General features: G+C 36.2%; 54 protein-coding genes, 4 tRNA genes, 1 pseudogene and 1 other annotated feature (2 of these 60 cut by a window edge). Of the genes and pseudogenes, 17 read left to right on the top strand and 42 right to left on the bottom strand.

The features are described 5' to 3' along the window. The 3 genes from ispD to OTK01_RS06055 all read right to left on the bottom strand — a co-directional run. Window positions 1–72, bottom strand: partial view of a 2-C-methyl-D-erythritol 4-phosphate cytidylyltransferase gene (ispD, locus tag OTK01_RS06070; RefSeq protein WP_029228848.1) — the start only. Its footprint begins 603 nt before the window's first position; 72 of the gene's 675 nt are visible here — the first part of the coding sequence; its start codon is at window positions 70–72; its stop codon lies off the left edge, out of view. Window positions 73–86: 14 nt separating this feature from the next. Next, entirely contained in the window at window positions 87–1,739 is a 1,653-nt protein-coding gene (locus OTK01_RS06060) for an FAD-dependent oxidoreductase (protein WP_029228849.1), read from the bottom strand. A gap of 87 nt (window positions 1,740–1,826) precedes the next feature. Then, window positions 1,827–4,376, bottom strand: a complete 2,550-nt coding sequence (locus OTK01_RS06055; RefSeq protein WP_029228850.1) for a calcium-translocating P-type ATPase, PMCA-type — start codon at window positions 4,374–4,376, stop codon at window positions 1,827–1,829. Window positions 4,377–4,572: 196 nt separating this feature from the next. On the opposite strand from OTK01_RS06055, the gene OTK01_RS06050 reads away from it, so the two are divergent. Both OTK01_RS06050 and OTK01_RS06045 read left to right on the top strand, forming a co-directional pair. Then, entirely contained in the window at window positions 4,573–6,318 is a 1,746-nt protein-coding gene (locus OTK01_RS06050; protein WP_029228851.1) for an ABC transporter ATP-binding protein, read from the top strand. Further along, the gene (locus OTK01_RS06045) at window positions 6,315–8,108 is read left to right on the top strand and encodes an ABC transporter ATP-binding protein (RefSeq protein WP_029228852.1); all 1,794 of its coding nucleotides are present in this window, start codon (window positions 6,315–6,317) and stop codon (window positions 8,106–8,108) included. Before OTK01_RS06050 ends, OTK01_RS06045 begins: the two co-directional genes overlap by 4 nt. A gap of 53 nt (window positions 8,109–8,161) precedes the next feature. Here OTK01_RS06045 and OTK01_RS06040 read toward each other — a convergent pair whose 3' ends face one another. From OTK01_RS06040 to OTK01_RS05970, 15 genes are all read right to left on the bottom strand, one after another. Beyond that, window positions 8,162–8,533, bottom strand: a complete 372-nt coding sequence (locus OTK01_RS06040; protein ID WP_013432821.1) for a hypothetical protein — start codon at window positions 8,531–8,533, stop codon at window positions 8,162–8,164. 133 nt (window positions 8,534–8,666) lie between these two features. Next, window positions 8,667–9,056 carry a 50S ribosomal protein L7/L12 gene (gene rplL, locus OTK01_RS06035; protein ID WP_013290327.1) on the bottom strand — a complete coding sequence of 130 codons (390 nt, stop codon included), beginning with the start codon at window positions 9,054–9,056 and terminating at the stop codon, window positions 8,667–8,669. A gap of 49 nt (window positions 9,057–9,105) precedes the next feature. Further along, the gene (gene rplJ, locus OTK01_RS06030; RefSeq protein WP_013432822.1) at window positions 9,106–9,630 is read right to left on the bottom strand and encodes a 50S ribosomal protein L10; all 525 of its coding nucleotides are present in this window, start codon (window positions 9,628–9,630) and stop codon (window positions 9,106–9,108) included. 24 nt (window positions 9,631–9,654) lie between these two features. After that, window positions 9,655–9,858, bottom strand: a sequence feature (ribosomal protein L10 leader region). Between the two features lie 26 nt (window positions 9,859–9,884). Further along, a complete protein-coding gene (gene rplA, locus OTK01_RS06025) occupies window positions 9,885–10,577 on the bottom strand; it encodes a 50S ribosomal protein L1 (RefSeq protein WP_013432823.1) in 693 nt (230 codons plus the stop codon). Between the two features lie 75 nt (window positions 10,578–10,652). After that, window positions 10,653–11,078 (bottom strand): 50S ribosomal protein L11, encoded by a 426-nt coding sequence (rplK, locus tag OTK01_RS06020; RefSeq protein ID WP_013290324.1) that lies wholly within the window; start codon window positions 11,076–11,078, stop codon window positions 10,653–10,655. 40 nt (window positions 11,079–11,118) lie between these two features. Continuing rightward, window positions 11,119–11,643 carry a transcription termination/antitermination protein NusG gene (gene nusG, locus OTK01_RS06015; protein ID WP_013432824.1) on the bottom strand — a complete coding sequence of 175 codons (525 nt, stop codon included), beginning with the start codon at window positions 11,641–11,643 and terminating at the stop codon, window positions 11,119–11,121. A 47-nt stretch (window positions 11,644–11,690) separates the two neighbouring features. After that, the gene (gene secE / locus OTK01_RS06010) at window positions 11,691–11,960 is read right to left on the bottom strand and encodes a preprotein translocase subunit SecE (RefSeq protein WP_013432825.1); all 270 of its coding nucleotides are present in this window, start codon (window positions 11,958–11,960) and stop codon (window positions 11,691–11,693) included. A 23-nt stretch (window positions 11,961–11,983) separates the two neighbouring features. Continuing rightward, window positions 11,984–12,148, bottom strand: a complete 165-nt coding sequence (rpmG, locus tag OTK01_RS06005; RefSeq protein ID WP_013290321.1) for a 50S ribosomal protein L33 — start codon at window positions 12,146–12,148, stop codon at window positions 11,984–11,986. 178 nt (window positions 12,149–12,326) lie between these two features. After that, window positions 12,327–12,402, bottom strand: a tRNA-Thr gene (locus tag OTK01_RS06000). Window positions 12,403–12,444: 42 nt separating this feature from the next. Next, window positions 12,445–12,518, bottom strand: a tRNA-Gly gene (locus tag OTK01_RS05995). Window positions 12,519–12,568: 50 nt separating this feature from the next. Beyond that, window positions 12,569–12,787, bottom strand: a complete 219-nt coding sequence (locus OTK01_RS05990; protein WP_013290320.1) for a DUF1858 domain-containing protein — start codon at window positions 12,785–12,787, stop codon at window positions 12,569–12,571. Window positions 12,788–12,855: 68 nt separating this feature from the next. Continuing rightward, window positions 12,856–13,608: a nucleotidyltransferase family protein gene (locus OTK01_RS05985; protein WP_029228853.1), complete on the bottom strand. Its 753-nt coding sequence runs from the start codon at window positions 13,606–13,608 to the stop codon at window positions 12,856–12,858. Between the two features lie 16 nt (window positions 13,609–13,624). Then, entirely contained in the window at window positions 13,625–14,305 is a 681-nt protein-coding gene (locus OTK01_RS05980; protein ID WP_029228854.1) for a GntR family transcriptional regulator, read from the bottom strand. Between the two features lie 32 nt (window positions 14,306–14,337). Next, complete coding sequence (ispE, locus tag OTK01_RS05975; RefSeq protein WP_029228855.1) at window positions 14,338–15,198, bottom strand: 4-(cytidine 5'-diphospho)-2-C-methyl-D-erythritol kinase; 861 nt, start codon at window positions 15,196–15,198, stop codon at window positions 14,338–14,340. Window positions 15,199–15,486: 288 nt separating this feature from the next. Next, window positions 15,487–15,578 (bottom strand) — tRNA-Ser (locus tag OTK01_RS05970). Window positions 15,579–15,718: 140 nt separating this feature from the next. On the opposite strand from OTK01_RS05970, the gene asnB reads away from it, so the two are divergent. The 4 genes from asnB (at window position 15,719) to argF (ending at window position 22,892) form a co-directional block, all read left to right on the top strand. Next, a complete protein-coding gene (gene asnB, locus OTK01_RS05965) occupies window positions 15,719–17,554 on the top strand; it encodes an asparagine synthase (glutamine-hydrolyzing) (protein WP_029228856.1) in 1,836 nt (611 codons plus the stop codon). 126 nt (window positions 17,555–17,680) lie between these two features. After that, the gene (gene carA / locus OTK01_RS05960) at window positions 17,681–18,751 is read left to right on the top strand and encodes a glutamine-hydrolyzing carbamoyl-phosphate synthase small subunit (RefSeq protein WP_029228857.1); all 1,071 of its coding nucleotides are present in this window, start codon (window positions 17,681–17,683) and stop codon (window positions 18,749–18,751) included. 6 nt (window positions 18,752–18,757) lie between these two features. After that, a complete protein-coding gene (carB, locus tag OTK01_RS05955) occupies window positions 18,758–21,991 on the top strand; it encodes a carbamoyl-phosphate synthase (glutamine-hydrolyzing) large subunit (protein WP_029228858.1) in 3,234 nt (1,077 codons plus the stop codon). Further along, on the top strand, window positions 21,966–22,892 hold the full coding sequence (argF, locus tag OTK01_RS05950) for an ornithine carbamoyltransferase (RefSeq protein ID WP_029228859.1): 927 nt from the start codon (window positions 21,966–21,968) through the stop codon (window positions 22,890–22,892). Before carB ends, argF begins: the two co-directional genes overlap by 26 nt. 89 nt (window positions 22,893–22,981) lie before the next feature. On the opposite strand, the gene OTK01_RS05945 is transcribed toward argF, so the two are convergent. The 15 genes from OTK01_RS05945 to OTK01_RS05875 form a co-directional block, all read right to left on the bottom strand. Then, window positions 22,982–23,269, bottom strand: a complete 288-nt coding sequence (locus OTK01_RS05945) for a hypothetical protein (protein WP_013432832.1) — start codon at window positions 23,267–23,269, stop codon at window positions 22,982–22,984. A gap of 86 nt (window positions 23,270–23,355) precedes the next feature. After that, window positions 23,356–24,471, bottom strand: a complete 1,116-nt coding sequence (locus tag OTK01_RS05940) for an aminopeptidase (RefSeq protein ID WP_029228860.1) — start codon at window positions 24,469–24,471, stop codon at window positions 23,356–23,358. A gap of 32 nt (window positions 24,472–24,503) precedes the next feature. Continuing rightward, the gene (locus tag OTK01_RS05935; protein WP_029228861.1) at window positions 24,504–25,226 is read right to left on the bottom strand and encodes a pseudouridine synthase; all 723 of its coding nucleotides are present in this window, start codon (window positions 25,224–25,226) and stop codon (window positions 24,504–24,506) included. Continuing rightward, entirely contained in the window at window positions 25,219–26,409 is a 1,191-nt protein-coding gene (thiI, locus tag OTK01_RS05930; RefSeq protein ID WP_307742481.1) for a tRNA uracil 4-sulfurtransferase ThiI, read from the bottom strand. Before thiI ends, OTK01_RS05935 begins: the two co-directional genes overlap by 8 nt. A 3-nt stretch (window positions 26,410–26,412) precedes the next feature. Next, window positions 26,413–27,561, bottom strand: a complete 1,149-nt coding sequence (locus OTK01_RS05925) for a cysteine desulfurase family protein (protein WP_029228863.1) — start codon at window positions 27,559–27,561, stop codon at window positions 26,413–26,415. Between the two features lie 16 nt (window positions 27,562–27,577). Next, on the bottom strand, window positions 27,578–28,309 hold the full coding sequence (locus OTK01_RS05920; RefSeq protein WP_013432837.1) for an RsmE family RNA methyltransferase: 732 nt from the start codon (window positions 28,307–28,309) through the stop codon (window positions 27,578–27,580). A gap of 11 nt (window positions 28,310–28,320) precedes the next feature. Then, window positions 28,321–29,235 (bottom strand): 50S ribosomal protein L11 methyltransferase, encoded by a 915-nt coding sequence (prmA, locus tag OTK01_RS05915; protein WP_013432838.1) that lies wholly within the window; start codon window positions 29,233–29,235, stop codon window positions 28,321–28,323. Window positions 29,236–29,273: 38 nt separating this feature from the next. Further along, a complete protein-coding gene (gene dnaJ, locus OTK01_RS05910) occupies window positions 29,274–30,440 on the bottom strand; it encodes a molecular chaperone DnaJ (RefSeq protein ID WP_013432839.1) in 1,167 nt (388 codons plus the stop codon). A 139-nt stretch (window positions 30,441–30,579) separates the two neighbouring features. Next, window positions 30,580–32,403, bottom strand: a complete 1,824-nt coding sequence (dnaK, locus tag OTK01_RS05905; RefSeq protein ID WP_013432840.1) for a molecular chaperone DnaK — start codon at window positions 32,401–32,403, stop codon at window positions 30,580–30,582. A gap of 51 nt (window positions 32,404–32,454) precedes the next feature. Beyond that, window positions 32,455–33,129 carry a nucleotide exchange factor GrpE gene (gene grpE, locus OTK01_RS05900; RefSeq protein ID WP_013432841.1) on the bottom strand — a complete coding sequence of 225 codons (675 nt, stop codon included), beginning with the start codon at window positions 33,127–33,129 and terminating at the stop codon, window positions 32,455–32,457. 22 nt (window positions 33,130–33,151) lie between these two features. Further along, the gene (hrcA, locus tag OTK01_RS05895) at window positions 33,152–34,183 is read right to left on the bottom strand and encodes a heat-inducible transcriptional repressor HrcA (RefSeq protein ID WP_013432842.1); all 1,032 of its coding nucleotides are present in this window, start codon (window positions 34,181–34,183) and stop codon (window positions 33,152–33,154) included. Between the two features lie 110 nt (window positions 34,184–34,293). Further along, entirely contained in the window at window positions 34,294–35,421 is a 1,128-nt protein-coding gene (gene hemW, locus OTK01_RS05890) for a radical SAM family heme chaperone HemW (protein WP_029228864.1), read from the bottom strand. Window positions 35,422–35,461: 40 nt separating this feature from the next. Beyond that, complete coding sequence (gene lepA / locus OTK01_RS05885) at window positions 35,462–37,270, bottom strand: translation elongation factor 4 (protein WP_029228865.1); 1,809 nt, start codon at window positions 37,268–37,270, stop codon at window positions 35,462–35,464. A 35-nt stretch (window positions 37,271–37,305) separates the two neighbouring features. Beyond that, window positions 37,306–38,553, bottom strand: a complete 1,248-nt coding sequence (locus OTK01_RS05880) for a CapA family protein (RefSeq protein ID WP_029228866.1) — start codon at window positions 38,551–38,553, stop codon at window positions 37,306–37,308. Beyond that, window positions 38,550–39,485, bottom strand: coding sequence for an RluA family pseudouridine synthase (locus OTK01_RS05875; RefSeq protein ID WP_029228867.1), 936 nt, complete (start codon window positions 39,483–39,485; stop codon window positions 38,550–38,552). The genes OTK01_RS05880 and OTK01_RS05875 overlap by 4 nt, the downstream gene beginning before the upstream one ends. 78 nt (window positions 39,486–39,563) lie before the next feature. On the opposite strand from OTK01_RS05875, the gene OTK01_RS05870 reads away from it, so the two are divergent. After that, window positions 39,564–40,688, top strand: a complete 1,125-nt coding sequence (locus OTK01_RS05870; protein WP_029228868.1) for a glycosyltransferase family 4 protein — start codon at window positions 39,564–39,566, stop codon at window positions 40,686–40,688. Window positions 40,689–40,728: 40 nt separating this feature from the next. Next, window positions 40,729–40,807: transfer RNA gene (locus OTK01_RS05865), tRNA-Pro, on the top strand. A gap of 17 nt (window positions 40,808–40,824) precedes the next feature. On the opposite strand, the gene OTK01_RS05860 is transcribed toward OTK01_RS05865, so the two are convergent. After that, window positions 40,825–41,985, bottom strand: coding sequence for a D-alanyl-D-alanine carboxypeptidase family protein (locus tag OTK01_RS05860; protein ID WP_029228869.1), 1,161 nt, complete (start codon window positions 41,983–41,985; stop codon window positions 40,825–40,827). Between the two features lie 157 nt (window positions 41,986–42,142). Here OTK01_RS05860 and sleB point away from each other — a divergent pair, with 157 nt between their 5' ends. Together sleB and OTK01_RS05850 are read left to right on the top strand one after the other, a co-directional pair. After that, on the top strand, window positions 42,143–42,820 hold the full coding sequence (sleB, locus tag OTK01_RS05855; protein ID WP_029228870.1) for a spore cortex-lytic enzyme: 678 nt from the start codon (window positions 42,143–42,145) through the stop codon (window positions 42,818–42,820). A 22-nt stretch (window positions 42,821–42,842) separates the two neighbouring features. Continuing rightward, window positions 42,843–43,085 (top strand): hypothetical protein, encoded by a 243-nt coding sequence (locus OTK01_RS05850; protein WP_232841702.1) that lies wholly within the window; start codon window positions 42,843–42,845, stop codon window positions 43,083–43,085. A gap of 78 nt (window positions 43,086–43,163) precedes the next feature. On the opposite strand, the gene OTK01_RS05845 is transcribed toward OTK01_RS05850, so the two are convergent. The 4 genes from OTK01_RS05845 to pepF all read right to left on the bottom strand — a co-directional run bounded on the left by OTK01_RS05845 (window position 43,164) and on the right by pepF (window position 48,054). Further along, window positions 43,164–43,607: a Fur family transcriptional regulator gene (locus tag OTK01_RS05845; protein ID WP_029672180.1), complete on the bottom strand. Its 444-nt coding sequence runs from the start codon at window positions 43,605–43,607 to the stop codon at window positions 43,164–43,166. Between the two features lie 264 nt (window positions 43,608–43,871). Continuing rightward, window positions 43,872–45,701 (bottom strand): ferrous iron transport protein B, encoded by a 1,830-nt coding sequence (feoB, locus tag OTK01_RS05840; RefSeq protein WP_029672181.1) that lies wholly within the window; start codon window positions 45,699–45,701, stop codon window positions 43,872–43,874. A gap of 11 nt (window positions 45,702–45,712) precedes the next feature. Further along, window positions 45,713–45,934 (bottom strand): FeoA family protein, encoded by a 222-nt coding sequence (locus tag OTK01_RS05835; protein WP_013403073.1) that lies wholly within the window; start codon window positions 45,932–45,934, stop codon window positions 45,713–45,715. 239 nt (window positions 45,935–46,173) lie between these two features. Next, complete coding sequence (pepF, locus tag OTK01_RS05830) at window positions 46,174–48,054, bottom strand: oligoendopeptidase F (protein ID WP_051129963.1); 1,881 nt, start codon at window positions 48,052–48,054, stop codon at window positions 46,174–46,176. A gap of 299 nt (window positions 48,055–48,353) precedes the next feature. Between pepF and OTK01_RS05825 the strand changes: the two genes are divergently transcribed. The 3 genes and pseudogenes from OTK01_RS05825 (at window position 48,354) to OTK01_RS05820 (ending at window position 50,946) form a co-directional block, all read left to right on the top strand. Beyond that, entirely contained in the window at window positions 48,354–48,866 is a 513-nt protein-coding gene (locus OTK01_RS05825; RefSeq protein ID WP_029228874.1) for a flavin reductase, read from the top strand. After that, window positions 48,860–48,961: pseudogene (locus OTK01_RS13345) on the top strand ((2Fe-2S)-binding protein); the annotation flags it as partial. The gene OTK01_RS05825 and the pseudogene OTK01_RS13345, both read left to right, overlap by 7 nt. Before the next feature lie 269 nt (window positions 48,962–49,230). Then, window positions 49,231–50,946, top strand: coding sequence for a hypothetical protein (locus OTK01_RS05820; protein ID WP_029228875.1), 1,716 nt, complete (start codon window positions 49,231–49,233; stop codon window positions 50,944–50,946). A 167-nt stretch (window positions 50,947–51,113) separates the two neighbouring features. Here the strand turns inward: OTK01_RS05820 and OTK01_RS05815 are convergent, their stop codons facing one another. Next, on the bottom strand, window positions 51,114–52,469 hold the full coding sequence (locus tag OTK01_RS05815; protein WP_013432855.1) for a glycosyl hydrolase: 1,356 nt from the start codon (window positions 52,467–52,469) through the stop codon (window positions 51,114–51,116). Between the two features lie 235 nt (window positions 52,470–52,704). On the opposite strand from OTK01_RS05815, the gene OTK01_RS05810 reads away from it, so the two are divergent. Genes OTK01_RS05810 through OTK01_RS05795 form a run of 4 tightly spaced genes read left to right on the top strand, consistent with a single transcriptional unit; the run spans window position 52,705 to window position 56,061 of the window. Continuing rightward, window positions 52,705–53,124: a sigma-70 family RNA polymerase sigma factor gene (locus tag OTK01_RS05810; RefSeq protein ID WP_232841743.1), complete on the top strand. Its 420-nt coding sequence runs from the start codon at window positions 52,705–52,707 to the stop codon at window positions 53,122–53,124. A gap of 6 nt (window positions 53,125–53,130) precedes the next feature. Continuing rightward, window positions 53,131–54,279, top strand: a complete 1,149-nt coding sequence (locus tag OTK01_RS05805) for an anti-sigma factor family protein (protein WP_029228876.1) — start codon at window positions 53,131–53,133, stop codon at window positions 54,277–54,279. 35 nt (window positions 54,280–54,314) lie between these two features. Beyond that, a complete protein-coding gene (locus OTK01_RS05800) occupies window positions 54,315–55,235 on the top strand; it encodes an ABC transporter ATP-binding protein (RefSeq protein ID WP_232841703.1) in 921 nt (306 codons plus the stop codon). Continuing rightward, window positions 55,207–56,061 carry an ABC transporter permease gene (locus OTK01_RS05795; RefSeq protein ID WP_029228878.1) on the top strand — a complete coding sequence of 285 codons (855 nt, stop codon included), beginning with the start codon at window positions 55,207–55,209 and terminating at the stop codon, window positions 56,059–56,061. The genes OTK01_RS05800 and OTK01_RS05795 overlap by 29 nt, the downstream gene beginning before the upstream one ends. A gap of 75 nt (window positions 56,062–56,136) precedes the next feature. Here OTK01_RS05795 and OTK01_RS05790 read toward each other — a convergent pair whose 3' ends face one another. The 3 genes from OTK01_RS05790 to OTK01_RS05780 form a co-directional block, all read right to left on the bottom strand. Beyond that, window positions 56,137–56,454, bottom strand: coding sequence for a hypothetical protein (locus OTK01_RS05790; RefSeq protein ID WP_029228879.1), 318 nt, complete (start codon window positions 56,452–56,454; stop codon window positions 56,137–56,139). Window positions 56,455–56,479: 25 nt separating this feature from the next. Next, entirely contained in the window at window positions 56,480–56,794 is a 315-nt protein-coding gene (locus OTK01_RS05785) for a hypothetical protein (protein ID WP_013432861.1), read from the bottom strand. A 218-nt stretch (window positions 56,795–57,012) separates the two neighbouring features. Beyond that, window positions 57,013–57,671, bottom strand: partial view of a tetratricopeptide repeat protein gene (locus OTK01_RS05780; protein ID WP_029228880.1) — the 3' portion only. 226 nt of this gene lie beyond the right edge of the window; 659 of the gene's 885 nt are visible here — the last part of the coding sequence; its start codon lies off the right edge, out of view — the gene reads right to left on this strand; the stop codon is at window positions 57,013–57,015.

Raw genomic sequence — 57,671 nt, 5'->3', positions numbered from 1 at the left:
AAATTGTTTGGGGGTATCCCCCCCAAACCTTGTGCCTTTACCTGCCGCACACAAAATAGCGCATGTTTTCACTCTTTTCCCTCCACTTACTCTACCATATCAGGATAGTACATTCTCCATGATGTCCAGCCACCGCTCATATTCCAACAATCAAAACCATTTGCTTTTAAAATCAAACATCCATGATATGACCTAAATCCCACACCACAGTAAACAATAATCTTCTTGTCCTTTGGAAGTTCGTTTAGTCTGTTTCTAAGCTCATCTACAGGAATATTCACTGCTCCCTTTATATGTCCAAACTCGTACTCTTCTGGTGTTCTTACATCTAAGATAAGATACTCTGGATTATCAAGAAGCTCAAATACTCTGTCAGGCAAAATATTTTTAACCTCTCCACGTATTATATTAGAAGCTGTCATGCCAGCCATTATAACAGGGTCTTTTGCAGATGAAAATGGCGGTGCATATACAAGGTCAAGATTTTCTAGGTCAAATACTGTCAAACCTGCATATATTGCAGTTGCAATAACATCAGCTCTTTTGTCAACTCCTTCTTTTCCAATAACCTGTGCACCATAAATTCTGCCAGTTGAGTTGTCAAATATAAGTTTTATTGTCAGCTGCTTGCCGCCTGGATAGTAACCAGCATGATGAAGAGGATGAACAGTTGTTACGTTATAATCAAGTCCTTGGTCTTTACACTCAGCTTCGCTAAGTCCAACCTTCGCCAAAGCCCAGTCAAATACCTTGATAATAGAACTGCCTATTACTCCTTTGAATTCCAAGTTTCCGCCTGCTGCATTGCACCCAGCAACTCTTCCCTGCTTGTTTGCAGGTCCTGCCAAAGGAATCCATACATTTTTGCCTGTGATAATACTTTTTACTTCAACTGCATCGCCGGCTGCATAAATGTCAGGGTCAGAGGTCTGCATCTTGTTATTTACCACAATTCCCCTGTTCACTTCAAGGCCTGCTTCTCTTGCAAGCTCAACATTTGGTATCACACCTGCTGTCTGAAAAACAACATTGCATTCTACCTCTTCGCCATTTGAAAGTTTTAACCTCTTTGCAACCCCGTCAACAACATCTGCATCAACCACAGATACCCCAGTTTTCACATCAATACCTTTTTCTTTTAACGTATACACAACAGGGTTTGTCATCTCTTTGTCAAACTGAGGCAAAATAGAACTTTTTAGTTCAACAATGGTACAATCCACACCCAGAAGATTTAGCTGCTCGGCAAGTTCCATGCCAATATAGCCAGCTCCAATTACAACTGCTTTTTTAACTGGAGCTGCAGAGAAAGCCTCTTTTATTTTATCAACGTCGTAGAGTGTAAAACATGTGTAAGAGTTTTTGCAATCTTTCAAAAAAGGCAAAACAAAAGGCCTTGCACCTGTTGCAATGATAAGCTTGTCATAGCTTTCTTCATATGTTGTATTATTTCTTTTGTCTAAAACTGTCACAGTCTTCCTATTTCTGTTGATTTTCGTAACCTGGGATAACGTGCGAACATCAATGTTATATCTTTTCCTGAACAGCTCTTCTCTTACAACAAGCAAGCTATCTCTTTTTGGGATTGTTCCACCAACATAGTACGGAAGACCGCAGTTTGCAAATGATACATACTCTCCCTGCTCAAGCAGTACAATCTGAGCATGTTCGTTTGTTCTTCTGGCTTTTGTGGCTGCAGATGCTCCAGCTGCAACTCCACCGATTATAACAATTTTCATTTGTTTGTCATTCCCCTTTCTATCAGTAATTTTAAATTCTATATGTCATTTCTTTATCAAATTATCTTCTCATTTCATTTTATCACTTTAGATATTTTTTGCAAATATATTATGAAGCAAAGATGGAAATAATGAACAGATTATGATGATACCCCATTCAAGACTTTTCAAGGGACTTACCTCAAATACTATACCCAGCTGTGGTATATATATTACCAGTAAAAATAAAACAAACGATGAAATTACAGCAATTAAAAGGTATATGTTTCCGAACAACATTGAAAATACATTCCTTTTATTTGTCGAACACTCAAAGGCAAAAATGAGCTGAGATATTACAAGTGTAGCAAATGCAACTGTTCTTGCCGTTGTGAGGTCATAGCCTTTAAAAAGAGGTAAGTAAAACGACAAGGTTGCAAATATGCCGATTGAAAGCCCTCTTAATACTATTTCTTGCATCAGTCCACCTGCAAAAAGGCTTTCTTTTTTTGGTCTTGGCGGTCTTCTCATTAAGTCTTCATCACCTTTGGAAAGAGAAAGAGCTGCTGCTGGAAGACCATCTGTCACAAGATTTACCCATAGAATTTGCATGGGCAAGAGGGCAATTGGCAAATTTAATATTGAGGTAAAAAGCATTATCAATACCTCGCCAATATTACAAGCAAGAAGATATTTAACAAACTTTTTTATGTTGTCATAGATAATTCTTCCCTCTTCAATAGCATGAACAATTGTGGCGTAATTATCGTCAAGCAATATCATTGAAGCAGCTTCTTTTGTAACATCACTCCCACTTATTCCCATGGCGATACCAATATCTGCTTCTTTGACTGCTGGTGCGTCATTTATTCCATCACCTGTCATGGCAACAATGTTCTCTTTTCTTTTTAAAAGTCTTACAATTTTTAGTTTGCAAAGTGGGTCTACCCTTGCAAATACCGAAATATTGTCAATATTCTTTTCGATAAACTTCTCATCCTTTTCAAGTTCTTCGCCTGTGACCACCTCTTCAAAGCTTTCTGCAATTCCAAGTTCCCTTGCTATTGCAAACGCTGTAAGTTTATGGTCACCTGTTATCATAACTGTTTTAACTCCAGCTTTTCTTGCCTTGCTAATTGCCAGCTTGACACCTCTTTTGGGTGGGTCTATCATTCCAACAAGCCCCAAAAAAATCATATCATCTACATCTTGTGAATTAAATTTCATGCACATAAGCAAAACTCTCAATGCTGCACTGCACATCAGTTCATTTTTCTTGGCAATTATCCTCTTTTCATAGGAGGTAAGTTCTTTTATTGTCCCATCTTGACACATATAAAACTTGCATCTTCCAATCAAGCTCTCAAACGCACCCTTGATAAATAAAATACTGCTATCACCATATTTTACTGTCACACCCATATACCGTTTGTTAGAATCGAAAGGTATTTCTGCCACTTTTTCTTCTCTTTTTATATACTCTTTATATTTTTTTGCTAAAACTAAAAGTGCTATTTCAGTTGGGTCACCGCTTGTTTTTAAGTCATTTCTTATTTTTTCTAACTCTGCATTATTGCAGTTAACAGCACACATCATTATGTAATCAAGAAGCTGATTTTTTACAATTCGGCCGTTTAAAAGAATCCTTCCTTTCAAATCATACCCTGTCCCTTCAACCTCTATGCTCATGTCAACTGTCTCTATCCTTTTCACAGTCATCTTGTTCTCTGTCAAAGTTCCTGTTTTGTCTGAACAAATAACATTTACACACCCTAAGGTCTCAACAGATGAAAGCTTTCTTACAAGTGCATTTTTCTTTGCCATGCGCTGAACCCCTATTGCCAAGGTAATTGTTACAACAGCAGGAAGACCTTCAGGAATTGCTGCAACTGCTAAACTTATTCCTATCATAAACATGTCGTAGATATTTTGTTTTCTAATTATTCCCAATATTACTATTACACTGCATATAGCAATACAAATTACAGCAAGTATTTTGCCAAGCTGGTTTAATCTGACTTGCAAAGGTGTTTTAGTCTCCTGTGTTTCTACCAGTACCTTTGCTATTTGCCCCATTTTGGTGTTAAGCCCTATTGAAGTAACCCTCATTAAACCCTTTCCTTTGACTACGTACGTACCCATATAAAGTTTATTTTCAGTGTGAACATCCTTGTCCACGGCTATAGACTCACCTGTTAAGATAGACTCATCAACCTTCAGTGAATATCCTTCGACTAATACTCCATCTGCTGGAATTCTGTCTCCCTCTTCAATTACTACAATGTCTCCTACTGTTACATATTTTGCTTCAATTACTTCTAATTTTCCGTCTCTTATAACTTTTGCTTTGTAGGAAATATAGTTTTTTAAAGATTCTAAAGCTCTTTCGGCTTTGTATTCCTGAATAAATCCCAATGTTCCGTTCAAAATTATAAGAAAAAAGATAACAATAGCATCTAAAAATTCGCCGAGCAAAAATGACAAAGCTGTAGATACAGCCAAAATCAGAACCAGGATATCTTTGAACTGGTCTAAAAATATTGAAAGAGGTTTTTTTCTTTTTTCAATCTCTATCTCGTTTATACCAAATCTTTCCAAATTCTCTTCAGCTTCTTTTAAAGAAAGCCCTTTTTCAAAGCTTTTAAGATTGTTTACCATCGTGGTTTTATCATCCTCGCCTGAATATCTATAAACAATATTATTAAAAAGCTCAATGTTTTATGAAGAACAAATAAAGGCTTAAAAAAGTGAGCTAAATATTAAAATTCTTATATTTATTTTCACATAAAACAGGTTTATAATGTATTAAAGTAGCAAGTAAATGAAAATTTAAGTTTGGAAGGGTGCTTCTTACGTGGACAACTTAAAAAGATTATCACCATATTTTCGAAAATATAAAAAATTTTTAATCCTTGGTTTTGTTCTCATTTCAATATCTATAACCCTTGGAATGGTAAATCCATATATCTCTAAACTGATAATTGACCAAGTAATTTCAAAGAAAAAGTATCATTTGCTTTTACCATTTGTCATCACAATGCTCAGTGTAAGCTTGGTGCGGGGTCTTATAAGATATGGTCACTCATTATTATTTGAAAAAGTATCCCAGAACATACTTTATGAACTAAGAGAAACGCTTTACAATTTTTTACAAAGACAGACCTATGAATTTTATGACAAAACTCGAACAGGAGAAATCATGGCACGCATGACAGGTGACTTGGAAGGAATTAGAATGTTTTTCTCCACTGCCTTAGCTCTGCTTGCCGAAAATATTTTGAACTTTTCGATATCCCTTACCATAATGTTCATTTTAAATGTAAAGCTTACACTTGCTTTGCTTCTCTCAACTCCGATATTGCTAATCTTGGTTTATGTTTTTGATAGAACCATAAGACCAGAATTTATTAAGATACGAGAAAAGTACTCAAAACTTAACACAGCGACTCAGGAAAATATTACAGGCATCAGAGTTGTAAAGGCTTTCTCACAAGAGAACTTTGAAATAGAGAAATTTTCGTCTGCCAACAGCGAATACAAAGAACAAAATATCACAGTGGGACTTATCTGGGGCAAATTCTTTCCTATGATTGAAGCAGTGACATCATTACTTGTACTGATTATTTTCGCACTGGGCGGTTTTATGGTAATTAAAAATTTAATTACAGTTGGAACACTTATGGCTTTTCAAGGATATCTTTGGGCTATAATTTGGCCTCTGAGGTCATTGGGATGGATTATAAGCATGGTGGAAAGAGCAAACGCTTCTTGCGAAAGAGTATTTGGATTGCTCAGTACACCTGTCAAAATCAAAGGAAAGCCAACTCCATTTGAAGTTAAAGAAGGGTATGTAAGGTTTGAAAACGTGTATTTCAAACACTTTGGAAATCTTGTCTTAGAAAATATCAATTTTGAAGTAAAACCTAAAATGAAGGTTGCTATAATGGGACCAACAGGTTCAGGAAAATCTTCTGTGGTAAATCTTATACCCCGTTTTTATGACGTATCAAGCGGAAGAGTACTAATAGACGAAATAGATGTAAGAGACTACGACCTTAAAAAGCTCAGAAGCGCAATCTCTGTAATTCCTCAAGAGACATTTTTGTTTTCTGACACTATTGCAAATAACATAGCATACGGCGTGGAAAATGCTTCTCTTGAAGATATCATAAACGCCGCAAAACTTGCTCAGGCACATGAGTTTATTATGGAATTCCCAGATGGATATGATACTCTTGTTGGAGAAAGAGGAATTGGCCTCTCAGGTGGTCAGAAACAGCGAATTGCAATAGCAAGAGCTCTTTTGAAAAAACCCAAGATATTGATCCTCGATGATGCAACATCAGCGGTTGATATGGAAACAGAATATTTGATAAGCAAAGCGTTAGAAGAATATTTCAAAGATTGTACCGTATTTATCATTGCTCATAGGATTTCAATGGTAAAAGACTGCGACTTGATACTTTACCTTGAAAATGGAAAGATTGTAGAACAAGGAACTCATAGTGAACTTTTAGCTAAAAAAGGCAGATATTATAATATATTTGTTCAGCAATACAAAGATATTCTGAGTACACAAAAAGAAGGTGATAGGTTTTGAGCAATTCCACAAAAAGACTTAGAATTGAAGAAGATGAACCAATAACAAAACCTTTTAATTGGTCACAGTTTGTAAGACTTTTGAGATATATAAAGCCATATAGAAGGTACTTTATATACTCTCTTCTTCTGATGATGCTTGCTACATTCTACAACCTTGCCGGACCGTATTTGATAAGATTGGTTATTGACTTTGATATTCCCCAAAGAAATATCCATGCTCTTTTGTATAAGGCAGTTTTCTATATTGTACTTACTTTACTGTACGTAATAAGTCTTCGTGTAAGAACCATCTTTATGACAAAACTCGGCAACAGTGTGGTCTCAGATATTCGAATGCATCTTTTTATTCACCTTCAGAAACTATCTCTTAACTTTTTCGACAGTCGACCCGCAGGCAAAATAATGGTAAGGGTAATGAATGACGTGGATTCTTTATCAGAGCTTTTGTCTAATAGTATTTTAAATGTGCTGGTTGACACTTTAAGCCTTTGGGCTATCATAGTAATAATGCTTTCAATCGATATAAAACTATCCATTGTCGCACTTGGAGTGCTTCCTTTGTTAATCTTAATAATCATGATATTAAAAAACTCAATAAGAACAAGATGGCAAGATGTTAGAAAGAAATCTTCTACTCTCAATGCTTATATACATGAAAGCATACAAGGAATGAAAATAACTCAGGCTTTTGTCAGAGAAGAAAAAAATGCTGAAATTTTTAAGATGCTCAACACTACATTTAAAAATACATGGATGAAAGCAATCAGAGTAAACAATCTATTTTGGCCAACCATAGAATTCACTGGAACTCTTTCGAGCGTTCTCATATTTCTTTTTGGCATCTGGATGATGAGAAAGGGGTACACAACACTTGGCACAATCATAGCATTTTCTAATTATATGGGAATGTTCTGGCAACCTATTAACAATATATCTAACTTTTATAACCAGCTGCTGGTTGCAATGGCATCAACCGAACGTATATTTGAAATTCTCGATACTCAACCAGATGTTCAAGATACCAAAGATGCATATGACTTGCCACCAATTAGAGGTGAAATAACGTTTGAAAATGTTTCTTTTTCATACGACGAGGAAAAACCTGTTTTAAAAGATGTTTCATTTACTATTAAAGCTGGTGAGACAATTGCGCTTGTAGGCGAAACAGGTGCAGGAAAAACCACAATAATAAATCTTATTGCAAGGTTTTATGACCCTCAAAAGGGAAGGATCTTGATTGACGGGCATGACATTAAAAACGTAACTTTATCTTCTTTAAGAAAGCAAATGGGCATAATGCTTCAAGACACATTTATATTCTCTGGTACAATTGCAGATAATATTCGATATGCAAAACCTGATGCCACAATGGATGAAGTAATTAGGGCTGCAAAGATTGTAAATGCTCATGAGTTTATCATGAAAATGGAAAACGGATATGACACAGAGGTCAACGAAAGAGGAAGTCGCCTCTCTATCGGTCAAAGACAACTCATCGCATTTGCCAGAGCACTTTTAGCTGACCCAAAAATACTGATATTAGATGAAGCAACCTCAGCAGTAGACACTCAAACAGAGGTCTTAATCCAACAGGCTATAGAAAAGCTAACATCGGGCAGGACCTCAATTATTATAGCTCACAGACTGTCCACAATCAGAAATGCAGACAGGATATTTGTCATCCACGATGGACAAATTGTTGAAGAAGGCAGTCATACTCAGCTTCTTGAGAAGAAAGGTTATTATTATAATCTCTACACTTCACAGTTCAAATATTTTGAAAAATAATAATCTTAAGTAAAAAATGGCTGGTCCAAAAGTAGCCAGCCATTTTTTATGATTCATGCCTGGTATCTGTTTATTGTACTAAGAAGCTGTGTCTGCCATTTTTCATAAACCGGTATTATTTCGTTTTGATACTTGGCAAGAAGCTTTTCAGCTACTGGCTGCTTGTACATCTGAAGAAGCTCGCCCAACCTTTCCTGAAATTCATTTTCTGTGTTCTGAAGACTTTCTACGTCAAACTCATCTTGAATTACTCTCAGAGCACTTGAAATACTCAAAAATGCTTCAATAATATCGTTTAAAAGATAAAAAGAGTCTTCAAACCTTAGCTGCGGAATTTGAACACTTATGATATGCTCAAAAGCTTCTGACATGGTAGAGGTAAGCTCATTTATCTTTTGGACAATCTCTAAGTACTTTTCATTCATTTTTCTAACCCAACCTTCCTAAACTTAGTGTAATATGTATTTTATAATACCACAATAAAATCAAGATTTCATCCATTAAATTGAAAAAGGGCAGGAAAATTTCCCCCGCCCTTTTTCAGTAATTTGACATTCATTATTTGAGTTCAACTTTTGCTCCAACTTCTTCAAGTTTCTTCTTGATCTGCTCAGCTTCTTCTTTTGAAACATTTTCTTTGATTGGCTTTGGAGCACCGTCAACAAGGTCCTTTGCCTCTTTCAATCCAAGACCAGTTATCTCTCTTACTACCTTGATAACTTTGATCTTGTCGCTACCAGCGTCTGCTAAAATAACGTTAAATTCTGTCTTCTCTTCTGCAGCTGGAGCTGCTGCCTGAGCACCAGCAACTGGAGCTGCTGCAACTGCAACTGGAGCTGCTGCTGTAACGCCAAACTCTTCTTCTAAAGCTTTTACCATCTCAGAAAGCTCTAATACTGTCAATGTTTTGATTTCTTCAATCAATTTTTGAACCTTTTCGCTTGCCATCTTCTGAACAACCTCCCATTTTAAAATTTTTTTATTTTTTTATTTTATGTTAAGCACTCTGCTTTTTAGCAATAGCATCGAGTGCCAGAACAAGCTTCCTAATTGTACCAGAAAGTACATATACAAGACCAGACATTGGCGCATTCAAGCCACCAAGCATCTTTGCAACAAGCTCTTCTCTTGACGGAAGTTTGGAAAGTGCGTCAACCTCTTTTGCAGAAATTACTTTGCCTTCAATAAATCCGCCTCTTATTTCTAACTTTTCAAGGTCTTTTGCGCCTTCTTTTAATACCTTTGCAACCTTTACAGGGTCGTCGTATGAAAATGCAACGGCAATAGGTCCTTCAAAGAACTGCTCAAGTTCAGAAAGATTATTTTCCCTTACAGCAAAGGTAAACAAAGTCTTTTTTACAACCTTGTACTCAATTCCTGCTTCTCTTAGCTTCTTTCTGAGCGCTGTGTCCTGTTCGACGGTAATTCCATGATTGCAAACAATCACACCAGCTTTTGCTTTGGACAGCTTTTCCTTGTACTCATTTAAAAGTTGCTCTTTTACCGCTCTTGACTTTGCCAACAAATTCACCTCCCTTTTGTATCCTATAAAATTATTAAAGCCTCTTTAAGTTCACCTTAAAGAGGCTGTAATTATCCTTCCCCCATTCAGCCAACAATAAAAGACAATTTCAAGCCATCTTGGCCGATGGGTTTTAAAATAATTACAACCTCGGTAGGCAAACCTTTAAGCAAAGTACCTTTAAAAGTACTTTGCACCTACTGTCTTCGGTTGTAGGCTATTCACTTTTTGAATTTTAGAACATTTTTATACTATTATAACGGTTTTAATGGATTTATTTTAATTCCAGGTCCCATTGTTGTTGCTACTGTGATGCTTTTTATAAACTGTCCTTTTGCAGCAGCTGGTCTTGCTTTGATGATTGCATCCATTAGTGTTCTATAGTTTTCAAGAAGTTTCTCTTTACCAAATGAAACCTTGCCAATTGGACAGTGGATTATAGCTGTCTTGTCAAGCCTAAATTCAACTCTACCAGCTTTTGCTTCTTTCACAGCTTTTGCAACATCCATTGTTACAGTCCCTGATTTTGGGTTTGGCATCAAACCTTTAGGACCTAAAATCTTACCAAGTCTTCCCACCAAACCCATCATATCGGGTGTTGCAATACATACATCAAAGTCTGTCCAGCCTTCATTTTGAATCTTTGCAACAAGCTCTTCTGCACCTACATAATCTGCTCCTGCTTCTTCTGCTTCTTTTGCCTTGTCACCTTTTGCAAAAACTAAAACTCTTACGTTTTTACCTGTACCGTTCGGCAAAACCACAGTGCCTCTTACCTGTTGATCAGCATGTCTTGGATCAACGTTTAATCTTACATGAACTTCAACCGTCTCGTCAAACTTTGCATAAGATGTTTTTAATGCAAGTTCAATTGCTTCTTCCGGGTCATAAAGCTTTGTTTTATCGACAAGTTTTGCGACTTCTTGATATTTCTTACCTCTGAACATTCTCTTTATAAACCTCCTTTGTGGTATTTGCGGCTATAAATTAACCTCCCACACCTACCTAAGGTGCAAAAAATATTAGTCTTCAACCACAATTCCCATGCTCTTTGCAGTACCTTCAATGGTTCTCATAGCAGCCTCCAAAGATGCAGCAGTCAAGTCTGGCATCTTTTGTTCAGCAATCTTTCTGATAACATCTCTTTTTAATGTAGCTACCTTTTGCTTGTTTGGCTTTGGAGACCCGCTTTCAATTCCCGCAGCTTTCTTCAACAGAACTGATGCTGGAGGCGTCTTTGTAATGAATGTAAAAGACCTATCAGAATAAACAGTTATAACAACTGGAATAATCAATCCAGCATCTTTCGCTGTTCTTTCATTAAACTCTTTGCAAAACTGCATAATATTAACACCATGCTGACCCAATGCAGGTCCAACTGGTGGTGCTGGTGTTGCCTTGCCTGCTGGAATTTGAAGCTTTATTTGTGTTAATACCTTCTTTGCCATTTTTCTTTTTCACCTCCTGTTTGACTTGAGTTTAAATATATTATAATCTTTCTACTTGGTGGTAATCAAATTCTACAGGAGTTTCTCTCCCAAATAGGTTGAGCATTACTTTTACCTTTTTTCGTTCTCTGTTTATCTCAACAACTGGCCCATAAAAGTCAGTGAACGGACCAGATACAACCTTCACATTGTCACCAACTTCAATGTCAAATACCTCCACAACCTCTTCCTTGATACCCATCGCTTCTATTTCTTCATCTGTAAGAGGTGTGGGTTTGGATTCAGGACCCACAAAACCAGTCACGCCTCTGACATTTCTTATGGTGTACCATATCTCATTGTCCATTACAGCTTTGATTAACACATACGAAGGAAATTTCTTTTTTTCCTTTACAATCTTCTTTCCATCTTTAATTTCAGTGACAAGTTCTGTGGGAATCCTTATGTCTAAGATTCTATCAGACAAATTTCTATTTTCAATTATTTTTTCTAAATTAGCTTTTACTTTATTTTCATAGCCTGCATAGGTATGGACAACATACCATTTTGCTCTTTTATCGCTCATTTTGAAGGGCTAAAAGCCCGCCCTCCTTTTTTCTCAAGAATTGCTTTTTATTTTATCTTCAATAAAAGTTTGAAGATAAGCTGGTCATATATAAGGTCAGCAAGCAAAATGAACACTGTGAAAAACAGTGTAAATGTCAACACTACAATTGTGTGCTTTACCACCTGTTTTTGAGAAGGCCATACAACCTTCTTCATCTCTATTCTAACATCTCTAAAAAATTTTACAGTTTTTGCCCACCATTCTTTAAAACTCAACTTCTTTTTGTTCACTTGAGGTTTTGCAACTACCTTTTCCACCTTTTTCTTCTCCACCATTATTCACACATCCTCTTTCTTAACTATTTAGTTTCTCTATGGATGGTGTGTCTTCGACAAAACTTGCAGTACTTTTTAAGCTCAAGTCTATCTGGGTCATTCTTCTTATTCTTTTCTGTCGTGTAATTCCTGTTTTTACACTCAGTACATTCAAGATGAATTATCATTCTTGCACCTTTTGCTGCCATGTTCTATTGTTCACCTCCATCTCAAACCTTCTATAAATGACCTCATCCTTTTCCTCTTTTCTTTTTTCAGAACAACACTTTGTATTCTTCAACAATGAAAATTAGCAAAAAAAAATAACCCTTCTTTTCTTGACTTTTTAAATCTATCATAAACAATTAAAATTGTCAATAACTAAAATGGAGCCCACGACCGGGCTCGAACCGGCGACCTCCGCCTTACCAAGGCGACGCTCTGCCTGCTGAGCTACGTGGGCGCTTACAAAAATAAAGGGGAGCATACCCCCCTTTTTGTCATTTGGAGCGGGTGATGGGAATCGAACCCACGCTGCCAGCTTGGGAAGCTGGTGTTCTACCATTGAACTACACCCGCACTACCATTTATTATTTTAATACGATTTGCTCAAGATGTAAAGTCTTTTTTTATTCATCCAAAAGGCCTTTGCTCTTGAGATACTCGTTTAGCTCGTCTACAAGCTTTTGCGCATCTATTCCATGAAGCGCACATGCCTCTTCAATGCTTTCCCCTTGAGCAGAAGGGCAACCCAAACAGTGAAGACCATTGTTCAAAAATATTGGAATGGTCCCTCTATCAATTCTCAATACATCTGCAATTATTGTATCTGTTGTAATTCTTGGCATTCCTATTTGCCTCCTTCTTGAGATAAAAGTATCACTTTTTATATTATACCACAATTTCAATCGGAATTCTACCTCTTTTTTTCAAGATAGAACTTTGCCACCACAAGGTCAGAGTCTTTATCTACATCCTGCCCCAATTCAGGATATGTAGAGATGATAGCTTTAGCTTTAACCTTAAAAACCTTAGATACCCTTTTTTCAACTTTCTGGATTGAAAGTCTCTTGGTTAAAAAAAGCAACAAAATGGTAGGCCCTATTAGCCGCGCCATGGCAATAGGATTTTTTCGCTTTTCCACAAGCTTTTCGGCAAGTGAATAGCACTTTTCAAATACTGATGGAGTTATTATAATGGCATTACCACCAGTAAATGTTCCTTCTTTCACAGTTCCATATGTCCTTTTCATCTGAGGGTATTTCTCATCGTTTATGCTCTTTTCAACAATAGGATAACAGATATCTGCACCTGATTTTATCGACTCTTCGATAAAATGATCTATCGCCTCAGCGGTAATAAAGGGCAGGTCTGCAGTTAAAAATAAGATTTTTTTGTCATCGTTCAAAAATTCTATCGCTTTTTTGGCATTTCTCATTATTGAGGTGTCTTCTTCAACAAATTCAACCTGTGGATACTTTAAAATTAAAAATTCTTTTAGCTGAACTGGGCCTACAACAACTCTGCGCGAAATATGCTTGGAGCTGCATACTGCATCAAGCACATACTCTATTAAATATTTTTCTCCTATCTTTATCAATGCCTTGCACTCATAAGGAGTACCTGATTTGTTTTTATCAGATCCAGCAAGTATTACAGCATTTATCATATTTTTCACCTTTTTGTTAAAATTTTAAGCTGTTGATAAGCTCTATTTCCTGATTTTTTATATGTTCTTCTGCTATCTTCTGTGCTTTTTCAACATCTCCACTTATAATTGCTTCTACAATCTCATTGTGTTCTTTTAAAAGATTTTCATTTTTCCTGTAAATCTCTTTAAGATATATTATCCTGAACCGGGTTATCTGCTCGCGAAGGTTATTTATTATGTGCTGAAGTTTCTCATTCTTTGCACCCAAATATATCAAGTCGTGCAATTTTATATCGTCATTTATCATTCCTTCAATATTTCCCGACTTAAAATTCTTTTCAAATGAAGAGAGAACCTTTTTGAGCTGCTCCTTTTCAGATTTTGTCATTCGCTGGGCTGCAAGACCTGTCGCAAGCTTGTCAAGTGCAGCCCGTATCTCCAAAACATCCATTATCTCTTTTTTAGAAATATCTGCAACATAAGCACCTTTCCGGGGAAGCATCACAACAAGCCCTTCAAGTTCAAGTTTTCTTATCGCCTCTCTGATAGGAGTTCTTGAAACTCCAAGCATTTCTGCAAGTTTTATCTCCATAAGCCTTTCACCAGGTTTTAAATCGCCGTTTACAATCATGTCTCTGAGCTTTTCAAACACAATCTCGCGCAGAGGCTTGTAGTTCTCTATTAAAAAATAATGTGACTCATTCTTCTCATTCATTTTTTATCACAACTCCTACTATACTAAAATTCCTAAACTCCACTGCCTTCACATGTTGTAGTCAAGATAATTTCTTTTATAAACACCTTGAGCCTCTCTGCAGCTTTTAAAGCATCATACTTGTTGCCAAAAATCCCAAATACAGCTGGCCCGCTTCCTGTCATAACTGTCCCAAGAGCATTGTTATTTCTCATAATGTCCTTGACTCTGTTTATGACTGGATACTGATTTACTGTAACCACCTCTAAAACATTGCAAAGGTTCTTTGCTATCTCTTTTACATTACCTTCTTCAATTGCCGAAATCATAGCTTCAATGTTTGGTCTCTTTTTTATCTTGCTAAGATCCAATGCCTCATACACAGCCTGCGTAGAAACATATACCTCTGGTTTTGCAATGAGGATATTCATCTGAGGAGCTGCCTTAAGCTTTATCACCTTTTCGCCAATTCCCTCACAGAGGGCTGTGCCGCCTACCAAACAAAATGGAACATCAGCACCAATCTCTCTTCCAATTTCCATAAGCTGCTGCTCAGAAAGATTTAGCTCAAATATTTCATTCAGACCTTTTAAAACTGCTGCTGCGTCAGTGCTTCCACCAGCTAAACCTGCAGAGACCGGAATGTTCTTTTCAATATGTATTCTCACACCTTGCTTTACTCCAAAACGCTCTTTTAAAAGTGAAGCCGCAATGTATGCATGGTTTTTATTGTCAGTTGGAATATTTTCACTTGAAGTTGTTACAATTATACTGTCTTCTTCTATCTTTTCAATATTGATTATATCATACAAATCCACTGTTTGCATTATAGTTCTTATTTCATGATAGCCATCTTCTCTTTTCGAAAGCACATCTAATGCTAAGTTAATTTTAGCATAAGCCTTGAGTTCCAACTCATTCCACACCTTTCGCAATGATGATTGTAAAGAGTCATTTAATTGTTTAATTGTGTATATTGTATTCTTCTATTTGGCCTCAAAACTATATTATCACAAAATGTAAAGAAATATGAGGAAATTGATTCTTACAATTATAATCACAAGATGAGATGTAATAAAAAAAGACCATATTCTCTTCATGGTCCCTTAAATACTTGCTCAATTATAATATTACACTATGTGTCCAAAAACTTGCAAGCACTTTTGTAGCGGTAACAAAAAAAATCCTAATAAAAAATTAAATGGCGGAAGGGGTGGGATTCGAACCCACGGCCCGCTTCAGGCGGGTCACTGGTTTTCAAGACCAGCTCCTTAAACCACTCGGACACCCTTCCGCGAAAATCTTCTATTTTCGATGCAAGATTTATTATAAAACATCTGATGTGATATGTCAATAACCCAAAACATCCTCATTCACCATCTTACCTTTTGCTTAATATATTGATACTGAAATTCTAAAATTGGTTGTGGGAAAATGTGCGGATTTAGCGGATGGATATGCTTTAGCGCAGACATCTCTGAATTCCAGGATGTAATAACAAAGATGACAGATGTACTTAGTCACCGTGGACCTGATGAAGAAGGATATTACATCACCAAACATGCTCTGCTCGGGCACAAACGACTCACCATTATTGACCCTGAAGGTGGCAAACAGCCAATGATCAAATTCCATAATCAACAAAAATTTATTATAGTTTACAATGGTGAGCTTTACAACACTCAAGAGCTTCGGGCAAAGCTTCAAAGCTTAGGGTATCATTTCAGTTCATACTCAGACACCGAAGTTGTGTTGACCTCATATATTCAATGGAAAGAAGAGTGTGTGAAATATTTAAATGGTATATTTGCTTTTGCCATTTTTAATGAAACCAACAATGAACTTTTCGTAGCTCGGGATCATTTAGGAGTAAAACCGCTATTTTTCTCTCTTAAAAATGACAATTTTATTTTTGCTTCAGAAATAAAATCTCTTCTAAGGCATCCTCTAATCTCTACTAAGGTGGACAAAGAGGGTATTTTTGAGCTTATAGGTCTTTGCCCTGCAAGGTCTCCATTTTCAGCAATTTTCAAAGATATCATAGAACTTCCACCTGCACATTATGTAATATACAGCAAAAATAGATATGAAATAAAAGAATATTGGCAGTTAAAACCCGAAAAGTTTGACAAAACAGTAGAGGAAACCATTGAGATAGTTAAAAACCTTGTCAAAGATGCAATAACAAGACAGCTTGTTTCTGACTTTGAAATATGCTGCTTTCTATCAGGCGGGTTGGATTCGACCATTATTACAGCTATTTCTGCTAACCAGTTAAGAAAAGAAGGAAAAAGATTAAAAAGTTTTTCTATTGATTATAAGGATAATGCAAAATATTATAAATTTAATCAGTATCAGCCCACCTTAGACAGCACCTATGCTAAGATAGCTTCAAAAAGTATAGGTACAGACCACATTGTAGTTGAAATTGACAATGAACTTTTATGCGATGCTCTCTTACATGCCACAGTTGCAAATGACCTTCCTGGCATGGCTGACATTGACTCATCACTTTTCTTGTTCACAAGTGAAGTGAGAAAATATGCAAAGGTTGCCCTATCGGGTGAGTGCGCTGATGAGATTTTTGGTGGATATCCCTGGTATTGGAGAGAGGATTACAAAAATTTCGAAACCTTTCCATGGTCGCCTTCATTAGAATTTAGAAAAAATATTCTGTCGAAAAAATATTCAAAATTTGAGCTCGAAGAGTATGTTAACTCAAAGTATAAAGAGTCGGTTGGAAAAGTAAACTACCTTGACAGTGACTCTCAGGAAGACGTAAGACATAGAATTTTGTACTACTTGAATGTTAAGTGGTTTATGGTAACGCTTTTAAACAGAAAAGATAGAATGAGCATGGCAAATTCTTTGGAGGTAAGAGTTCCATTTGCAGATTATAGAATTGTAGAACTTTTGTACAATGTTCCTTGGAAGATAAAATACCTTGAAAACATGGAAAAAGTACTTTTAAGGCGTTCATTTGAAGGAATTATTCCCGATGAAATAAAGAATCGCAAAAAAAGCCCTTACCCTAAAACCTATAATCCCGAGTATCTCAAAAAAACAAAGCAAAAGGTTTTAGAGATTATAAAAAATAACTCTCCTATATTTGAGATAATAGATAAGACTTACTTGGAAAACATAACAGAGAAAGAATTTTTTCCCTTAGATAAACCCTGGTTTGGTCAGCTAATGACCCTCCCACAGTTTTTTGGATATATCATCCAGCTTGATTTTTGGGTAAAGAACTACAATGTAGACTTCGAATAAAAATAAATTAGATATTGTATTTTTATTCATTTTGGTTTATAATTTATTTGACAACTTTTTAGTATTGAACTTAAGCTGAGATTTTGGTACTCTTTTATTTAAAAATGCTCAAGAAGGAGAATGGAAATGAAAAAGGCGATACTTGTTTTAGAAGACGGGCTGACATTTGAAGGAATTTCACTTGGCAGTGAAGGCGAAACAATTGGTGAAATTGTATTCAATACATGCATGACAGGATACCAAGAGGTGCTGAGTGATCCTTCTTACAATGGCCAGATTGTTACAATGACCTATCCTCTTATAGGCAACTACGGAATAAATAGTGAAGATGTGGAGTCATACAAACCTCATGTTGAAGGTTTTATTGTCAGAGAGGCATGCAAAACACCTTCAAATTTCAGGGCTCAGAAGACATTGCATGAATATTTAAAAGAAAATAATATTGTAGCAATTGAGGGTGTAGATACACGAGCTATAACAGAGCACATACGAAATAAAGGGTCAATGCTTGGTATAATCTCAACAGAGACCGACAATAAAGAGGTTCTCCTGAGCAAAATATCTGAGTACAAAAAACAAAAGCCAGCTCTGGTAAAAGAGGTTTCAACCACCAAGGTTTACAGAATTGAAGGCAGTGGCAAGAAGGTTGCTGTTTTAGATTTTGGAATTAAGCAAAACATCTTGAGAGAACTTTCAAAAAGAGGGCTTGATTTATATGTGTTTCCATATAATAGCTCACTTGACCAAATGATGAAAATAAATCCCGAGGGTTTTGTATTCTCAAACGGACCGGGCGACCCTACTGACTTAGAAGAAATCTTCCCTACTTTGAAACAAATAATAGAGTTAAAAAAACCTATCCTTGGAATTTGTCTTGGCCATCAACTTTTAGGTTTGTGTTTAGGACTTAAGACATACAAGCTGAAATTTGGTCACCATGGAGGAAACCACCCGGTTAAAGACTTGATTTCCGGCAAGGTTTATATAACCTCACAGAATCACAACTATGCAATTGAATATAAAGAATATGAAAAAATAAAAATCACACATGTAAACGTAAATGACAAAACTGTTGAAGGGTTTGCTCATCTTGATTTGCCCATAGTATCTGTTCAATACCATCCTGAGGCAAGCCCGGGTCCACATGACTCAAAATATATATTTGACCAATTTACTAAGCTTTTGAATGGAGTGTAGAAAAAGATGCCAAAGAGAAAGGACATAAAAAAGGTTTTGATAATAGGCTCAGGTCCGATAGTAATTGGGCAGGCTGCTGAGTTTGACTATTCAGGAACTCAGGCCTGCCGCGCTTTAAAAGAAGAAGGAATAGAAGTTGTACTTGTAAACTCCAACCCCGCAACAATCATGACTGATACAGAAATTGCTGATAGGGTATATATTGAACCAATTTCAGTTGATTATATCGAAGAAATAATCAAAAAAGAAAGACCACAGGGACTTTTGGCTGGGCTTGGTGGTCAGACAGCACTCAATATGGCTTTTGAGCTTGCCGAAGCAGGAATTTTGGAAAAGTACGGAGTTTCTCTTCTTGGAACATCGCTTGAAACAATTAAAAAGGCAGAAGACAGGGAACTTTTTAAAAAGACCATGATTGAAATTGGAGAACCTGTGCCAAAAAGCATCATAGCACACTCTGTACAAGAAGCTATAGAATTCGCAAGAGAAGTTGGATACCCTGTTATTGTTCGTCCTGCCTATACCCTTGGCGGCACAGGCGGTGGAATTGCTTATAATGAAGAAGATCTGAGATATATCGCAAGCAAGGGATTGAAACTTTCTTTAATTCATCAGGTATTGATTGAACAGAGTGTCCTTGGCTGGAAAGAAATAGAATATGAGGTCATGAGGGACAGCAACGACAACTGCATCACTGTGTGCAACATGGAAAATATAGACCCTGTGGGAATTCACACAGGTGACAGTATTGTTGTTGCTCCATCTCAAACTCTTTCTGATAAAGAGTATCAGATGCTTCGAAGTGCTTCTTTGAACATAATAAGAAGTCTTAAAATTGAGGGCGGATGCAATGTTCAATTTGCGCTAAATCCAAACAGCATGGAGTATGTTGTAATTGAGGTAAACCCAAGAGTGAGCCGTTCATCTGCCTTAGCATCAAAAGCAACAGGGTACCCTATTGCTCGAATTGCTGCAAAAATAGCAATTGGTCTTACACTTGACGAAATAATAAATCCTATCACCCAAAACACATATGCAAGCTTTGAACCGTCTATAGACTACGTTGTTGTAAAAGTGCCCAGATGGCCGTTTGACAAGTTTGAAAAGGCAGACAGACGACTTGGCACACAGATGAAGTCAACTGGCGAGGTCATGGCAATTGGAAGAACATTTGAAGAAGCATTTTTGAAAGCAATAGATTCACTGGATGTTAAGATTAACTACCAGCTTGGGCTTAAAAAATTCGAAGAGATGACAGATAGCGAACTTTTAGAGTATATAAAAACTCCAAATGATGAGAGAGTTTTCGCAATATGCGAAGCTCTTTCCCGAAACTATGACTGCAAATTCATCTCAGACCTCAGCAAGATTGATTACTTCTTTATTGAAAAGTTCAAAAACATAGTTGATATGTCAAAACAGCTCAAAAAATATGATATAGAGTCTCTGCCATATGAGCTTTTGCAAAAGGCTAAAAGGCTTGGATTTGGCGACTCATACATTGCAAATCTTTTAAAAGAAGATGTTGATGAGGTAATAGAAATAAGAGAGAAATGTAAGCTAAAACCTTCTTTCAAGATGGTTGACACCTGTGCAGGTGAATTTGAAGCAAAAACACCGTATTTCTATTCCACATACGAAAAAGAAACAGACTTAGTTGTAAGTTCAAAGCCCAAGGTAATTGTAATTGGTTCAGGTCCTATAAGAATTGGTCAGGGAATTGAATTTGATTATTGTTGTGTTCATTCAATATTCGCGTTGAAAGAAGAAGGAGTTGAAGCTATAATCATCAATAACAATCCTGAAACAGTATCAACAGACTTTGATACATCAGACAAGCTCTTTTTTGAACCTCTAACAAAAGAATGTGTTTTAGACATAATAAAACAGGAAAAACCAATGGGCGTAATAGTTCAATTTGGCGGTCAGACTGCAATAAACATGGCTTCATACCTTGCAAAAAACGGTGTGAAAATTCTTGGAACTTCTATGGAAAGCATTGACACTGCAGAGGACAGAGACAAATTTTTAAATCTTCTCAAAAACCTCAATATTCCTTATCCTCCAGGTGGGGCTGCATACAGCTTGGAAGATGCTGTGAGAGTTGCCGAAAAGATTGGTTATCCTGTTCTGGTAAGACCATCTTATGTTCTTGGTGGAAGGGCAATGGAGATTGTCTACAGCCGTGATGAGCTTGAAAAATACATCAAAGCTGCAATTGAGATATCAATAAAGCATCCTATTTTGATCGACAAATACATCCTTGGAAAAGAGGCAGAAGTTGATGGAATCTCGGATGGAGAAGACGTGTTAATACCTGGGATCATGGAACATATTGAAAGAGCTGGCGTTCATTCTGGAGACAGCATGGCAGTGTTTCCTCCCCATACTCTATCTGAAAAGGTAAAAGAAAAAATTGTTGATTATACCATAAAACTTGCCCGTGCATTAAAAGTTGTAGGACTTTTCAATATTCAATTTGTAATTGATAAAAATGAAAATGTTTATGTAATAGAAGTAAATCCTCGCGCAAGTAGAACTGTGCCAATTTTGAGCAAGGTTACAGGAATTCCTATGATAAAGATTGCAACCAAGCTCATACTTGGCAAAAAGCTCAAAGACTTGGGATACCAAACTGGCCTTGTAAAAGAACCAGACTTTTTTGCAGTAAAAGCTCCTGTATTTTCGTTTTCCAAACTATCCAAGGTTGATGCATACTTAGGACCAGAGATGAAATCCACCGGTGAAGTTCTTGGTATCTCCAAAAACCTAAAAGTTGCTCTTTATAAAGCTTTTATATCCTCCAATCATAAATTTACAAAAAACGGAAGCTGCTTGATTTTAGCACCTGAAAGTGAAAAGGATGCTATACAGCAGATCATAAGAAAACTATATGAAGTAAACTACAAAGTGTTCCTCTTAGATAGTATGAAAGATTATATAAAAGGTTTAAATGTTGAGTTTATAGACAAAGAGACTGCTCAAAAGTTGCTACTTGAAGACAAATTCTCGTTTGTAATAAATATTCCATCCAAAGACAAAATGCAAGAGTTTGGGTTTGTTTTGCGAAGGCTTTCTGTTGAGTTTGGAATCACAACATTAACATCGATTGACACAGCACTGTATTATGTGGATGTTCTATCTCTACTTCATGAGATTGAAAAAGATATTTACTGTCTGAATGATTTATTTAAAGATGAAAGGATGAAGTACTATGAGACATTTTCTTCATCTAAATGACCTTTCAAAAGAAGATATTCTGTATTTGGTTGAGCTTGCAAACAGGCTTAAAAAGGAGGCTAAAAGAGGTTTTTACTTTCCGTACTTAAAGAACAAAGCACTGGGACTTATATTTACAAAGGCTTCAACAAGGACGCGTGTATCATTTGAAGTGGGAATCCATCAGCTCGGTGGATATTCACTCTATCTTGGGAAAAACGACCTTCAGCTTGGCAGAGGTGAAACAATAGAAGATACAGCAAAGGTCCTGTCGCGCTACCTTGACCTAATTGTTATAAGAACATATGAACAAAAAGAGGTTGAAGAGTTTGCAAAATACTCTTCCATCCCAGTTATAAACGGTCTTACTGATGATTATCATCCAACCCAAATCATAGCTGATTTTCAGACAATTTTTGAGGAGAAAGGAAGGCTGAGCAGCTTAAAAATCGCATATGTAGGAGACGGAAACAATGTAGCAGCCACACTTTTGGTAGGTGCAGCAAAGCTTGGTCTTGACATTGCAGTTGCAACTCCACCAGGCTATGAAATAAAAAAAGAGGTTGTAGATTTTGCACTTGATGAGGCAAAAAAGAGCAAAAGCAATGTCATCTTTACTTACAGTCCAAAAGAGGCTGTAAAAGATGCTGATGTTGTCTATACAGACACATGGGTTTCGATGGGTCAGGAAGAAGAAAAGGAAAAAAGAATAAGGGATTTTGAAAGATATCAGGTTGACACTTCTCTCATGAGATTAGCAAAGGATGATGCGATATTCCTGCACTGTCTTCCAGCATACAGAGGGTTTGAAGTAACCTCAGAGGTCATAGACGGTCCGCAATCGAGGGTATTTGATGAGGCAGAAAATAGGCTTCACGCTCACAAGGCTATAATGATTTTCGTGTGCCTTGGGAAAATTTGAACCAGCGGTTTTTCAAAGGAACTAATAAGGCTGCCCGCAAAGTCAAGGAGCTAAATTGTAACTCTGTTTGCTGGGCAGCCTTATCCATTTTAGTTTTTGGTGCTTCTGTATGTGTCTTTAAAAATCTCATAGTTTCCAAATGAAGTCATGCAAATCAATATTGAATTAATAATAAGAAGCACAATATCCTTAGGTGTATTTTGATGAGGTATGAAGATAAACGAAAGAATAAAAGTTACAACAAATGTGTATATTCTGATTACATAATCTTTACATCGTCTTTTAAAAATGCTTTTGGTAAACTGGACAATTATATTTGTAGCGATAGCAATACCAGCAAATGTCCCAAGCTGCTGAGCAGAAAAATAATTTTCCATTTTCCATCCTCAATTAATATATTATGTCTACTTCTATGATATTCACAAAAGGCAAATACTGTGAAAAAATTTTTCAAGCAAACGCCCTATTTCAAGTTCTCTGGGTTTAAGCCTTCCAACTCTTTTATCACAAATCTCCCATCTTTTCTAATAAGCTTTCCATCAAAGTAAATTTCTCCTCCACCATATTCAGGTGTTTGAATGAGTACAATGTCCCAATGAACAGCTGACCTGTTGCCATTGTCAGCATCCTCATAGGCGTTACCTGGAGTAAAATGAATGCTTCCTGCAATCTTCTCATCAAAAAGCGTGTCTTCCATCGGCTTTGTAATGTAAGGATTCAGACCAATTGAAAATTCACCAATATACCTTGCACCCTCGTCGGTATCCAGTATCTTGTTGAGCTTCTCTGTATTGTTAGCAGTTGCTTTTACAATCTTTCCATCTTTAAATTCAAATCTTATATTTTCAAACTTCAACCCTGCATAGTTCGAAGGTGTATTGTATGTTATATAACCATTTACAGAATCTTTGACAGGCGCAGTGTATACCTCACCGTCGGGAATGTTCATATGGCCATCGCATTTGACAGCTTTCATGCCTTTAATTGAAAATCTCAAATCTGTGTCTTTTGCTACTATTCGAACCTCATCTGTGTTTTGCATAAGCTCAACCAAAGCGTCCATTGCTTTTGACATTTTGCTATAGTCAAGATTGCACACGTTAAAATAAAAATCTTCAAACTCTTCCAAGCTCATTTTTGCCTGTTGTGCCATTGAATAGTTGGGGTATCTTAATATGCACCACTTCGTCTTTGGAACTCTGACCTCTCCGTGAACTTTGTGAAACCATATTCTTTGATACAGATTCATCTTCTCGTCTGGAACATCTGAAAGTTCAAACGGATTTGGCGAAGATCTAATACCTATATACGCATCCATCTTTTCCATAAGATCTCTTTCATTTTGAGCAATAATTTCTATCTGCTCTTCTGTTGCATTCAAAAGAAGACTTCTAAGTAGTGTTGGGTGTTTTAGCCACAAAAATGGTTTTGCACCTTTTGAATATGAGAGTTTTACAAGTTCTTTTGCAAGTTCAATCTCCTGTCCAATAAGTTCAATTAAAATGTTCTCTCCTTCTTTTAATTCAACTGAATATTCAATAAGGTTTCTTGCAAGAAGTTTTAGCCTTTCATCAGTCAATTTAGCACTCCCCTTTCAGGTTTTTTTAATCTTCATTTTTCAAACACCTTGTTTGCTGCTTCTTTATCTAAGAAAACAAACTCCCCTTCTTTTAGCTTTCCAAGCTGGAGTTTGCCAATTGCAACCCTTTTTAGCTTCAAAACCTCATGACCAATTTGGTCACACATCTTTCTTATCTGCCTGTTCCTTCCCTCATGTATTTTTATCTCAACCAGAGCATTACCATTTATAAGCTTTAAAATCTTAAATTTGGCAGGTGCAGTCATTTTCCCATCTATCAAAAGACCTTTTTCAAATCTATCTATCTCTTCCTTAGAAGGAATGCCTCTGATTAGGGCTATATAGGTCTTTTCAATATCATGTTTTGGATGTGTGACTTTGTATGCAAACTCACCATCGTTAGTAAGAAGAATCAAACCAGTTGTGTCAAAATCAAGCCTCCCTACAGGAAATACCCTCACATTTACTTTGTCCTTGACCAAATCAACCACTGTTTTTCTTCCCTTTTCATCCTTTGCAGAAGAAATAACTCCAAAAGGTTTGTTAAGCATTATATATACCTTCTGCATCTGCAGGGATATTCTCTTTCCATCTACTTCAACCACATCTTTTTCGGGGTCAACCTTGAATCCAAGCTGGTTCACAGTCTTTCCATTTACTTTTACTCTGCCTTGCAGGATAATCTCTTCACACTTCCGCCTGGAAGCTATGCCGCACTGTGCCATAAATTTCTGGAGTCTTACAAGCTCACCTATCTCTTATCACCATCCACTCGGTATTTGTTACTGCTTTTTCAATAAGTTCTTCTACTTGGAGCTTACTCTCCTCAGCCAAAACTTGTTCAAGCTTTGGTTTTGTTTTTGGATGCTTTGGAACAAACACAGTACAGCAGTCTTCATAAGGAAGTATAGAGATATCATATGTCCCTATCTTCTTTGCAAGTCTTATTATCTCTTCCTTGTCCATGCCAATGAGCGGTCTGAAAACTGGCATTGAAACAGCTGCCTGCGTGCAAAACAGGCTTTCCATTGTCTGGCTTGCAACCTGACCTATGCTCTCACCGGTAACCAAAGCAAGCCCACCGTTTTGCATGGCAATCTTTTGTGCAATCTTCATCATGAACCTTCTCATTATTATTGTCAAGAACCTCTCATCACAATTTTCATAAATAGAAAGCTGAATTTCAGTAAAAGGAACTATATAAAGCTTTATCTTATCTGTGTATTTTGCCAAAACCTTACACAAGTCTATTACCTTTTCTTTAGCTTTCTCGCCCGTGTAAGGAAAACTGTAAAAGTGAATTGCTTCTATCTCAACACCTCTTTTGGCAATCATAAAACCGGCAACAGGACTGTCTATGCCACCGGACAAAAGAAGGTGTGCCCTGCCACCTGTGCCAAGTGGCATTCCTCCAATACCTTTTTCTTCTGATGAATAGACATATACTTTGTCTCTTATCTCAATGTTCAAAGTAAAATCAGGGTTGTGAACATCAACAGTAAGTCCATACATCTCAGCAAACTTTCTCAAGATATGCGCACCTATCAACTTAGAGACCTCTGGAGACTTTAGCTCAAATTTCTTATCTGCTCGCTTAGTCTCCACCTTAAAAGTCTTCTTACCCTTCTCAAGCTCACTTTTGGTAACAACTTCAACAGCCTGCTTTATTCCCTCTAATTCCTTTTCAGCAACCTCGCATATGGTAATTCCTACAATCCCAAAAACGCGTTTTAGCCTTTCAATAGCTTCATCAAAATATTCCTCACTTAAATTTTCAACAAATATCCTGCCCTGCTCTTTTTTGACCATAACTGAGTCAAAGTCAGAAAGTCTTTTTTTGATATTCCTGACCAGAGTATCCTCAAAAAAAGGACGATTTTGACCTTTTAACGCAAGCTCACCGTATCTTATCAATACCGCTTTCAATTTTGAGCCCATCCTTTACTTTTTAATTTTTCTCAAGAATCGCAACGCCTTTTCAATGCACTCAAGTGCATAGTCAACCTCTTCAACTTTATTGAGGTAAGAAAACGAAAAACGTATACTGCTTTCTGCAATTTCCATCCTTTTTCCCATGCAGTGCAAAACCTTGTTGTAAGTTCTGCCTTTTGATGAGCAGGCAGAACCAGAAGATGCAAATATACCATAACTTTCAAGCGTGTGAAGAAAAACTTCAGATTTTATACCCAAAAAAGATACGTTTAATATTGCATCTGATGTCTTTTCTAAGGGAGAATTTATCACAACATTATTGAACGCTGAAAGTCCTTCAATAAGTCTTCGTTTTATATTCCTTAGCTTATCAGGTTCAGAAGCTTTTAGCTTCTCAAATACCTCAATTGCTTTAGCAAACGAAAAAATACCGGGCATATTCTCTGTTCCAGGTCGCACGCCTTTTTGCTGCTGTCCTCCAAAGATTATCGGCTGAAGATTCACTCCCTTTCTGATATACAAAACTCCTATTCCTTTTAATGCGTGTATTTTATGACCACTTATCGACATAAGGTCCACATTCAACTCTTTAACATTGGTCTTTTCTTTCATAAAAGCCTGGACAGCATCTGTGTGAACAATAACATTTGGGTTTTTCTTTTTCGCAATTTCAGATAGCTTCTTCACGTCAAATATATGCCCTGTCTCGTTGTTGACAAGCATCACGCTTACCAGAATGGTATTCTGGTCTACAAGCTTCTCAAACTGGTCAAAATCTACATTACCCTCAGCATCCACAGGTACATATTGTATCTCAAATCCATTTCTTTCTAAATACTCAAGTGTAGAAATAACAGAAGGATGTTCAACAGGTGTTGATACAATCCTTTTTCCTCTTTTTTGATGTGCAAACGCACAGCCAATAAGTGCTAAATTGTTTGCTTCTGTCCCACCCGATGTAAAATAAATCTCATCGCTGCTACTTCCAAGTTTTTTTGCAATAATTTCCTTTGCTTCTTTTACTATTCTTTCTGCCTCAACACCAAGTCTGTGAAGCGATGAAGGATTGCCATAGGTTTGGGACAAAAACTTTGAAAGTTGCTCAATCACCTCATCAAAAGGTCTTGTGGTTGCAGCGTTGTCAAAGTACACATTCACAATTTGTCACTTCCCTTCACATTTCTCCAAGTTCATGCATTAGGATGGAAAGCGCTGCAATTGAGGCTGTCTCACTTCTGAGTATTCTTTTGCCAAGCGAAATAACTTGCACATTTTTAAAGGTTTTTAAGTCTTCTATCTCCTCTTCTTCAAAACCGCCTTCAGGTCCAATCAAAATCCCAATGTTATTATAATCTGAAGATAGATTCCACTTTGCAGTTCCAAATTCCTTTTCATATGGAACTAAAAGAATATCAAGCTTATCTAAATACTTCTCTTTAATCTCGGAAATTCTAATTGGCATTTCGATTAAAGGTGGCACAGGACGAAGACACTGTTTCTGAGCTTCTTGTGCGATTTTGAGCCACCTTTCAACCTTTTTTTCCTGTTTTTCTGAAATGTCAATCACCACTCTTTTTGACACCACAGGTACAATTGTTTTTACCCCAAGCTCTGTTGCCTTTTGCACAACAAAGTCCATTTTTTGGTTTTTGATAATACATTGAAATAAAAAAATATTTTTGATACTTTCTCGGTCATTCAAAGTTTTGTTTTCTATCAAAAGTTTTATTCTGTTTTTTGAAATTTCAACTATACGCGATGAGTAGTCATAATTGCCATCACATAGATTTATTTTATCTCCTTCTCTTTTTCTTAAAACCTTCACTATATGATTTATATCTTCTTTATCTGTGATGTAGGCAATATCATTCTCAACATTCTGCTTTTCAACAAAAAAGATTGGCACTTAATATCACCCTACACAGTTATTTTGCTAACAACCAGGCACCATGTGCCCAGTTTTTTCACTTCTACAATTTCAAGACTATTTTTCTCAAAGCTTTTCAAAACATCTTCAAGCCTGTCTTCAATAATGCCAGAAGAGATAAAAATTCCGTCCTCTTTTAAAACTCTATTTATATCTTTTGAGAGCTTTATAATAATATCAGCAACAATGTTGGCAATAACCACATCAAACTTTTCTTCTATGCCTTCAACAAGGTCATTCTTTTTTATCTCAATCTCAACTCCATTTAACCTTGCGTTCTCTTCTGCCACCTTCACAGCAACCTCATCAATATCAACTGCTAAAACTCTTTTTGCCAAAAACTTCTTTGCAGCTATTGCCAATATCCCTGAACCTGTTCCAACATCAAGAACATCCATCCCTGGCTTTACATATTCCTGGATAGCCTCAAGGCACAAAGCAGTTGACTCATGAGTTCCTGTGCCAAAAGCCATACCAGGGTCAAGCCTAACAATTGTTTTATTGCCTTCGGCTTTATAATCTTGCCATGAAGGAACAATTGCAATATTGCCTATCTCAACAGGCTTATAATACTTTTTCCACTCTTCTGCCCAGTCTTTTTCATCAACCTCAGAAACGCTAATTTTACCTTCTCCAATATCAATATATTTTGCAATCTCTTTAAGCCTCTCCTCAATAGTATGTGTAAGCTCCAAAATATTGCTGCTTTCAGGAAAATAAGCACAAACTTTCGCATAATCCTTTTTTGTAAACTGGTTTTCGTCAATATAATCCCATAAATTTGGTCTTGTCACAATCTCATTGTCTTCAATGACAACGCCGTTTGCTCCGAGTTCGTATAAAATATTTGAAATAGCATCTTCTGCCTCTTCGGTGGTCTTAATTGATATCTCATACCATTTCATTTGCGCTTTCTTCTCCTTCTTTCAAATTCAAAAATGTTTTAAGAAAAGGCTTCTCTTATTCTATCCCAAAAATGTTTTCTCTTTTCATATCCCTCTTCTGATGAGAGTCTTTCAAACTCTCTCAAAAGCTCTTTCTGCTTTTCTGTAAGCTTTTTGGGAACCTCCACTATAAACTTTACAACAAGGTCGCCTCTTCCTCGCGAACGCAAGTTTGGAACACCTTTACCTCTAATTCTGACCTCATCACCATTTTGTGTCCCTGGTTCAATTCTCACTTTTGTTTTACCATCAAGCGTTGGAATTTCTATCTCGCCACCCAAAGCTGCATTAACAAATGTTATTGGAACCTCAATATAAAGGTCTTGCCCCACTCTTTTGAACACTGGATGAGGTGCTACTTTTATTCTAATATGCAAATCACCGTTAGGACCACCTTTGACGCCACTTTCACCCTCGCCTCTTAATGTTATCACCTGACCATCATCAATTCCTGCCGGAATATTAATCTTTACTCGTCGCTGTCTTCTTACATTTCCCGTTCCGCCACATTCTCTGCACGGGTCTGTTATAATGGTTCCTGTTCCGCCGCACGCATCACAGGTTTTTATGGTGGTGAACTCTCCAAAGAATGTTGCCTGTCTTGACCTTATCTGGCCCGTGCCGCCGCACTTTTGACATCTCACAGGTGCAGAACCGGGTCTTACACCACTTCCACCACAGACAGTGCACTTTTCAGTTCTGTAAATCGGAATTTCTTTTTCACAACCAAACACCGATTCTTTGAGAGTCAGCTCTAAATCGACATATATATCAGCACCTTTTCTTGGTGCTTCTTTTCTTCTTCTGGATGTTCCAAATATATCAAAGCCTTCAAATAGGTCTTCAAAAATATCGCCAAAACTGCCAAAATCAAAGTCAGCAAACCCACCGCCAAATCCACCAGAAAAACCACCGCTGCCTTGTGCACCATATTTCGGGTCAAACGCTGCATGGCCAAACTGGTCATAAAGCTTTCTCTTTTCAGGGTCGCTCAAGACTTCGTATGCCTCGTTTATCTCTTTGAACTTTTCTTCTGCTTCTTTATTACCTGGATTTGCATCAGGATGGTATTGTTTTGCAAGTCTTCTGTAGGCTCTTTTTATTTCTTCTTCTGTTGCATTCCTTGGAACACCTAAAATCTCATAGTAGTCTTTTTTTTGTGCCATCTCTATCACCCGCTTACTTTACTGAATATTATTATATACCAGCCACATGAATTTAACAAATAATAATCATAAAAAGGACCAAAGCCATTTTTAAAAACATCATGACTTTGGTCCTTTTACCTTGTTTTTATCAGAATCCTTAGTATACCCTATAATCAGTATTTACATTGCCATCAGGACCGCTCTGACCACCACCTGGGTTTGGTCCACCTTGTGGTCCCGATGTGGTATAACCCTGCTGATAAAGTCTTGTAGACACATCATAGAACGATTTTGTGAGCTCGTCAATTGCCCTTTCAATCTGTTCTTTGTCTTCACCATTCATAACGTCTTTCAAAGCTTTTAGTTTTGCCTCAATCTGCTGTTTTTCAGCTTCTGTCATCTTGTCACCAAGGTCACGCAGCAGCTTTTCTGTCTGGTAGATGATAGAGTCTGCTCTGTTTCGTGCCTCAATTAATTCTTTTCTCTTTCTATCCTGCTCAGCGTACATTTCTGCTTCTTTAATAGCTCTTTGAATCTCTTCTTCACTCAAATGTGTCTGGGATGTTATTGTAATCTTTTGCTCTCTTCCTGTGCCAAGGTCCTTTGCTGAAACATGCACAATACCGTTTGCGTCAATATCGAATGTAACCTCAATCTGTGGCACTCCTCGCGGTGCAGGTGGAATACCGTCAAGTATAAATCTTCCAAGTGTCTTGTTATCCTTTGCAAGTGGTCTTTCTCCTTGCAAAACGTGAATCTCAACCTGTGTCTGACCATCTGCTGCTGTTGTGAATATCTGGCTTTTTCGTGTTGGGATTGTTGTGTTTCTTTCAATAATCTTTGTGAACACACCGCCCAGAGTCTCAATACCAAGTGAAAGTGGTGTTACGTCCAAAAGCAATATGTCTTTTACCTGACCTGCAAGAACACCTGCCTGGATTGCAGCACCAATTGCAACACACTCATCCGGATTTATTCCTTTAAACGGCTCTTTGCCAGTGAGTTTCTTTACAAATTCCTGAACATAAGGAATTCTTGTTGAACCACCAACTAAAATGACCTTGTCAATCTGCTCTGGAGTGAGCTTTGCGTCGGCAAGTGCCGTTTCAACAGGTTCTCTTGTCTTTTCTACAAGGTCTTTTATAAGCTCTTCAAACTTTGCACGTGTCAAAACCATATCAATGTGTTTTGGACCATTTGCATCTGCCGTTATAAATGGCAGGTTAATGGTTGTTTGAAGCGCAGACGAAAGTTCAATCTTTGCCCTCTCTGCTGCATCTTTTAGCCTCTGTAGCGCAACCTTGTCTTGTCTCAAATCAATTCCATGCTCTTTCATAAACTCGTCAGCTATATAGTCAATAATCCTCTGGTCAAAGTCATCGCCACCAAGTCTGTTGTTACCAGACGTTGCTAAAACTTCAATTACACCATCGCCTATCTCCAAGATTGAAACGTCAAATGTTCCACCGCCAAGGTCATATACCATTATCTTTTGATGACCTTCCTTGTCAAGACCGTAAGCCAAAGCTGCTGCTGTTGGCTCGTTGATAATTCTCAAAACCTCAAGTCCTGCAATTCTACCTGCGTTTTTTGTTGCCTGTCTTTGTGAGTCTGTAAAATAAGCTGGAACAGTTATAACAGCCTGTGTTATCTTCTCGCCAAGATATGCTTCTGCGTCAGCTTTGAGTTTCATCAAAATCATAGCAGATATCTCTTCTGGTGAATATTCCTTGTCATCTATCTTTATTCTTCTGTTTGTTCCCATATCTCTTTTTATTGATATAATAGTCCTTTCAGGGTTTGTGATAGCCTGTCTTTTTGCTGCATGCCCGACAAGCCTCTCACCTGTCTTGGTAAAAGCAACAACTGATGGAGTTGTCCTGAAACCTTCTGCGTTAGGAATTACAACAGGCTGACCGCCTTCAATAACTGCCATACAAGAGTTTGTTGTACCAAGGTCTATACCTAAAATATGAGCCATTGTTATCAACCTCCTTATTTTTGAAAATTTAGTTTTAAATTCTTTTTAAATTTAATTAGCATTTGCAACCTTTACAAGGCTATACCTGATAACCCTATCTTTTATCTTGTAACCTTTTTGGAATTCTTCAATTACGACATTCTTACCGTACCTCTCATCTTCAACATGCATAATCGCATTGTGAAGGTACGGGTCAAATTCTTTATTCAAAGCCTCAATAGGCTCAACACCAAGCTTTGAAAAGATATCATCAATCTGTTTTTTTATCATCTCAAGGCCTTTTAAAAGTTCATCATTTGTGTCTTTTGAATTTTTTGCAGAATCAATCGCTCTTTCAAAGTTGTCAACAATTGGAAGGAGTTTGCCAACAACATCAGCAACAACTTCATAATACATATTCTCTTTATCTTTTGCTATTCTCTTTTTGTAGTTATCAAAATCAGCAGCTATCCTCTGACATAAGCTCTTGTATTCCTCAACTTCTCTCTCCTTTTCTTCAAGCTGCTTTTTCAAAACTTCTATCGGGTCTTCTTGCTGGGACTCAGCATCAACATCTTGACTACTTTCGCTCAAATCCTCATCTTGCTGTGTTTTTTCTACATCTTCTTGCGTTTCCTGATTCTGAGGATTTTCATTCTTTTCCTCACAACTGCTCTCTTCTACACTCTGAGCATCAAGTGAGCTTGCCTGCTCGCTTTTTAAATCTTTGTTTTCCATGTCAAACATCTGAAAAAATCACCTCTTTAATTTATTCTGTGAAAAGTCTTGTCAGAATATCAGATAAAGTATCGCAAATGTAGTCAATAAGCGAAACTGTCTGAGAATATCTCAGCCTTTTTGGACCGATTATACCTATCGAACCTGCAATGCTTTCTCCTATTCTGTAAGTGGAAAGAACAACGCTACACTCTTTTAAATCCTCTATTGGATTTTCTGTACCAATCCTAATTGTTATATGCTCATGCATTGAAGAGTTTATTATTTGTCTTAGCATCTCCTTTTGCTCAAATATATGCAGGAATATCTTTGCCTTCAAAACGTCACTAAACTCAGGAAAATCAAACATGTTCTTGATTCCACTCAAAACAACTTCTGTGCTGTCAGCTGCACTGATTGTGCGCAGTACATTTTCAATTATTGGTGACAAGATTGTTTTGTTTTTACCAAGCATATTTTCAATGTCAAGTACAATTTTGTGGTCAATGTCTTCAAGCTTAAGCCCACTCAGTTTTTCATTGAGAATATTCGATATATATATGAAGTCTTTTATATCGACATTCTCGGGTTTGTCCAGGAGAATATCTTTTACAAGACCTGTGTTTGTTACTAAAATTAGTATATATCTTTTGCTATCAACTGGAACAAGTTGGAGATATTTTATAAAGCTCTTTTTAACATTTGGCGTTGAAATTACTGCTGTGTAGTTTGTCAGGTTAGATATTATTTTAGCAATGTTCTCCATATACTCGTTTATTTCATTGAATTTGACATCAAGCTGCGACCTGATAAATTCAACTTGCTGTGGCGAAAGCCTTGAGACCTTCATCAGCTCATCAACATAGTACCTGTAGCCCTTGTCTGAAGGAATTCTACCAGCTGATGTATGAGGCTGTTCTAAATACCCCATCTCCTCTAAGTCCGACATTTCATTTCTAATTGTTGCAGAAGAAATACCAAAAATGTACTTCTTTGCAATTGTTCTTGAGCCAACAGGTTCTCCTGTATTTATATAATCATCTATGATAGCTTCAAGTATTCTCCTTTTTCTTTCATCCAGCATTTTCCTCACCTTACTGTTAGCACTCTCTGTTGATGAGTGCTAATTCTAAGATATAAGATATCACTTGAGTAGATTTTTGTCAAGTACATTTTTGACTTTCTTTGACCTTTTTACACAAACTCCTGCCACACTAAATTTGCAAGGTCAATTCCTCTCTCTGTAAGTTTTATACGACCATTTATATCTATTAGGCCATATTTTTTCAGTTTTTCAATTTGAGATTTGTACTTTCTTTCAAACTCTATGCCAAACCTTTCTCTAAATTCGTCAAGAGAAAATCCTTCTATCTTTCTGAGCCCTAATATGATAAACTCTTTTTCACTCTCTTCACTTGAAATAAGCTCTTTTCCTTCCACAGCTAAACAATTTTCTTTAATTTTATTAGTGTATTCTTTTATATTAGAAGTATTATAATACCTGCAGTCCTCAAAAAATGAATGAGCTGCACAGCCAACTCCAATGTATTCATCACAGTTCCAGTATTTCAAGTTATGTTTGCACTCAAAGCCTTTTTTAGCAAAATTAGAAATCTCATAATGATAGAGTCCAACCTCTGAAAGCCTGTCTCTTGCCCACCAGAACATTCTTCTTTCTTCATCTTCACTTGGCAACAAACTCTTATACTCTTCATATCTTTCAAAAAGAGGTGTTCCCTCTTCTATCTTCAGTGAATAAATAGACAAATGAGGCGGTGAAAATTTCAAAAGTGTATTGAGTGTCTGCGAAAAACTTTCAAAAGTCTGATATGGAAGACCTATAATAACATCAACGCTAAAATTTTCAAAATATAAAGGTACTCTACTTAAAATCTTCAATGCAACCTCAGAGTCATGGATTCTACCAATTGCTCTAAGCTCTGCATCGTTTAGCGACTGTATCCCCACACTGAGCCTGTTTATTCCTGCTTCCCTGTAACTTTTAAGTTTCTCCATTGTGATACTCTCGGGATTTGCCTCAATGCTTATCTCGCAGGTGCTTTTGACCTTAAAGTTTGAATATATAAACTCCAACAGCTTTAAGATATACTTGGCAGGGACAAAAGAAGGTGTCCCACCCCCAATATAAATAGTATCTATCTCAATTTCATAATTTTCTTTATAAAACATTAATTCATTTTCAAGCGCGCTAAAATATGCAAAAACCATATCATCATCGACATTTTCGTATGACACAAAATCACAGTAATAACATTTCTTTTTACAAAATGGAACGTGAATATAAAGTCCTATATTTCTCAATTCTGGCTTGCACTTCCTTTTTTATTTCTAACAAAATGGTTTAGTCTTCAAGTTTCAAAACAGCCATAAATGCCTCCTGCGGTATCTCAACCTCTCCAACCTGTTTCATTCGCTTTTTACCCTCTTTTTGTTTCTCTAAAAGCTTTTTCTTTCTTGTAACGTCCCCGCCATAACATTTAGCAAGCACATCTTTTCGTAAAGCTTTTACTGTTTCTCTTGCAATAACCTTGCTGCCAATACAAGCCTGAATTGGTATTTCAAATAAGTGCCGTGGAATCTCCTCTTTGAGTTTTTCAACAATTCTTCTTGCCCTCTGATATGCTTTATCCTTGTGAACGATAAACGAAAGCGCGTCAACAACCTCGCCTTTTATCATAATGTCAAGCTTTACAAGCTTTGACTCAGCATACCCTATAAACTCATAGTCGAATGACGCATAACCTTTTGACCTTGACTTTAGAGCATCGAAAAAGTCGTACACAATCTCCATAAGAGGCATCTCGTAAGTGAGAATAACACGTGTTGTCTCAATATATGACATATCTTTAAAAATTCCTCTTCTTTCCTGGCACAGCTCCATTACGCTACCTACAAACTCGTTAGGTACCATGATAGTTGCTTTTACCATCGGTTCTTCCATCTTGGCAATTTCGTTTGGTGGCGGCAGTTTTGTAGGATTGTCAATGTACAAAACCTCGCCATCTGTCTTTGTAACTTTAAATACAACCGACGGTGCTGTTGTGATTATGTTCAAATCATATTCCCTCTCAAGCCTTTCTTGAACAATCTCCATATGCAAAAGTCCAAGAAATCCACATCTAAAACCAAACCCGAGGGCAGCAGAGCTTTCTGGTTCAAAAAACAGTGCCGCATCGTTGAGCTGAAGTTTTTCTAAGGCCTCTTTTAGCTCTTCGTACTTTGTATCACCTGTTGGATAAATTCCACAGAACACCATTGGGTTTAATCTCCTAAAGCCCGGCAGAGGCTCATCAGCTGGGTTGTTCGCATCGGTTATCGTGTCACCAACTCTTGTATCTCTCACTGTCTTAATTGACGCTGCAATGTAGCCAACATCCCCGGCTCTTAGCTCATCACATGGGATTAGCATTCCCGGTTTAAAATACCCAACCTCTGTTACAGTAAACTGAGCACCAGTTGACATCATCTTAATGGTCATATTTGGTTTCACAACCCCGTCAAACACCCTCACGTATGCCAGAACACCTTTGTAGTTGTCATAAAGCGAATCAAAAATCAAAGCTTTGAGCGGTTTTGTATCGTCACCTTTTGGAGGTGGAATGTCTCTTACTATCCTCTCTAAAACCTCTTCAATGTTAATACCCATTTTAGCTGAAATGAGCGGTGCATCTGATGCATCAAGTCCAATCACGTCTTCTATCTCTTTTTTGACCTCTTCAGGCCTTGCACTTGGAAGGTCAATCTTGTTTATAACTGGTATTATCTCTAAGTTGTGCTCAAGTGCAAGATAGACATTTGCAAGCGTCTGCGCTTCAATACCTTGGGTTGCATCAACAACCAAAATCGCACCTTCACAGGCAGCAAGGCTTCGTGAAACCTCATAGGTAAAGTCTACATGGCCAGGAGTGTCTATAAGATGAAAGGTATATTCCTTTCCATCCTTTGCTTTATAGTTGAGCCTTACTGCCTGGGCTTTTATGGTAATTCCTCTTTCTCTTTCTATGTCCATGGTATCAAGTACCTGGTCCTGCATCTCTCTTTCTGTGAGTGCTCCTGTGAGCTCAATTATTCTGTCAGCCAAGGTTGATTTCCCATGGTCTATGTGAGCTATTATGCAAAAGTTACGAATTCTGTCCTGTCTTCTATCCACTTTAGAATAATCCCCCTACGCACAAAAAATTTTGTTTATTGCACACTTTTAAGCCATTTATCAACATCTTCAAGCAATTTTTTGGCATATTGAATGTAGGATGTTTTTACATCAGTTCTATTTAAAATGTCCTTTGCTTTAAGGACAATAAAATCATAGTAACTTGCATTCCTTCTTGTCTTTCTAAAGATATATATTGGCTCAACTGATATCTTTTTAGTGAGCTTATCTTCTTTTTTAACAAGATCAAGTCTTACAGTTAAGCCAAACCTATTGTATGGAAAGATTACTGTCTGGTCGCAAAGGAAATTACCAAGCGAATAAAATACTATCCCCTCTTTTATGTTGCCTGACTCATCCTCAACTTTAACCTTTTCAAACGGCTGAATTGTATGAGTATGAGTACCAATTACAACATCAACACCATTTTTTATAAGCTCCTTTGCAAACTCTTTCTGCTCAAAACTAACTGAGTTTGAATTTTCAACTCCCCAGTTTGTATATGCTATTATAATGTCACAGTTCAGTCCTTTCAAGTACTCAAGCTCGTTTTGTATCTCATCCCTGTCAAGAACGCTTACAAAATCCTTATAAGTAGAGCTCCCTCCCAAATAGACTGATGAAAGCTCTTTTGTGAATGCAGCAACGCCAATTCTTATGTTGTTTATATCAAAAACCTTTGAAGTGTGCTCTTCCTGAGAAAGCTTAACGCCTACTGTTTCAATCTTTGCCTCTTTCAAATTATTTATTGTTTTCTGCAAACCTTCCACCTTTCCATCAAATATATGCGATGATGAAAGCACCGCAAGATTAAATCCAGCTGACTTGAGCACATCTAAAGCCTCTTTTGGAGCGTTGTATTTTCCATACGTCGAAATGGGGATATTGTCAGAAACCACACTATCAAACTTGAAAATACTAATGTCCGCATAAGTGATATCTTTTACGTTCTCCAATATATCCCCGAATGTATAAGCCTGGGATTGCCTGTCATAATAAGATTTTAACAGATAGCCGTTGAAAAACACATCTCCTGCCATAAACACACTTGCCTTGTATTCTTTTGGCTGCGGTTTAAGCTTAACAGAGGACGAATTGTTTTTAGCAGAAGTATTCTTATTCTGTTGTGTATTTGGCAAAGTCGGTTGCTGAGGTTTTCTGTAAACCTCTTCTGTAACAGGAATGTATTTTTTGATGTACATGTTTTCATAGTAAAAAAGAGCATTTATGCCTATTAAAAGTATTATGATAAACGACCCTAATGCATATAAAAGCTTCCTCATATCTCCAGCCCTCTTTCTTTATATACGTTTATTGAAGAAAAACCTTCGATATCAACCGGGAATTCTACTGTCTCTTTTACTATCTTTTGACCATCCAAATACCTCAAAACACCTTTTTTCCCGATCTCAAATTTAAGATAATAAGCACACAAGGCCTGCATATCTGCCTTGTACTTTTTATTTAGCTCCCAATCGCCATACTTGCTGTCACCCAAGATGCAAAGTCCAACGTGCGCAAGCTGCGCTCTGATTTGATGGGTTTTACCAGTCTTGATTTCAACATCCACAAGCTGCAAGTCATCTTTTTGTCTCACAATCTTATATGCTGTCACCACTTCTGAATAGCCATCTTGTGGAAAGTCAGAAATATATACCTTGCTCTTTTTTGAATCTTTTTTAAGATAGTGAACAAGCACTCCACTTTCTGGTAAATCAGCTTTTTTAGTTATACATAAATACTTCTTTATAATTGCCCTTCTACTCATATATTTTAACATCTCGCTTAAAACTTGTCTATTTTTTGCAATGATCATAAGTCCTGCTGTGTTCCTATCAAGCCTGTGACAAAGCTGAGGAAGCTCATCTTTAGAGTAATTGTCTTCTATCCAGCTGACAACAGAGTACTCATTGTTCGAATCTGGATGTGATGGAATTCCGTATGGTTTGTCAATTACAACAATATTGTCATCCTCGTACACTTTAAGAATCTCTACTTTTTTGTGCTCCAAAAATCTATCTTCTATTTCAAAACTCACAGTGTCTCCAAACCTCAAAACCTGTCCTTTTTGAGCAGGAAGAAAACTTACGATAATTTCTCCTTTTCTGAGCATCTTAAAAATTACGCTCATCGGAATTGTGGGATACTTCTTTTTTATGGCTTTTTCCACCTTTACCCCTGCCAGCTCTTTATCAACAATAAAATTCACTGTCACTTCTTGATCACTCCCTTTTAACACATGAGAATACTAATATCATATAATAAAATTGACCAAATTGAAAATGAAAAAATCATGAAAATTGGCATTGATGGTAGAGCTGCTAAATGGTATAGAGGTTCTGGTATTGGCACTTACACTTATCAGCTTTTAAATTATATCAAAAAACTCGACAAAGAAAATGAATATTTAATAATCTGGCCTGATAGCTGCGAGACAGAATTTGTACTTGCACAGAATATAAACATCAACCTTCTTCCTCAGCAGTTAGATAAGTTCTGGGAAGAAATTATGATAAAAGAGATTATACTTCAAAATGATATCGATATATACCATGTCCCTCAAAATGGAATTGGGCTTCCTCTGTCTAAAAAATGCAGCTACATTATTACCCTGCACGATATAATTCCTTTCAGACTTCCTGAGACAGTCGGACCAAGTTATTTAAAGATATTTAGGGATATCGTCCCAAAGATTGTTAAAATAACTGACTGCATTATTACTGTGTCTGAGTTCTCTAAAAAAGATATTTGTGAGTATTTTGATATCGACCCTTCAAAAGTATTTGTAACATATTTAGCAGCAGAAGACATATACAAGCCCTTGCCAGAAGATAAAGTCAAAACCTTTCTTTTGCAAAAATTCAACATTGACTTCCCATACATCCTTTATGTAGGTGGTTTTTCGCCAAGGAAAAATCTCAAAAGATTGGTCAAAGCCTATTCCTTAATAAAAGAAAAAATTGCACCTATTTCCCTTGTAATACCAGGGAAGTTCAGCAGAAGTTATGAAGAAATAAAAAATCTGGTTGAAAATCTCAATCTCACTTCCCACGTGCATTTTCTTTCCTATGTGGATGTAGAATATATGCCATATATATACAACGGTGCTTTGCTTTTTGTATATCCATCGCTGTACGAAGGGTTTGGTCTTCCACCACTTGAGGCAATGGCTTGCAAAGTCCCAACTATAGCAAGCAACACAACTTGCCTGCCTGAAGTTTTAAAGGATGCTGCCCTGTATGTGGACCCTTATTCTGAAGAAGACATCGCTCAAAAAATACTGCTTGTTTTAGAAAATGTAGAGCTGCGAAATCAGCTTGCTCAAAAAGGTTATTTGCTTTCAAAAAGTTATAGCTGGGAAAAAACAGTTTTAAATACATTGAAAATTTACCAGCAAATTTTTTCCTTGAAATATTAAAAAAATTAGAATATAATTGATGGTGTAAATAACAAAAGGTCGGGGCGTAGCTCAGTTTGGTTAGAGCGCTAGCTTGGGGTGCTAGAGGTTCGCTGGTTCAAGTCCAGTCGCCCCGACCATTTTATTTTTTTCAAGTTCAGATTTCAAGCCTAAAAAGTATGCGGAAAATATCAAAAAGATTTCTCTTTTGGACATTCTTCTTGGCAATTAAGTCATATGCACCCAGCAATTTCCCTTCTTGCCATAGTTCTAATTTTCCAATCTTTTGCCCAGCTTTCACAGGTGCTGATATTTGCTGAGGCAATGCCACTTTTGACTCAACTGTACTTTCATCACCTTTTTTAACAAGAAGTTTGACATCTGTGCTCAAAATTGCTTCTACTTCTTTCTCAATTCCATTTTTTATCTTTACCTTACCAAAACAATATCCTTTAGAATAAGGGCTGTACATTGAAAAATTTGCAAAACCCCAATCCAAAAGCTTTGTGGCCTCATTAAACCTTGTTTTGCTGTCTGGCGCTCCCATTATAACCGCAATTAAATGAAGGCCATTTCTCAAAGCCGATGCTGATACACAAAACTTTGCTTTGTCGGTAGAACCTGTTTTGACACCCGTGCACCCTCTGTAAAACCTTACAAGCTTGTTTGTATTTGTAAGACCAAATTTGCCTTCTCTTATGGTATCTACCCATGTTGTAAGGTATTTTCTGATGATCTTGTGTTTTAAAAGTTCTCTTGACATTATTGCAACATCATATGCGCTTGTGTAATGATTCTCAGCATCAAGTCCATATGGATTTACAAAGTTTGTGTCAAGCATTCCAAGTTCTTTTGCTTTTTTGTTCATCATATAAACAAATTCTTGGACGCTTCCTGCAATGTGCTCTGCAAGTGCAACACACGCATCATTTGCTGAGGCAATTGCAATTGATTTTAAAAGCTCTTCAACTGTCATCTCTTCATTTTCCTTAAGATAAACTTGAGACCCTCCAAGGCTTGATGCGTTTTGACTTGCAACAACTCTGTCAGAAAGTTTTATCCTACCTTTTTCTATTGCTTCACATATCAAAATCATGGTCATTATCTTGGTTATCGATGCTGGGGAAAGTTTTTCATGTGAGTTCTTTTCGTAAAGAATCCTTCCTGTGTCAAAGTCAACAAGTATCGCTGATTTTGCTGAAATTTCTAAGGACGGTGTTTGGGTTTGAAGGGACTCACCAAATACCTTTTTACAGGCAATATGTGAATTTCCAAAGAGCATAAGAAATACTATCAAAAATGTTATGGCTTTTCTCACCTTGTCATCACCCCAATTCTTTAATTCTCCTACTTTTAAATTATCTGCACATTGAGCTTTGGTTATTCACTCATACATATTCTCAAAAATTTAGATGCATAATACTATTTGTAAAATCTTATTGCAGCGTGAATTAAACTGCATGGGGTGATGATAAATGAGATTTGTAAAAGCATTAATATTATTCATACTTTTGAGTTTGAGCGTGTATATCACAGCTGACTATCAACACCTTAAATTCAAATATGCTCTCTCTCCTATTATCCTTTCATACTATGGCTCTACAGGACCAGAGGTTATTGAAATCCAGAAAAGACTCAAACAGTGGGGATATTATGATGGGCCAATTGATGGTATTTATGGATATAAAACATATATGGCTGTAAGATACTTTCAGGCAAAAAATGGTCTTAAAGTAGATGGAATTGCAGGAAGCGAAACTCTCAGGGCACTTGGAATTGTCACAACAACACGTTCATCGTACAGTTCAGACCTCAACCTTCTTGCTCATCTTATCAGTGCAGAAGCACGGGGAGAACCTTACGTTGGACAAGTTGCAGTAGGAGCAGTGGTGCTGAATAGGGTAAGACATCCAAGTTTTCCAAACTCAATAGCAGGTGTGATCTATCAACCAGGTGCTTTTGAGTCTGTAGCAAACGGCCAGATAAACCTTCCCCCAACAGTATCAGCAATAAATGCTGCAAGGGATGCTCTCAACGGATGGGATCCTACAGGCGGTGCTCTTTACTTTTTCAATCCCGCAAAAACTACAAACAAATGGATTTGGAGCAGGCCAATTGTGGCTGTCATAGGTAATCATGTATTTGCAAGGTAAAGGAAGGTGAATCAATTTAAAGATGCAACTTCCTTTTAAATTGTACCCTCAACAGCCCATTGCAGGCGATAAGTTAATAGTAACCTATAATAATGGTATTTTGCTGGATGGTCTTGAGAAGGAGATTTATCTTAAATTTGGGTTTGGAGAGGAGTTTGCAGAAGGCAAAGTTTATGAAACTAAAATGATAAAAAAAAAATGGCGAATATATAGCAGTACTTCCTCTGCTCAAAAGTGGTATTTTGTTTGTAGCATTCAAAGATAGTTTTGGTAATATAGACGATAACAATGGAACCTTTTATAAGATAGGTATAAAATCAAAGGAATGAGAAGAAGCTTCTTCTCATTCCTTTTTGCAATCTTTACATATACCATAGAACTTGACTATGTGATTAACAACTTTAAATCCTTTTTCTTTTTCTATTTGAGCCTCTAAACTTTCAAGTAAATCATCTTCTGCCTCTTCCACTTTCCCGCACTTTATACATATTAGGTGATGATGATTGTGGGAATCTTCGCTATTTGAAAGTTCAAAACGTGAACATCCATCGTCAAGGTCAATTTTGTTGAGAACCTTTAAATCGTTCAAAAGCATTATGGTCCTGTATACTGTTGCAAGTCCAATCTCTGGCATCTTCTCTTTTACTATCTTGTAAATCTCCTCAATGCTCAAATGTTTGTCTTGATTGTCAAGAATTGAATCCAATATTATTCTTCTTTGTGTCGTGAGTTTATAACCTTTCTGCTTAAGCTGATCTTTTATTTCTTCCAACTGATCTTTTTTCATTCTGAATATCACTGCTCCGCCATATCAATTTGTAATTTGCAATTTACTTATGATATACATTTTATTCTCTCAAAAGCTCAGATGTCAAGACTTCATTGAACAGCTCTTTTTGCAGCTTTTGCAATTTCCTGAACATTTGAACGCTTCAACCAAAGAAGCGTTACACCGCGGACATTTTCTGTTTGTAATGTCGACCTCATAACCACAAACAGGACATTTTACTTTCATTGCAAAAACACTCTCCTTTTTTGAACATGCAAAAGCTTAAAGCATTATATTTGCAAGAATTCCTCCCACCAAAATTGCTATCACAGCAGAAGAAATCCATACAAAAACTGAATATTTAAGCCCGTTTTCTTTTGTCATCATAGCAAAAGAAGTAATGCAAGGAACAAACAATGTTGTTGTTACAAGTGCAACAAACATCTGACCTTTTGTAGTTGGAATTGTCACAAGTCCTGCAGCACCATAGTCACGTCTTATTATGCTCAGGATAAACACCTCGGTTATTTGTTTTGGCAGCTTTAAAAATCCTGTAATAAGCGGCTGTGCAAAATTTTCTATAGCATGAAGAAAGTTTGTTGCATCCAAAAATCCAAGTACAAGTGTTGCTGCAACAAAGATTGGAAAAGCCTCTACCAAAAATCCTTTTGATTTATAATAGGTCTTTTTCAAAACATTGGAAGGCTGAGGAATTCTCAAAGTCGGAAGATCTATTAAAAGCGATGTTGATTCACCCTTTATAATTTTATTCAATATCCTGCCCACAAGCCCAAAGATAAATCCAATTATCAATATATAAGCAACAAGATACCAAAACCCGAGTCTTGAGATAAGGCCACTGATTATCCCAAGCTGAGCAGAGCATGGTATTGTGAGTCCCAGCAAAAACATTGTAATGAGCCTTTCTCTTTTTGACCCTAATATTCTTGTTGTCATTGTTGCCATTGTGACACAGCCAAAACCTAAAATTATAGGAATTATCGCTCTTCCATTTAAACCTATTTTATTGAACACTCTGTCAACAAGCGTTGCAATTCTGGGAAGATAACCACTGTCTTCTAATATACTCATAAAAAGGTGGAAGGCTACAACAAGGGGAAATAGCAATCCCAAAAAGATGATTGGAAACATAGAAAGTATTCCATAATTGCCAACAATAATCTTTTCTAAAAATGCATTTGAAACAAACTTTTCTACAATCCCTTTTATGAAGCCAAGGTAATACTCTCCCATTACTGTATTCATAGTAAAGTCAACCAGTCTTTGTGCAACAAGCACTCCCATAAAATAATACATAATATACAAAGTGGCAAATAAAATAGGAATTCCTGTGACAGGATTTATGAGAACTTGACTTAATTTGTTTTTAAACTCAAGCTTCTTGGTATCAAACTTGACAGTTTTATTGAATATCTCATCTACATAAGTGCGCCTCAAAGCGTATATTTTTTCTTGAAGTTCAGATACTGATGAACTGAATACATTTTCAGCTTCAACAAGGGTTTCACAAGAAAATTTCTTTCCTTCAGATTCTAAAATCTTTTCTAAATTAGCAGTGATTCTACCTTTTTTAAAAAGATTTTTATCTATAGCCTCTTTTAATTTGTCAATACCAAGTCCTTTGCTTGCCGATGTGGCTATCACTTCAACACCAAGGATTTCTTTTAGCTTTTCTATGTCAATTTTGATATTATTTTTCTCAACCTCGTCAACCATGTTAAGTACAACTATGACTTCTTTTTGGTAATCAATAAGCTGCTGTGTTAAAAATAAATCTCTGTCAAGATGCACACTGTCGACTACATTTATAATCTTCTGAGTACTTAGCACAATATCACGCGTTACAATCTCTTCATCATTGAAAGAAGAAATTCCATAAACGCCCGGTGTGTCGACAATAACATAATCCTTGTAAAAACCATAATTAACATCTACAGTTGTGCCGGGATAGTTTGAAACTTCTACATATCTTCCTGTCAGTTTATTGAAAATAACTGACTTCCCAACATTAGGATTCCCAACAAGTGCTATTACCTCTTTGTCATCTGGAATATTTAGCATCTCTTGTACACAGTGACAGTTCAAATGCATCAAGCCCCTTTCTACTTTTGAGTCTCGACTTCAATTTGCTTAGCAAGACCGTTTCCTATTGCAATCTCTTGGTGATTTTTCCTGAGAATAATAGGACCATTATTTATTTTAGCTACACATTTTACTTTGCTTCCTTCATTTATACCAAATCTCAAAGCATACACACGTGCGGTTTTGCTTTTTATGCTCTTTATTATAACTTCCTGGTCTTTTGAAATCATATCCAGCGTCAAAGCTGATCACCTCTCATGACATTTAACATAAAACTCTTTGGTTTTTTGAAAATAATTTGTAATTGATATTTTGTGTTAATTGAAAATCATTTTCAATTATATAATAACAGATTTTTCTTTCTGGGTCAAGAAGAATATTTGGAAACTGCATCTCTTTTATTTAAAACTAAAAAAAAGGGACCACTCCTCTTCTTTACGAGCAGTCCCTTTTGAATCTTTATCTTTTTTCTTTTTCTACCCTATATCTTTCCTTGCTTTTTCAAAATCTTTTCCATCTCGTCAACAAGCTGACCAAAGTATGTTAACAAGTTGTCAACTGGCTTTGTTGATGTCATATCAACACCTGCTTTTTTAAGAACATTGATTGGATAATCTGAACTTCCAGCTTTTAAGAACTCTATATATTTAGCAGTATCGCCTTTTTCAATATTCTTTACAACCTCATTTGCAGCAGCCATAGAAGTTGCATATTTGTAAACATAAAAGTTCATGTAAAAGTGTGGTATCCTTGCCCACCATAGTGTTGCAAGCTTATCAACTTCAAAGTTATCACCGTAATACTTCTTCATTAAACTACCCCAAATGTCACTCAATGTTTCTGCAGAAAGTGCTTCGCCTTTTTCAACTCTTTCATGAATTTCTTTCTCGAATTCAGCATACATAACCTGAGTATAAACAGTACCTCTTATATTTTCTACAAGAGTATTTAAAAGATAAAGTCTTTCATCATCACTTTTTGCTTTTTTAAGCAGATAATTTATCATGAGAAGCTCATTTGTAGTCGAAGCAACCTCAGCTGTGAAGATTGGCACATTAGAATTTATATACTTTTGTGTCTTGTTTGTATAGTATGAATTTATAGCATGCCCAAGCTCATGAGCAAGGGTTAATACCGAATCCATAGTGTTATTATAATTCATAAGGATATAAGGATGCGTATCATACGCTCCCCATTGATATCCACCTGTGTACTTGTTTTCGGTCTCAAATACGTCTATCCATCTATTGTTGAATGCAATGTTTAAAACCTTTAAATAATCATTCCCAAGGGGCTTTAAACCCTCTAAAATTAAATTCTTCGCCTGTTCATAATCAATGTTCATTTCATAATTTGCTACAAGCGGGACATACATATCATATATATGAACTTTGTCAAGATTAAGTACCTTCTTTCTGAGCTCTACATACTTATGCAAATACTTAATATTGTTATTGACTGCCTTGATGAGATTATCATAAACACTCCTTGGAATAAATTCTTGTGCTAAAGAAGCTTCTAATGCTGAATTATATTTTCTTGCCTTTGCAAAAAACACATTCTTCTTAACCTCAGCAGTCAATGTAGCTGCCAATGTATTTTTAACTTTGTCAAATGAGGAGTATATACCTTCAAATGCTCTTTTTCTGAAATCTCTGTCCTTGCTCTCAAGATACTTTCCATAGCTTGCCTCGGTAAGTTGAATCTCATTACCCTTGTCATCCTTAATCTTTGGGAATGTTAAATCTGCATACTTTAGCTGAGTGAATATATTGTATGGTGAGCCTGCAAAATCCTGAGCTAACGCTAATAATTCTTCACCCTCTGGGGATAGTGTATGAGGCTTTTGCTTTAGAACAGCATCCAGATACATTTTATAATCTGCAAAACTCTTATCTTGCATATAGGATTTTAAAGTTTTTTCAGGCAAACGCAAAAGTTCTGGCTGGATAAACGAAACCGCTGCCGAGACTTGCGCATACATTGTCTCAGATTTTGATCTCATTTCATTTGCCTTGTTATCAGCCTGATTTTCATCAGCCTTCATATGAGCATAAACGTAGACTTTATCTGCAATTCTCATCATTTCATCTCTTAACTTTAAACATTCAAGTAGCTTATTTTTGTCTGAAAGCTTACCCTTATAGTTTTGAAATTTAGGAATATAATAATTTAGAACCTTGTTTAGATCTTCATTCCATTTTTCTGGTGAACTATAGATGTCTTCAAGATTCCACTTGTACTTGTCAGGAATCTCACTTCTCTTTTTCACACCTTCAGAAGCAAAACCAATAACTGTCGTGACAATAAAAGAGAAGATGACAGCAAAGACTAAAAGTTTTCTTAAATGCACTCTCTTCATTTTGTTCGCGGCAACTGCCGCTTTCCCCCTTTCTTAAAATTGTATTCATGTGTACTTTTATACATTCAATTTGGTATAAATTATACATCATTACAACTATTTTTGCAATACTATTAAAGATAGTCTTCAATTAGCATTCAGAGTTTTGCTTACCCAATGAAAAATACTACTTGAGTTACAGTATCAACCGAATTTTGTGCCCTAAATGGTTTGAAAATTAAAGTTCATTGTAGTAATATTTAATTCAAAGCAAAAAATCGCAAATTTCTAACTCTGAATTTTTCACGAGGTGATGTAAAATGGCACACAAGACAATCTCAATAGAAAAGCTAATCTTCAACCCTTTTACTTTGATAGGAAATGAGTGGATGCTTATCACAGCAGGCAACATCAATTCCTTTAACACAATGACTGCAAGCTGGGGAAGCTTAGGCTACATGTGGGCAAGACCTATTGCATCTTGTGTCATAAGACCACAGAGATTCACAAGAAAGTTTGTTGAGGAAAACGAATTTTTCACATTATCATTTTTTAATGAGGAGTACAGATCAGCTCTTGAAATCTGCGGCAAATACTCTGGCAAAGATGTTAATAAGCCCGAGATGGCAAAGCTCACTCCCAAAGAAGATGAAGAGCTCAAAACAGTGTTTTTTGAACAGGCTAATCTCGTTTTGATTTGCAAAAAGATTTATTTTCAAGATATAATCCCTGAGAACTTTCTGGACAAAAGCATTGACAATTTTTACCCTGCAAAAGATTATCATAGAATGTTTATTGGGGAGATTGTCAAAGTGCTAAAGAAGGAGAGATAAACAATCCAACTGGAAAGTGCTTCGCTGCTGTTGTCAAAGAAGCATTTGAAAGGGCTACAAGGATTAAAGAAGAAAACAAGGACTGCCTGAACTGATGCTATCGGCATGCTATCGGCAGTCCTTTATTTCTGTCTTGAAAAAAGTAATTGCCTTGCCGCTTATATATACTCTTTGGTCGTCTGTTCTGAGTTTTAGCACTCCTTCTCTTTTGATCCCTGATAGACCATAAGTTGCATCTTTTGTTATTGTTTACTCTACTGTGGTGCTAATGAACAGCTAACAAAAGGGTTGTAATAAGAATCTTTAGTGATATAATATTCTTTGTAATCGATTTACTTAAATATTGAAAGGAAGGTTTTGACAAATGGCATATGATAACTTCAAATTGGCAATATACTGTCCTGCCGGATTTTTGAAAAATGTAGAGTTTGAAACACTTAAAAAAGATTTAGAGTTCTTCCAAAGATATTTAGACATCTCTAAGGTATATCTTGAAATGCACAGAGGTGCAGATACCATCCCAAGAGAAAAGATGCTCAGAATAAAAGAGTTTTTTGAAGAAAGAAATATCAAAACTTCTGGTGGTATTACTGCGACTGTGGTATTTGGAAATGAAGAACTTGATTATTATAGAATCTTAAACACTTTTTGTTACACAAACCAAAAGCATTTAGAAATGCTAAAAGAGATTGTGGAATACACATCTTCTTTATTTGATGAAATTATCTTAGACGACTTTTTCTTCACTGCCTGCACATGCCCATCTTGTATTGATGCAAAAGGAAATCTCAGCTGGAGCGAATTCAGATTAAATTTAATGACAGAGGTTTCAAGAGAGTATGTGATAAAACCTGCAAAAAGAGCCAATCCGAATGTAAAATTAATAATCAAATATCCAAATTGGATAGAGTCGTATCAAGAAACAGGTTACAACCCTCAAACTCAAGCGGAGATTTTTGACTATGTCTACACAGGTACAGAAACCCGCGACCCTGTACACACACAGCAGCATCTTCCAAGGTATGCAAGCTATTCACTTTTGAGATGGTTTGAAAATCTAAAGCCAGGCAAAAACTTTGGTGGATGGTTTGACTCTTTAGATTGCCTATACAACATTGGTAGCTATCTTGAACAAGCAAATTTAACTGTATTTGCAAAGGCAAAAGAGATAACCTTGTTTGACTTTTCACACCTGAGAAACTCTGTATTTGTCCCAGCACTTGGCTTTCTGCTTCAACATCTTGATGAGATTTGTAAATACATTGAAAATCCTATAGGAATTCCTGTTTATCATCCATTTAATTCATACGGTGAAGACCATATTTATGACTACTTGGGAATGGTTGGAATACCCTTTGAACTTACACCACATTTTCCCGAAAACAGTAATATTGTTTTTGTTACAGCTGACTGTGCAAATGACAAAGATATCCTGCAGAAGATTAAAAATCATCTCTTAGCTGGAAAAGACGTAATAATGACCTCTGGTTTTTTAAAAGCCATGCAAGGAAAAGGAATTGAAGATTTGACCTCTGTAAGAGTAACAGATAAAAAGGTTTTTACAAACTTCTTTGCAATCAAAACAGAAGTCTGTTCATTTTCAAAGTATGTATATGGCAATAAAGAAATACTAATTCCCATTTTAGAACACAGGACAAACGCATCATGGCAAGAGATTGTCGCAATCTCAGGTGAAAACAACTTCCCTATTCTGATGAAGGACTCTTATGGCAAAGGGACTATTTATACGTTGACTGTACCAGAAAACTACTCTGACATTTACAACTGGCCACCTGAGGTATTAACAGAGATTCGAAAGGTATTTATGAAAAATTTTGATTTTTACATCGAATCCGAGGAAAAGATAGCCATTTTTGCATACAGCAATGGAACTTTCATAATAGAGTCTTTCTTGCCTTACAGAACTAAGGTAAACCTACACATTAAGAACAAAAACAAAAAACTTATTGATCCTCTAAAGGCTTTTGAACTTAAAGTCTCTATGATATCAGAAAATGAAAATATCTATGAAATCAACTTAGAACCAACAAGTTTTAGAGTTTTGAAATTAGAAAACTAAATTTTCTTGAAATTTCTTGCGAAAGGAGAGTGCTTGTAAAATGAGCAGTGTTTTTGAGAATGAAGTAATAAAAGCAATTATTTTAATTATTAGCATCACAAAATTCAAAGGCTGCCATTTTGAATAGTTGACGTTTCTCAAATGGCAGCCTTGATTTTTATTTTTTCTCATCCTCTAAACAAGTCGAATCTATCAAGTGTTATTACATAAGGATGACTATAAACCTTTTTCAGATGTTCAAATGAATTTATCTTGCCATCAGTTGTAAATCCACCCCACCAAGGCATAAACCAAAGCCAATAAGTTTTTGTATTTTGCAAAACATCTGGGTCAGGGATTGGTCCGTTTTCTGTCAAAGCTATGGGTTTTTTAGCTTCTGTCAGCTCATAAACATAATCATACCAAAACGAAAGAGGACCATAGTTTTGGGGTGGGGCATAAAAATCAACCCCTGCAACATCATAGTAGTCTTTTTCTATTCTCCAATCAGGATGTGGTGCATTCCAAACCCATATAAGATTGTTTAGCTTAAAGCAATTAGTATACACATCATACAAAAGATAGTAAAGCCTTTTGTAGGCTTCAGACCCTTTTGCTCCCCACCAGAACCATCTGCCATCAGCTTCATGAAGAGGTCTGAAAATAACAGGCACATCTGCATCTGCCATGATTTTTAGCCACTTGCCAATTTCATATATGTCCTCCATCAGCAGCTTGTTTTCTTTAGTATTAGGACAAAGAGCAGCCTCTATGTCAAAATCGGTGTTTTTGGTATAAAAAGTCTTGTCGCTGCCTCCTGTTGGAGAGAACCAATGCCAGCAAAATGTCACAATTCCTCCAAACTCTTTGTGCCATTTAATTGCTTCTTCAACAGAACCCCTATTCATCATAACTTCAAACATTGCATCATATGTCATATTATCAGTAATGGTGTGTTTTGTATAGCCGAGAAAATCGAAGCCACGAAGAGCTGGCTTTTTGCCTGTTTGATATTCTAAATATGCAATTTCTGGTCCTACTGCTGTGTTTGTGTGCTGGCCAGCAACAATTGCCTTGCCATAAATTTCCGAAAAATATTCCATTAAGATTTTGCATTTATCGGAGGCATTTTTGTTTGCAAGCTCAAATGAAGGAATACCACCTTGAAAATCTGTTTTTTCAACTTCAATCCCATATACTTGAGCCATTCCCCATCCAGCATAAATTTTGATTTTTTTCTGACCGCTTTCTAAGAAAACCCTCCCAATCTTCACTTTTGAAACTTCACTTGATTCAGAATTCAATCTAACATCGCCATAACACAATCCATCTATATCCACAAGATAAACAGCCATTGCGTACTTTTCTATTTTGGATTTTAAATAAAGATTGTAATAACCACTTTTTTCTATTTCTATGCAAAACTCAATTTCAAACTTGTCTGATTCAGGCAAAGCACTATAAATATCTTCCCCGCTAATATGTTCTTTAATAATTTTTATTCCCTTTAACATTGCTTCTTTTATACTCTTGCTTATTTTCATACCTGCTCTATCATCCTTTCATAAAAATTCTTTCAACAATTTTTTCTTTTGATTTAGAAGCAGTATATCAAATACATCTTAAATTAGCATGCAGAAATTTTAAAAAATATTTTATATTCTTTAAAACATGTCACAAATCCTGTGTTCAAATTGTTTATAATATTAGAAAGCAAAAAACAAAGGGGGTTTTGGGTCGCTGGACTTCGAGCAGATTTATTCTAAATACTATCAAAAGGTGCTAAATTACCTGACATTCATGTTGAAGACTTCAAAAGAGGCAGAAGACATTGCGCAGGAAGTTTTCTACAAGCTCATTAAAAATCCCCCTCGCGAGGATAATATTCAAGGATGGCTTATTACTGTTGCAAAAAACCTTGCAATAAACTACTTAAAATCGCAAAAGAGAATTTCTATCGGAGAAAAGTATCTGCTCTGCTCTCAAACCCCACAAGATGAGATTGAAATACTTCAGGTCAAAATGACACTTGAAAAGCTGCCTGAGGAACAAAGAGACCTGCTAATTTTGAAATACTCTGGATATACATATGAAGAGATAGCAAAGATTATGAATATAAACCCGAATTCTGTCGGCACTATGATTGCAAGAGCTCAAAGAAAGTTCAGAAAAATCTATGAAGAGGGGGAAGGAGAGTGATATTTGATGTGCTATAGCGAAGGAAAGCTCCAAGAGCTCATTGATGGGGTACTTTCTAAAGAAGAAAGTTTGCAAGTCAAAAAACATCTTCTTGTGTGCAGAAAATGCAGAAAACTCTACAATGAACTGAAGAAAACAAATGAGTTTGTATCTATGAAAATCCAAAAAGTACTTAATTCAACCGCAAATAATAAAAAGGGAGGGTTATTGGGTATGCTTAATAAAAATAGAAAAGTTGTTCTTACAGCAACATTAGCAGTTATTTTTTTAGTCAGCATAATATTTACACCTTTTGGAAAGGCTTTGTCGGATGCCTTGAGGATTTTCAGAGCATCGTCTGTTGAGCCAATTGCAATTACTATTTCTGATCTTCAGGAAATTGAAAGCAAGCTGCAGCAGATTAACGCTAATTCTACAATTGATTTAAAACAGTTTGGAAAAATCCAATTCAAAAGTTCAGAAAATCACAGCATATATGTGGAATCATTAAACTCAGCTGAATTTGAATCTGCAAAGAATATCTTTAAAAAATACAATATAACCCCCGATGAAATAGCTTATCTTTGGCAAAAAGAAAATATCAAAAGCATGATGATAAATGAAAATCCAAATATAGAATTAGAATTCAGACTTGACATTGACAAAGTAAACCAGCTCTTAAAATCACTTGGATCTAAAACCCTGCTACCTCAAGCACTTGACCAAAAAGAGTTTGTGCTTACCATGGAAGGTGCACTTAATTTAATGTTCTACCCTGTAAAAAATTCTGAAGAGTCCAAAAAATCTACTGTATATATGATACCTTCATTAGAAATAGGAATTGTAAAAGTTCCAAAGTTAACAACCCCAGTTGAATTAGATAAGGTTAAAATATATGAAACAATAGCAAACTTACCATTTGTTCCAAACAATATAAGGTCTCAGCTTCTTTCAATCAAAGACCCTCTTTCAACACTCCCTATTCCTGTGAATAAAGATGAATACGATTATAAGAAAGTCAGTATTGCAGGCAATGACGGACTGATCGTTTACCATAAAAACAATCCTAATGATAGCACTATTGTATGGGTAGACGGCAATAATAGTGTAAAATATATTAAAGCAGAGTCTGCTTCTGAGCAAAAACTTCTTGAACTTGCAAATTTGCTAAAATAAATGGAAAATAAAAAAGGCAGGGATGATATTTGATATTGAAAACAGAAAACCTTACAAAAGAGTATTCATCTAAAAACGGGTGCTTTAATATAAACCTTGAAATAGAAAAACCTATGGTCTTTGGCCTTTTAGGGCCAAATGGTGCTGGCAAAAGCACACTTGTAAAAACCCTTGTGGGGCTTTTGAGACCCACAAGGGGAAAGGCTTTTTTGCTTGGAAAACCTTTTGATGATATTGTCATTAAATCAAAAATAGGCTATCTTCCTGAAAATTTTAAATACCCTGACTGGATGACAGCTTATGAAGTTATGGAATTCCACTGCCAGCTTTTAAAAATGAAAAACTACAAAAATGAGATTTATTCTCTACTTGAGAAGGTAGGAATAATTGAGCACAAAGACAAAAAGATAAGGTTGTTTAGCAAAGGAATGCAACAGAGGCTTGGACTTGCCGTCAGTATGCTAAATAGACCAGAGATAATATTCTTAGATGAGCCAACCTCTGCACTTGACCCAATTGGCAGAATTGATGTGAGAAATATAATAATCGAACTAAAAAACCAAGGAACAACAGTTTTTTTAAACTCACACCTTTTGTCTGAGGTCGAAAAGGTTTGCGACAAGGTTGCTATTATTAACAACGGCTATATTGTTGCAATGGGAACAATTGATGAGCTGACAAGAAAAGCTTTAAAGGTAACTTTTGTGTTAGATAAAGTGGACAGCAAATTATTTGAGATTATAAGTTTGAAAAATATAAATATCTTGAATCATTCGCAAACTACTTTAGAGTTAGAACTTTCGTCACATGAAGATGTACCCATCCTTGTTGAAGAATTTGTGAGAAGTGGTTATAAGATATATGAGGTTAAAAAATCACAAGAACTTGAAAATGTGTTCTTACAGGTTATAGGAGAGGGGTATTTTGATGTTGGCAATAATAAGATACTCTTTTAAAGAACTTTTGAGAAAGAAGATATTTTTGATTACAATTGTGATGTCTGTAGCTTTTTTGTTTCTATACAGTTGGGGGTTAAAAGAAATAGCAGAAAATCTAAAACAGCAAAAAGGCATGATGACATTTGCAATGCAGCAGGTTACTGTATTTTCATCGCTTGGTTTTTACTTTTCACACCTGATGGTTGCTTTTTTGGTTGTGTTTGCAACATCAGGGATAATTTCGTCTGAGATTGAAAATTACAATGTGCACACAATCATTGTTCGCCCAATTCCACGGTGGAAATATGTGTTGGCAAGGTACTCAGGTGCCTTGATTTTTATAAATTTATATTCAACTGCAATATTTTTTAGCATATATACTATTAACAAGACATTAGGATTTTCTATTGAGCACCCGATATCACAGGTAGTTTTGGGATGGCTTTTGTTTGAATTAATTGCTATTGTGCTTTTGACAGTTACAACATTCTTCAGCACATCGTTCTCAACCCTTGCAACTGGGATACTTGTTGTACTCCTGTTTGGATTTGCAATGATAGGAGGTTTTTTGGAGCAGATTGGCTATGCAATAGCAAATTCTTCAGATGCCTCAACAACACTTCAAACAATAGGTATTGTATCAAGCTTGATTTTGCCAACCGACAACATCTACCGCGAAATGGCAAACATTCTTTTTAAATCTAATTTGATTGACTTTTCAACCATAGACCCATTTGCAGGTATATCAAAAAATAGCGTCTACATGAAAATATATTGGTTTACTTATATTTTTATTTTGCTATTCTTGAGTGTTAAAAAGTTTGGAAAAAAGGATTTAACATAACAAAATGGGCTGCGAAAATCACCACACACGCAGCCCATTCTTATTTGCTTTTAAAGTTGTTTATTTAAATTTTTACTATTGCAACTTATTAGTTAACTTTGCCGCCACAATAAAAATATGTTTATATTTTTTGGCAATCTGTTCTAAAAATTTGTTATCATATTTGAGATAAAGACTATTGTCTGTAATTATTTCAACACTGCTATTATTCTTATCTTTTTTCCCTACAGCCACTAAAGATAAAACAAACGGTTGATCATTTTTAACTCTCGCTAAGGGAGTAATTATTATCGTTTTATCTTCCTTTTCCGACAATGCCGACATTTTTATAGGTTCAACTGTTGAAGTACCATTCTTATCAATAGTATATATTGAATACTTGCCATCTTTCAAATATAAAATTCCCACTTCAACCTCATTAGTATTTTCTATAATTGTTTCCCATATGTATGCCACCTATTTTTTTGCCATTGCCATATTCCTCAGTCCAAACAACTAAATATTTGGATTTTAGCTTATTAAGATAGATTTTAAAAAGCTTTTCATCTTCACATTTGAGCATATCATATAATAACTGCTCACGCTTAGACAAATTCTTTAACTCAAAAGGAAGTACCTCAGCATATTCTTTAAAACTCTTATTCCCAATTTTTAAAGATTTCAATGGTAGTAGGTCAATAAACAAAATAGTTACTAATGAAAATATAAAGATTAACAACACATAGTCAGTCAAATTCTATCTTCTTCATCGATGATGCCGGAAATCACTTAATTAAAAAACCTTTTTCTTTGCCTATCGATCAAGTAGGTTACGAATAATGCTTAGGTCAAGATTTTGCGTTGGCTCATCCAAAAGAAGAATCTCTGCACCTGTTGAAAGTGCGAATATGACAAGAAAATTTCTCTTGGTATGCTCATTTAGTTAACCATATGTAATGCATGGTATTAATATTAATATTTTCTTTTACAAAATAATCTTATAAAAGCTTTTTTAACAAATTTGCTAAATTTATATACACTCGGCATCACAAATACCATCATATAAATAAAGCTAAATATAATAACCCAAACAGCAGCCAGTATATACATTTTTATTAGACTTAATAACAAAAAACCACCCAAAAATAAGATATAAAATAATTCATATGGTAACTTCAAAAAGAGGCGGTTAAAGTATAGCAAAGGCGAGTTAAGCATTTTCAAATACTCCAAAACCATAAGCATATCTTTGTCATTTGGATATTCTTGCCAAGCAAGCTTAGCATGATTATACGCCTTTTTGAAGTTTCCTCTATTGACTTCATACAAAACTAATAACTTATATATACTGCCAATTTTGCCTGAAGATGCAAACAATTTTTTAATTGTCTTGTTAGCCTTTTCAAAATTTCTATTGTAAAGATTTACAAAAAATTCATTTTCTAAAATTAAATCATTTGTGGGTTCCAAAGACTTGGCATATTTTAAAATTTCTAAGCCCTTTTCAATAAAACCTGTTTCAATCAAAAGTCCGCTGTAACAAGCTAAGACTTCTACATAAACATTATCTATCTTTAAAGCTTGCAAATAACATCTCTCAGCCTGAGAATAATCTTTTTGATGGTGATATA

It is taken from the genome of Caldicellulosiruptor acetigenus (assembly GCF_026914305.1).
Classification (GTDB): Bacteria; Bacillota; Thermoanaerobacteria; order Caldicellulosiruptorales; family Caldicellulosiruptoraceae; genus Caldicellulosiruptor; species Caldicellulosiruptor acetigenus.
The sequence above is the reverse complement of the archived record's forward strand: the minus strand, read 5'-3'. Positions and strand labels throughout refer to the sequence as shown.

Excerpts from the sequence above, each read along its gene's own strand:
- rplK (WP_013290324.1), bottom strand. The coding sequence starts at position 11,078 with ATGGCAAAGAAGGTATTAACACAAATAAAGCTTCAAATTCCAGCAGGC.
- OTK01_RS05850 (WP_232841702.1), top strand. The coding sequence starts at position 42,843 with ATGCAACTTCCTTTTAAATTGTACCCTCAACAGCCCATTGCAGGCGAT.
- OTK01_RS05820 (WP_029228875.1), top strand. The coding sequence starts at position 49,231 with ATGGCATATGATAACTTCAAATTGGCAATATACTGTCCTGCCGGATTT.
- carB (WP_029228858.1), top strand. The coding sequence starts at position 18,758 with ATGCCAAAGAGAAAGGACATAAAAAAGGTTTTGATAATAGGCTCAGGT.
- grpE (WP_013432841.1), bottom strand. The coding sequence starts at position 33,129 with ATGTTTGACATGGAAAACAAAGATTTAAAAAGCGAGCAGGCAAGCTCA.
- OTK01_RS05990 (WP_013290320.1), bottom strand. The coding sequence starts at position 12,787 with ATGCCAAGAATTACAACAGATACAATAATTGCAGATGTATTGAGAATT.
- OTK01_RS05815 (WP_013432855.1), bottom strand. The coding sequence starts at position 52,469 with ATGAAAATAAGCAAGAGTATAAAAGAAGCAATGTTAAAGGGAATAAAA.
- OTK01_RS05880 (WP_029228866.1), bottom strand. The coding sequence starts at position 38,553 with ATGAGGAAGCTTTTATATGCATTAGGGTCGTTTATCATAATACTTTTA.
- OTK01_RS06055 (WP_029228850.1), bottom strand. The coding sequence starts at position 4,376 with ATGGTAAACAATCTTAAAAGCTTTGAAAAAGGGCTTTCTTTAAAAGAA.
- asnB (WP_029228856.1), top strand. The coding sequence starts at position 15,719 with ATGTGCGGATTTAGCGGATGGATATGCTTTAGCGCAGACATCTCTGAA.
- rplA (WP_013432823.1), bottom strand. The coding sequence starts at position 10,577 with ATGTTCAGAGGTAAGAAATATCAAGAAGTCGCAAAACTTGTCGATAAA.
- rplL (WP_013290327.1), bottom strand. The coding sequence starts at position 9,056 with ATGGCAAGCGAAAAGGTTCAAAAATTGATTGAAGAAATCAAAACATTG.
- OTK01_RS05825 (WP_029228874.1), top strand. The coding sequence starts at position 48,354 with ATGGCACACAAGACAATCTCAATAGAAAAGCTAATCTTCAACCCTTTT.
- OTK01_RS05795 (WP_029228878.1), top strand. The coding sequence starts at position 55,207 with ATGTTGGCAATAATAAGATACTCTTTTAAAGAACTTTTGAGAAAGAAG.
- OTK01_RS05945 (WP_013432832.1), bottom strand. The coding sequence starts at position 23,269 with ATGGAAAATTATTTTTCTGCTCAGCAGCTTGGGACATTTGCTGGTATT.
- nusG (WP_013432824.1), bottom strand. The coding sequence starts at position 11,643 with ATGAGCGATAAAAGAGCAAAATGGTATGTTGTCCATACCTATGCAGGC.
- thiI (WP_307742481.1), bottom strand. The coding sequence starts at position 26,409 with ATGGGCTCAAAATTGAAAGCGGTATTGATAAGATACGGTGAGCTTGCG.
- rpmG (WP_013290321.1), bottom strand. The coding sequence starts at position 12,148 with ATGGCAGCAAAAGGTGCAAGAATGATAATTCATCTTGAATGTACTGAG.
- dnaK (WP_013432840.1), bottom strand. The coding sequence starts at position 32,403 with ATGGCTCATATTTTAGGTATAGACCTTGGTACAACAAACTCTTGTATG.
- OTK01_RS05980 (WP_029228854.1), bottom strand. The coding sequence starts at position 14,305 with ATGAATGAGAAGAATGAGTCACATTATTTTTTAATAGAGAACTACAAG.
- OTK01_RS06040 (WP_013432821.1), bottom strand. The coding sequence starts at position 8,533 with ATGAATGAAAAGTACTTAGAGATTGTCCAAAAGATAAATGAGCTTACC.
- carA (WP_029228857.1), top strand. The coding sequence starts at position 17,681 with ATGAAAAAGGCGATACTTGTTTTAGAAGACGGGCTGACATTTGAAGGA.
- OTK01_RS05845 (WP_029672180.1), bottom strand. The coding sequence starts at position 43,607 with ATGAAAAAAGATCAGTTGGAAGAAATAAAAGATCAGCTTAAGCAGAAA.
- dnaJ (WP_013432839.1), bottom strand. The coding sequence starts at position 30,440 with ATGGCACAAAAAAAAGACTACTATGAGATTTTAGGTGTTCCAAGGAAT.
- argF (WP_029228859.1), top strand. The coding sequence starts at position 21,966 with ATGAGACATTTTCTTCATCTAAATGACCTTTCAAAAGAAGATATTCTG.
- OTK01_RS05805 (WP_029228876.1), top strand. The coding sequence starts at position 53,131 with ATGTGCTATAGCGAAGGAAAGCTCCAAGAGCTCATTGATGGGGTACTT.
- secE (WP_013432825.1), bottom strand. The coding sequence starts at position 11,960 with ATGGTGGAGAAGAAAAAGGTGGAAAAGGTAGTTGCAAAACCTCAAGTG.
- hrcA (WP_013432842.1), bottom strand. The coding sequence starts at position 34,183 with ATGCTGGATGAAAGAAAAAGGAGAATACTTGAAGCTATCATAGATGAT.
- OTK01_RS05870 (WP_029228868.1), top strand. The coding sequence starts at position 39,564 with ATGAAAATTGGCATTGATGGTAGAGCTGCTAAATGGTATAGAGGTTCT.
- OTK01_RS06060 (WP_029228849.1), bottom strand. The coding sequence starts at position 1,739 with ATGAAAATTGTTATAATCGGTGGAGTTGCAGCTGGAGCATCTGCAGCC.
- prmA (WP_013432838.1), bottom strand. The coding sequence starts at position 29,235 with ATGAAATGGTATGAGATATCAATTAAGACCACCGAAGAGGCAGAAGAT.
- feoB (WP_029672181.1), bottom strand. The coding sequence starts at position 45,701 with ATGCATTTGAACTGTCACTGTGTACAAGAGATGCTAAATATTCCAGAT.
- pepF (WP_051129963.1), bottom strand. The coding sequence starts at position 48,054 with ATGAAGAGAGTGCATTTAAGAAAACTTTTAGTCTTTGCTGTCATCTTC.
- sleB (WP_029228870.1), top strand. The coding sequence starts at position 42,143 with ATGAGATTTGTAAAAGCATTAATATTATTCATACTTTTGAGTTTGAGC.
- OTK01_RS05985 (WP_029228853.1), bottom strand. The coding sequence starts at position 13,608 with ATGATAAATGCTGTAATACTTGCTGGATCTGATAAAAACAAATCAGGT.